A 57,671-nucleotide genomic window follows, 5' to 3' on the forward strand; every position below is an offset into this window, starting at 1 on the left:
CCCCGCGCAGTTTCCCGAGATCGATGACCTTCACCGAGTGGCCGAGCTGCTTCCACTCTTTCATCGTCCGGTCCACACTTCCCGCGGCCGAACTGGACCGGCCGTCCCAGAGCACCAGTGGCAGGAGCTCGCAGCGAAGCTGTTTCGCCCGGATCATGGCCAGGCCGAGGAGCAGGCGATTGGCATAGCGGAACACGACGCTCCCCTCGTCAAGGCGCTGGTTGCTCGTGGCGATGACGCGCCTTGCCTTCTCCAGGACGCGGTCGTACCGGTCTTTCCAGTCCATGTCGTTCCGGATCGCAACGCTGTCGGAGAAGAATTCGTCGCGGCCGTACGGCAGCACCACGTGTGTTTCGCCGCCCGCGGCCAGAACCGCCTCGTGGAACAGGATGGGCGCGCCGCAGGCGGCGGACGAAAAACCCGCCGCCACGCGCAGGCCGGAAACGCAACGCCGGATCTCCTCCTCCACGGTCTCCACGAGAGACGGCGGAAAGCGGGGTTCCTTCCGATCTGCGAAGTCGATCATGTGCCCGGCGAAGACAACGACCCTTGGCAGAGGCATGATCTGCTCCAGCGGAGCCTGGTCTTGGCAGAGCAGCGCAAGGATGCTCCCGGCGATGTGCCTCACCTCGGCCGTGTCGCCGATGCGCCCCTGTCCCAGCTCCGCCAGCTTCCCGAATGTCTCGAATCCCCTGTGGAACGCTCCCTGGAGAATCGAGGCGACGCCGTCGATCGCCCGCAGCCAGAAGGTGTCCTTCCCTTCCTGCCCCGTTTGTTTCAGGACCTCGCGTGTGTCCAACCCGATCCGCGTCGCCAACTCGATGGCCCGATCCGCCCGGCCGAGTTCCAGGGCCAGCCAGGCCGCATGAATGCCGCTCCACATGCCCCGATTGGACCGGTAGGCCTCCTCGTAGAGCTCGAAGGAGCGCTCCAGGCATTGCAGCCGGGTTTTCGTGTCCGTGGTGCGCTCTGCGAGATCGCGCAAGGCCCGGGCCATCGGCGCCAGAGTCCCCTGGTCCCGGTTTCCCTCCCGCATGAGCTGTCGCAGGATGCCCAGGGCCTCCGCGGGTCCGCCGGTTCGAATCAGGGCCAGTGCCTGGAGCTGGCGCAGGAGGACGTCGTCCGGGAAATCGGCCAGGGCGCGCCGGACGGAATCATAGGCAAGAATCGGCTCTCCCTGCTTGAGGAGCGTCTCTACCCGGTAACGCTCTTCCTGGAGGTTCGATTCCGGCGTTCGGGGGACCTCGATCCGCACCCCGGCGTTGAGAAGCTCATCCAGGTTCTCCCTTGCCGCGGAGCGAACCAGGAGCTTCTGCTCGTCGTTGAGCGATTCATAAGGCAGGTCGTCGTAGCGAACCTTCCAGAGCTCATCGGGATATTTCCGCAGCAGGTCCCTGTGGACCTGTCCCGCGAGCATCTCCAGGAGCTCCTGGTAAAGGGTGGGGTTTTCGAATTCGACAGGCATAGAGTTCATCCCTTGGGGTATCGGCCGTTTTCCTGCATGGACGCCGGGGATCATGGAAGTCCGGACTTTTGAAGCCGGACGGTGTCACCATGTTTCCCAGTGTATCTTCTCTCTCTTGAACTTGTCTTTCGCCTTCTCGCCGCCGGGGGCGGGAACGCCGATGGCGATGACGTTCAGGGGAATGACCTCCGGCGGGATGCCGAGGGTCTTTCGCACATGCCCCATCCTGTCGTCATACGGATAGGCCGCCGTCCAGACGCCTCCGAGCCCGAGCGCCTCGACGGCCAGCAGGATGTTCTCGCCGGCCAGCGATGCATCGATGATCGCAAATTCCTTCATCTTATCGTATGCTTTGGCGGTCTCCGTGCAGACAATGATGGCCGCCCCCGCCCGGGTCAGCATCTTGGCATAGGGAAGCCCCGCCGCCAGGCCGTCCAGCGTTTTTCGATCGGTCACCACCACAAACGACCACGGCTGCATGTTGACCGCCGTGGGCGCCGCCATGCCCGCCTTGAGAATCGTCTCCAGATTGCCTTTGCCCACCTCCGCTCCGGTAAACGTCCTGACGCTCTTCCTGGAATGGATGACAGAAAAGGTGTCTTTCATCTTCGCAGCCTCCCCGGCGTACGCTGAGCCCGCCACCAGCAGGCACATCACGGCGCTGATCCAGATTTTCCTCATGGTCCGTTCCCCTTTACAGATCATATTGTTCGAAGTTCCACCGTTCGAGTTTCTCGAAGGCCTCTTCCGCCGCCTTGAGGATCACCCTGAGGGAAACGGGCTTCGTGAAGAAATCGTCGAAACCGGCGGCCCGGCACTCCAGGAGGCCGAAGAAGTTGCTGTATCCCGTCAGGGCGTTGATGATCCCGATCTGGTTGTTTACGCGGATCATCTTGCAGAGCTCCAGCCCGCTCATCCCCGGCAGCTTGAGATCCAGGAACATGACCATGATGCTCTGGGTCTTGAGAATTTCCAGCGCGTCTTCCGCATCGAAGGCCATCCAGACTTCATAGCCCGCTGATTCCAGGGCCTCTTTCAAGAGATTCAGAATCTCCTCCTCGTCGTCCACGAGCAGGATCTTCTTCTTTTTCGATTCCTCCATTCGCTCTCTCCGCGTCCGTTGAAGGGTCATCGTGGGATTCGTGAATGTCGACGATCCTGGCGAATCCTGCGTAGTCCTTTGTCCTGTATTTTCGGATCGCCATCAGCCTGCCGGTGATTTTGTGCATCCTCTGGACCTGCTCGAAGATGGTCTTGAGCTTGCCGCGCTGTGGCTCGTTTTCCGGGGCGTTCATCAGGAGGAGTTCGGAAAGCCCGGAGATGACCTGCATGGGCTGGTTCATCTCGTGGCACACGGCTCCCGCCATCTCCAGGACGCCCTGTAGTTTTTCCCGGTACTGCTTTTCCTCCTCCGCCTGCCTGCGGTCCGACAGGTCGCGGCAGACAAAGGCGAGTCCAAAGGGCGCTCCGTCCCTGTCGCGCAGGACATCGCCATGCAGCTCAAAGGGAACCTTCCGTCCACCCTTCATGATCAATTGATATTCCCTGGGGCCGAGCCTTCTCTCCTGCATGAGCTTCGCGTTTTGCTTCAGCCTTTCCCGGTCTTCGGGTGTCACGAAAGCCAGCATATTCCGGCCTTCAATGTCGCCCCTGGAATAACCGCTGATCTTCAGGGTGTTGTCGTTCACAAAGAGGATGTTGCCGTCGAGGTCGGTGCGGACAATGACATCGGGGATGGAGTCGACCAGTTTCGTGTACACTTCCTGGCTTTCCCGCAGTTCCTCCTCGGCTTTCCGGCGTTCGGCGACCTCCCGCTCGAGCGTCCGGTTGACACTCTGGTACTCGATTGTCTGGCTTTCCAGTTCCTCGTTGATCCTGTTGACCTGCTCCCGCTCCCTCTCGACCTGCCGCGCCAGGAAAAAGTTCCGCCGGGCCTGGTATTCCAGGGAATAACAGGCGATCATCCCGATGATGTTGGCACTGATGAAGAAGAAATTGTTGCTGACCAGCACGACCATGGGCGTCTGGACGATCCAGACTGCGGCGATCTCGTACAGGGCCACCACCACCCAGCCGGTCAACGTTGCCATGAGAAAGGGAATGCGTACAAAGGCGTAAACCCACATGAAAAGAAGCAGGAGGCCCGCGTAATAGGAATAACCGATCGGTGGCGGGGCAATGACGATCATCCAGATGATTCCGGCACCGGCCAGGATGGCCACGGCCGTGATCATTTGATTTCCATAACGTTCGAAGGATCTTGTAAACGACAGCAGGAAGGTTGCGATAATCAGGGGATCGATGACGGCAAAGCGGATCAGCCATGTCATGCCCTTGTTTTCGGGCATGAGCAGATAATCAAGGACACCGAAAGCGGAATAAAAGAGAGCCCCCACGATCATGGCGGCCCGGTTGTGGGGGAGAGATGCCCGGAAGTGGTCAGATTGAAACGGTGTCTCGAGGGTAGACGAGTCGCCGGCATATTTCAGGGTCAGCGGATGCAGTTTCATGATGCCCTGACGGTCCGAACTTGATTTCATGACTCTCCAGCCGCACGGGAACTGCCGGCACGTCCGTCTGCCCTGTTTGATGGAAGCGGTCAGGCCGGAATCGATCCTTCCTGCCCATGGATGTCCGTTCTCCGTTTCCGGTCCATTCGGTGTTGGACGGCACCTTGCCGGCTCCAACTTCAGGCAATGTCGCACAACACGATGGAAAGGTCCAGTTGATTGACGTTTGCCGGAAGAGCCCTGGATGGACTCCGCTGCCGGACGGGGACACCCTTCACTGCAGCCGCTCGAAGAGCCTGAACGCAGCATCCATGGCCAGCTCTCCGCCGATGCCGTGCAGGCCCGTGTCGGCGCTGCAATGGTAAAGGTCCCGTACGTACGGATCGACGATCGGCGGACGGTCTTCGCCGACCTGGCCGATGATCTGGCCGATGCCGATCACGGAGCCCTCTTCGCTGCCGAAGTGGTCGATGTCCTTCGGAGTCGTCGAAGCGGTCCAGAGGATGTGCCTCCGTATATCGGGAAACACGACCTCCAGCGAGTTCATGATCGCCTGTTCCCATTGTTTCCAGACGGCAACGTCGGAGTTGTACGGCAGTTTCGCCGAGGCGCCCACGATGATCAGCTGTTTCCCCTCCGGGGCCGCCTCCGGATCCATGTTCGACACGACCGGGATCATCAGGCATGGGGCCGCGTCCGGCAGATCTCCCGTCTCTTCAACGTTCCGTTCAAACTCGCTGAGATCGCTCCGTCCGATATAAAAGATCATGGAATCGTTGGATATCTTTTCGTTCAGGGCGATCTGGAGGATGGAGGTGCTGTAGGAATACCGGTAGCCGTTCACCCTGTCCCTGAATTCCGCCGGGTACGCATCCCTTCCGACCAGTCGATTCACCGTGTCTTTCACGGTCGCGTTGCTGATCACGACGTCCGCCCTGATTTCTTCTCCGTTTTCCAGAACGACCCCCGCCGCCCTGCCGTCCTCCACGACGATCTGCCGGACGCCCGTTCCCGTCCGGACCGTGCCGCCGCGCTCCCGGATGATCCGGCAATAGGCCTCGGGAACTGCCCCGGTACCGCCGATGGGATAGCCGACCGCCTTGTTCCTCCATATTTCATTCTGGCACCTGGCATACTCTCCGATGGGCGTTTCGTCATCCCGCGTCACAAAGTATATGGACGTGAAAAAACCGATCAGCCCTCTCGCCAGGTCCGAATCCACATATCGGCTCACATAATCCGCGATGCTGACGTCGTTCAGCCTGTCGCAGTCCGCATCGGACAATTGGGAGATATCGAAGAAAAACTTCATGAACCGGTCGGACTCTTCCTTCGTGAATCCCATTTTTTCCGCATCGTAGGGGAACCGGACCCGCTGCCCCTTGAAATTGACGACTGGCGACGGCTTCACCGCGTAGCGCCACTTCACGTAATCGGAACAGCCGCAGATCTCAAGGGCCCTTCCGAAGAGTCCCCGGTCGCAGTTCGCCAGCATATGGCAGCCCACGTCCAGCTTGAATCCCTCGTTCTGATATGAGGCGAACCTGCCCCCGATCAATCTCGACTTTTCGATCAGCGTTACGTTGAATTTTCCGGTATTCGCCAGCAAGGCGCCGACGGCGCTGCCCCCTACCCCGCTTCCGACAATGATCACGTCTTTCGCCGTCACATCCCACCTCCGCAGAATTCCCGCTGTCGCCTCCATTCGGTTGGTTGATGAATTGCCGGTTTGCTTCGAGATTCCCTGAAACTGTCGTCAGTCACCCGCGCCGCCTTTGAAGAACGGCTGGATCAGCTTGAAGAACCCGCCGGAAAAGACCATGAGGGCCTGATTGCGGTTCTCCAGGTTCACCGCCGCCTCCAGCGACGGCGCGTCAATGTTCTGGTCGAGGACCCGTTTCGTCAGCTTCAGAGCCCCGCTATCCTTGGCGAGCATGGGGCGGGCATAGGAAAGGGCCGCCTCGATCAGGTTCTCCGCGGACACGACCCGATTGACCAGTCCGATCCGCTCGGCCTCGTCGGCCTTCACCTTCCGGCCGGTGAAGAGGATTTCCGACGCCCGGGCGACACCGATCAGCCGGGGCAGGAAATAGGAAGAGCCCAATTCGCCGCCGGTTAGCCCAAGGTTGGCGAAGGAGGCGATGAAGGAGGCCTCCGGTGTTGCCACCCGGACGTCGCTGGCCATGGCTATGGAAAAGCCGCCTCCCGCCGCCACACCGTTTATGGCGGCGATGACCGGCTGGGGAATGCGCCGCAGGCCCAGTGTCAAAGCGGCGAAGCGCTCCTGGACCTTCTCCAGGAACTGCGCCGGGTCGGAGAAGGTCCTGGTCTCCCCGTGGATCATCGAGTCGTCCAGGTTCGCCCCGGAGCAGAATCCCCGGCCCGCACCGGTGATGACCAGGACCCGGATAGCGTCGTCCCTCGACAGAACGGCGAACAGTTCATCGAATTCGTCCAGCATCACGCCGCTGATGGCGTTGAGATGCTTCGGCCGGTTCAGGGTGACGAGGCCCACCCGGGTCTCGATCTCTTCAAACAGGATGGTCCGGAATGCATTCATGGCTACTCCTCAGGGCATCCACTGGGGGATATCCGGCTGATCCGTTGCGAATCCTCCCGGACAGCACCGGCAAAGCGGCCCTGGCCTGGGAGCCTGCCGGGAAGTCTTGAGCCGCCCCAAGGCCTTTCGCCCCTGCCGATCGATGCGACGGGCATTCGTTTGAACAAATGCAACATCAAAAAATGAGAAACCCCACTTCCTTCAGGAAGCGGGGTTTCTCATCCATTCGCATACCGTTGACATGACGATGTTTTTCAGGTCTCGACGTTTGCATTCGAATTACTTGACCATTCCTGTACGGAAGGGGCCGGAAACCGATTCTTCACTCCATTCGGAAATGCCCCGGGAGCAAGCTGCTTCCTGCTCCCATCCCTTTTCAGGGGGTCACGGCGATGGTGCACCCGCCGCTGTCTATCCACTCCCGGGCGCTCTGGTAGGTCTTGCCCGTCTTTGCCCGGTAGCAGGCATTGCTGCACATGTCGACGACCTGCGCCAATGTCGCATCAACAAGGGCGTCCGTCGCATCGCCGGGCTTTCGCTGAAGGAGGGTTCCCCGCGTATCGGGGGATTTCAGGACACCGGCGATTTCCGTACAGCTTTTCGTCGTGGCCGTCGCAGTGGCCTGGCATTGGGCGATGATGTCATAGACTGCCAGGCAGGCCTGTGCCCTCAGGTCCTGCGGAGCGGATTCGGCGTACGCGAGCACGGGACAAAGAATCAGAAGAACAGCGATTTGTCCTGCAAAGCAGACCTTTTTCAAGATGCCCTTCATCGGTTCTCCTCCTTTTCAGGAATTGGGGGCTCCCGAGTATCCCATGTCGGGTCCCGCTCCGCCGCCGTCCTGGCGATGAGCGGTGGGAGGTGCTGCGTTCTCAAGCTCCCTATCTGCAGACCGCCCGACTCAACGAATCATACACCGTACCGGGCTCATATTCATATGCCGCCGGTTTGTCGGACGTTGCCCGCTTCAGGACGTTCCCCGATTGGTCGTATATCGCATACTGGATGATCTTATAACTTCGATTCCCGCAGTCGATTTCGTAGAGGATCACATCGCGATACATCCTGTCTTTGATCTCGGGGAAGGTTCCGCCCATGGACTCAATCGCTTCTTTTGAAAACACAAGGTTCACCCACACCCGGACCCTGCCGTTCTTCAACCGGTGGATGGAGTCCCGGGCGTAGTAATAATCGCCGCCCGCAAATTTTCCCAGGAATACGACGTCTTCCGCTCCGGCACCGCTGGGAGCGAAACTCGCCGATACAAGCGCGGCCACGATCATCCACATGAAAAGACGGATTTTGGTTTTCATTGTAGCTTTCACCTCCCGCCTCCCTTGCATCTTCCCCCGGGACGGACCCGTCCAGGCGGCAATGCTTCCGTTCGATGGATCCGGCCGGAACGGGCAATGCTCCCGGTCATGCCTTTTCCCTGAGCATCTGGATCTGCATGTCTTTATCCTTCCACAACTGCTGCACCCATTGGTGCATCACATCGCGAAAAGCCGGATCTTCCTCGTAATCACCGTGCATCAGATGTTGTGGTATTTCAATAGTTTTCATTCGCACCGTGATCCGCTTGACCTTCCCGCAGAGAAACTCCCAGAAGGTCGGAATCCCGTCCGGATAAACAATGGTGATATCCAGCAGGGAGTTGAATTTTTCGCCCAGCACGTTCATGGCAAGGGCAAGTCCTCCGGATTTGGGGCGCAGGAGAGACCGGTACTCGCTCTTCTGCCGGGCTTGCTTTTCTTTCGTGAAGCGTGTTCCTTCCAGAAAATTCATCACGCTGGTCGGAATTTCGGCAAATTTCTCACAGGCCTTGCGCGTTGCCTCAAAATCCTTTCCTTTCTGCTCGGGATGCTTTTCCAGGTATTCGGAGCTGTGTCGATAGAGGAAAGGATAATCCAGCGCCCACCAGGCAAATCCCATCAGGGGTACCCGGATCAGCTCTCTCTTGATGAAGAATTTCAGCAGGGGGATCCGGCGATTCAGCAGGTGCTGCATGACCAGGATATCGACCCAGGACTGGTGATTGCTGACAACCAGGTACCATCCGTTGTAATTCAGCCCTTCGACCCCCTGGACATCCCAGGTTGTGTTTTGCGTGAGGCGCATCCACCCGCTGTTGCCGGCTATCCAGTTCTCTCCAATCCAGTGAAGAATCCTGTTCAGCACCCGGCGCAACGACGGGATGGGCAAAAGAAATTTCGGAACGCTGAATACGAACAGAATGGATACCCACACCAGCACATTGAGGCACAGAAGAAATCCCGCGATGATTCCCAGAATGGTGGACGGCAGAAAATTCAGCATGGATAAGACCCTCTTCACAAGATATGGATTATGGGATTCGTGATTCTCCGACCTGTGGAAGCAGTCGGCAAGGACGACAAAGCTGCGACGGCCGACACAGCCATCGCAGCCTTCTTACGTGAACCTACGTGATTCGTAAAGAAGAATCCGGCGTCAACCCGAATGAGACCTTCCGGCTACGCTCTGCCGGGAAACAGGATGAATCTCCGGAGCAGGCTCCGGACGAAGCATCGCCATCTTGATCGTTCCGTACCCGATCGTCCGTTCTTCATCTACCGTTCCTTTGTGAGCACGTGATGATCATGGGGCAAAAGACATGCTTAACCCCCATGATAAGCCACTGAATGTGTTCGATTTGACGTAGGATATCCCAACCCCAATCTGGTCGAGCATCCATCGGCCTTTCAGATCGCCCGCCATGAGTCGGCTGCCCAGCGTATAGATGACATCGCTGTTCAGGCCCTCGCGAATATCCCCTCCCAGAATACCGGCAGAGGCGAAGAGTCCCGTATGCAGGGGGAAATCGAAAACCTTTAAGGGAAGCCTGACGTCCAGGTCGGCGCTGTTTTCCCAGTACGTCGAGCTTCCCGAAATCCTGATGTAATTGGACGATGTGGCCACATCCCGGGTCTTGAACCAGGTGTAGCGGGAGGTCAGGGTGAGCATCCAATGCTCCATCCATTTTTTCCTGTATTGAACATCCAGGGACGGGGCGAACGATACGGTGTCAACATACCAGTCAACCAGATGCTTCCCGTAGTTCAGCTGTAATTCGATGCCTGCCGGTGTAGCCGCATGGAACGAACTGGTTGTCTGCGAGTAGATCAGGCCGAAGGCAAGTCCGATGCTGAACGAGTCCGTCAGAAGGATTCTGGCGCCAAACTCAAATCCGGCGGCATAGGAAGTGTATTTGTCTTCATTTCCGGCCAGCAGGGGACTGTCGGTAAAGTTGTTCCTGGCGGTAGAATAGCCTATGCAGCCGCCCAGAAGCGGAACCCATTTCAGTCCGGTATCGGAGATCGGCTTCGGTTCACCTATGGTGCTCCGCCCTCCGAATTTCGTGATGCTCAAGGTCGAGTCGTTTGCGTCAAAGTTGAAGAAACCTCCCGAGATCCCGTCTTCGCCGTCCAGGATGGCAATGGTTTCCACCCTGGTGCCCACCATCCTGTTGAAATTGTCCAATTGCGCCTGGACCGCAGGATCCGCGGCATGAACCGGTGCGACAAGAAAAAAGACAGCCGCCGCAACGTGAGGGAGGATTATCAGGAGCAGCCGGGGACGCTTCATATTCTTCCAACGATTGAATGCGACGGAATAAAGATAAGGAAGAGAGGCACTCCCCGCCGTCTTATGGGTGCGGCATTTCTGTTGATGCCGGATCATTAGAGAAAAAGGCAGGACCGTCTCCGGTCCTGCCTTCCCTATGGTTTCTCTTTATTTTACCCGGAATGAGCCCGCCGGGATTTCTTCTTCCGGCGCATGGACGTAGCCCCTGATTTCCATGCATTCACGGATTCTCTGGTCAATCATGTCCGTGTTGCCGGCCTGGCCCATGTCCCTGCTGTAGGTCACGGCGGCCTCTTCGCATTCGAACTTGTCGGTTTTCGCCGAGCGCATGTCCTTCCCGGAGTTGTACCAGTACATGTTTTTCGGTGCGCAGCCGGACAGGATCAAAAGCAATAGCAACAGCAGCATCGACAGGATGGTCCATTTCTTCATATTTCAAGTACCTCCTCCATGGTTTCTTGTTTCACTGCTTCAACCCTCATTGGCAGCCATCGGCCGGGATGCCGGGATGCAGCTCGTTCTTGAATTTCCCCCATCCCATGACGGCCGCCGACGCCGCATTGGTGCACTGGTCCTGAGCGACACCGGAATCCAGGTTCAAATAGCCATTGGAATATTTCACCTGGCAGGTCATCGTCTGTGCGGCGTTGGAGCAGGTCGTGGTCATCCGGACCGCATCGCCTTCTTTCAGGAGCAGTACGATCGGGTTGGGGCCTGTGTACGTTGTCTCGGTGCCCTTGTTGATGCTGACGCGGGTCTTGAAGCCGTTTCCGGCATAAATGGTGAATTTTGACGCCCCCTCCTCCTTCGGCGTACAGGCCGACGGGTTCGGCCGTCCAAAACCGAGCTGGCGGACGTTGCCGGAGTTCCAGATAATGCTGCAATCCTTGTCCTTGCAGGCCGGAATGCTGTCGTCATCCACCTTGAGCCCGGCTGCCGGGTCGTACGTTGCCTTGCAGGAGACCTGCGTCAGGCTGTCGCACTCGTTGTTGATGGTCAGCCTGTAGCCGGCATCCAGATAGAGTTCGATCTCTTTCGTGTTCTCATCGAACGAAACGGACTTCTTGGCCGCATCCGGGGAGGTGATCGCGACCGATCCGGAGGTCTTGCTCGGCAGGAGCGTGAATTTCCGCCCCTTCTGTCCCTCCGGTTTGCATACCGACGGGTCGGGCGGGCCAAGCTGGAGGGCTCCCTTGTTGTAGACAAATCCACTCAGGGGGTCCGCACAGTCGGGGTTGTCCTTCGAGGTCGTCAGCTTTCCCGAGGCGGCGTCATAGGTGGTTTTGCAGGTAATCATCTGTTTCGGATCAGCGGGCAGAAGCGAGGTGACCGTGACCTGATCCCCGTCCTTCAGGGCCTTCAGGATGGGATGTTTTCCAAAGATGTCAACGGCCTTCCCGTCGTTCACGGTGACCTTGCCCTTCACGCTCTTGTCCGGATTGATGGAGAATGGATATGCATTCCCGTTTGTGCTCCGGGGGCGTGGTCCGATGGTGATGACGAAGGATTGACCGGCCTTGCTGGCACAGCTCGTCAGGCTGTCGTCGTCATGGTACTGCCAGGTGTAGGCCTTGGGAATGCGATCGTGGATGGCGCTTACGTATGCCTTGTACTTGTCCGGCCAGCCCTGGCATGACGGGACCGTCTTTTTGCCGAGCGGATCGCAGACGCGCTGAGCCAGGGCAAGCTGGTCATAGGATTCATTTTGGAGCTTGTATGGATTGAACGGGGAGCAGCCGCTGGAGTTGAGCGTGACCTTCGTGCCGTCCGGGCGCGTCAGGTCATAGCTGTTCTCACACTGGGGGAGCGGGATTTTGGCTTTCTGCTCGGCCGTGCACTGATTTCCACAGCCGCAGATCTTGTCGGCCGGTGATGCGCACTTTGCAGCAAGGGTGTAATAGTCCTGTTCGTAAAGATACCCCGGGTTGTCGTACCGATACTGCACATAGGGACCAAGGCAGACGCCGTCGAGGGTCGGCCAGGGGCAACCCGGCAATTGCCCGACGGAACGGATCTGGCATTTATCAGGATCTGTTGCAGGATCACAGTTCTCCTTCTTCGATCCCCCCAGAAGCCCGCAGTTCACATCGCTCGACTCGATCATGATCGGGAAATTGTAGCCGTCGACATAACTGACGTCGTACCAGGTGACACCCAGCGGAGACTTGACCGGATCGATATTGGAATCGAAATTGAACTCCGCCAGGGAAGACGGTTCGGCACCCACGGTGCACACCATCTTGTCGCATGTCTTCCCTGCTTCGCAGCAGTTCCCTTCCCTGCACTGGCCAGTCGTGGTATCGCATCCGGCACGGACGATAAAACGACCGTTGAAGTGCTTGCCCACGCACATGGTTTTTACCGCGTTGGAATTCAGTTGCCAGTTCGTCCATCCCTCTGGAGACGCCATGCCGCTCGACGCCTCTGCATCCCAGTATCCGATCCAGACGATCTCGTTACTGGTGTTCTTGAACGAAATGGAGTATTGGCCGTCTTTCGTGCAGGGGTTGTCATCTTCCTTCGCAGCGACAGGCTTCGCAGCCTTTGTTGCGGGTGCGGAGATGTCGAGACACTCCTTCAGGTGCTGTTCGTACAAGTCCCGGTTTCCGGGCTTGCCCATGTTCTTCGTGAATGCCGCCGCTTTCTGCTGGCATTCGTAAAGGATCTTTCGCGAGGCCATGCTGTCGCTTTCCGCCAATGCGGCCACCGGCAAAAGCGCCAGACAAAGCAGAATCAGCATCATCGTTGCGCCGGGGTACTTTCTGATCGGCATGTTGCTTCCTCCTTTGCTTATTCAATCAGGGTCATGTTTCATCTACGGTTGAAATCAAACAGAAATTTCGCCCGCCCGAGTATGAAAAGGTCGTCTTTCCCGTTGCCGGTTGCCGGGCGGCGGCCAGGCAGGCAGCGGCTTCGACCGTAAAACTGGGATCGGTGCTGCAGCCGGATCATGACCCCGCGGTTTGAGAGCGGAGCAACCATCCGGGCGATGAAAGAATCTTCCGCCGCGTCGTCCGGCTATTTCGGGACGAGCCGAAAAGGCGAGGGAGGGATGAACTCTCCCGGCTTAACCGAGACCTTTGTGGAATAGGGCTCGCAGCCCTCCGCCTCGATGGCCAGGGTGTAATCCCCGGCAGGAAGACCGAAGAAGACAAAGCCGTTCCGGCACAGGTAGTCTTTCGACGAGAGAAACGCCTTCAGGACTTCCCGCTCGCTCATGCCGTCCGAGGGCGCGAGGGTGCGCCGGATCCCCGCGCCTTCCAGCGCGACGGACCGGACCTTGTTTTTCCCGGCCAGATCCAGGAAGTATCCCCAGTAGTTGTCCCCGGCCCCGGCGGCCGCCGTGATGATCCCGGCAACCATCCCCTGGGGAACCAGGGTGTAGCGGACATCGGTGATCTTGCCGGCGGCTATGGAAACGGGGAGGTTGGCCGGCTCGGATCGGAATCCCAGCGCACAGAGTGTCGCTTCGTAATCGCCGGGCGGGATCGCCCCGGTTTCCTGCCTTGTCGTCAAGGGATTGAGCTTGAACTGCGTTTCCCCGCCATCTCCTTTCGCTGGAACAAGAACCAGCGCCATTTGCGGGGGAGGCTTCGTGTCGGGCGGACTGAAATCATGCCGGACATCTACATATCCGCGGGAGGAAGCCAGGTTCTTTTTGACGTTGGCCTCCGTCACCTCCGCGATGGCCTCGTACTGCCGGAAGACCTCCGGGCTGCTGAGGATGCTCAAGTGGTCCTCGTTGAAGCCCATCACTTTCCTGGCATCGGCCTGGGCCCGCGGGTCGAGCATGCTCTCCAGCGTCACGGTGTTGTCGTTGTTCCCACGAAAGAGGCTCCCTCCCCCCTTGTGGCCAAAGAAGAGGTAGTATCGCATGGTCTCGGGAAGCTTCTTCGAGAAGACGCGGCGGATGAAATCGCTGTCCGGCTCCATGTCTTTCCAACTGGGAATGACGGCGGGAGAATGCTCCACGCCGGTTTTCGCCCTGCTTTCCCCGTTCCAGGGCGTGGATATCGAGATGAAGAGCCTCACGCTCCGGTTGTGCTGGTCCCTCTCGATCAGGGCCGACCTGGAAACCAGGCCGCCCATGCTGTGCGCCACGACGAACAGCTGGTCGAAATTGTATTTTCCGTGGAGATCGTACAGCTTCTTTCTCAGGAAGAAGGACAGCGTCTCCAGCCTCGCCCCGGACGGATATTGGAATATCCACGGCTGGTATCGGGAGCGGTCGATGGTTTTGAGGAAATACCTCCAGTCTTGCGGGGAGCCCGCCGCGCCGTGGACGAACAGCACCGGGATCTTTTTGGGATTGTAGGGTTCGAGAAAATAGATGCTGCATCCGGCGGATTGAAACGATTCCAGGGGCTCCCAGAATCCCTTCTCACCCTGCTCCGCGGAGAAGGACGGATCGCTCAGATCGGCGATGGCGCCCGCCGATGTCGGATGCTTTTTCCTGCCGCCGGAATAAGCGGTCATGGGGCCGGCCAGCGGGGGGGCGGGCCGGCCGCCATCTTTTGAAATTCTGAAGTCGAGTCCCCAGGCGACCCCTCCCGGCTGTGGTGTGAGGGGGGCTCCCTTTTCATGGTGTCCCGCCCGCTCCCCGGGATCAAAGGCGGCATTGCCGTTGGCGTCTTCGAAGGCAAAGAGACGGTAGCGCCCCTGCCGAACGAGAAGCTCGTAGGGACCGGGCTCCGACAGCACGGCATAATCGCCGACGGAAAGGCGGCCGTCGTCGATGCTGTAGGCGATCACATAGATGGGTTTCCCAGGGGAGGAGGAACTGACGATTTCGCCGAAAAGAAGGGAAGACTCTTTCGAAAACTGAACGTCCTCCCTCACCTTCAGTAGCGCGCAGCCGCTGAAAAGAAGGAGGGTCAGAAGAATCACCAGCGCGAATCGTAATCGGTTCATGAAAAGATCCTGTCAACGTCACTCGCAGCACCCGGATGAAAGACCATTTGCATGGAAGGTGCATTCTTCCAAGCAAGGCAGCCATTGCACAATGAATGCCAAGAAGGCACATGACCTGAACGGCTTCTTAAAATCGGATGGTGTGGCGGTGATAACAAAAGGACACATGGATGCCGGGCGCAGACCGACTCCCAACATCCCATTTTCACATGCGAAACAGGAGGTAGACCGGCCGGGAGGAAGATCCGGCCGATAGAAACACGGCCGGGGCTTATCTCAGGAAATGGGCAGAATTGGCAACCTGCAAGTCAAAACTATGACTTTCCGGTTGCCGGGATATTGACGATTTCCGATATCATGAGACCCGTTGATCGCCCCGGCTCGTATGTGTTTCACGGAAGGATCAGACGGGCTTTTCCGGCAGGATCAGTTCGTAGAACGGCAGATGCCGGATCGGCTCAAAGCCCGATTTGACCGCCAGGTTGTACGAGCCCTGATTGCCGCGCCGGCAGGACCAGACCGGCTCCAGCCCTCTCTCAAGGCAGTATTCGATCAACCTGGCCGTGACAACGCAGGCAAAGCCTCTCTCCCTGAACGCTGGCCTGGTTTCCAGCCCCAGTTCCAGGATCCCGTCATGCCGGAACGATGAAAAAGCCGTCGCTGCCGCCTGCCCGTCGACCATGAGCGAAAACCCGGCACCGTGCGATATAAAATCGGACGCGTTGTTCCAGAATTTTTTCGGGACCACCGTGCCGTCGATCCGGTTGAAAAGATCCGCATCGACTTCGCGAATCTCGTAATGCGCAAGGTCGATGCCTCTCTTGAAACCTTCAAATCGGTCCGGTTTGAACGTGAAATTGACGCGCTCGTGCTTGACGACGGCAACCCCGGGGTTGTCCCGTCCTCGATCGTCGTCGCAGGGTATCAACCGGTCACCGAGCATGCGGTCAATTCTCGCCTCGATCTCCGATGGAAACACCTGCATCCACTCCGCCGCCTTTCTCAAGCCGCGAAGCCCCAGCAGATGGTCTTTCAGCTCCGAATGCAGAAATTCGTCATGGACATTCCCATACAGCAGGGACATTCCATAGGGATGGACGATGTAAAACGCCCTGGGAAACGCAACGTCATCCACGTAAATGCTTCCCGCTACGTGCTTCTCGGCGACCGATCTCGCAAAATAACAGTTGACGGTAACCTCTCTCAACGCTTGAACGGCCTGCGTGAAGGCATCCAAGGGCAGCTGCTTCATTCCGGTATCATCCTCACATTCCAATTCTTTTTTTACCGCTCGTCCCCGATCGCCCCCGGCCAGATGTAGTAGAACCCCGTCGTCAGGTTCAGGATCTCCGGCAATTCGACGTTGACCAGGGAGGGTTTCCGGTCTCCGGAGGCGGCCGCCGCCACGTTGTACAGGTTGTCGTCGGGATACTCGTCGCGGCGGTACACCACAACCCGGGCCTCATCCGGCAGGCCGGCCAGCTTTTTCGTTTCCTTCACGGCGTCGCTCAGGTAGCCGATGCGGTCGATCATTCCCAGCTTCAGTGCCTCCTCCGCCAGGAGGATCCGGGCCGTGGACATCTCCGCCAGCGCCTGCGCATCCAGTTTGCGATGCTTTCTGACCAGGGAAAGGAAGCGATCGCCGAGGCGGTCGACCGTTGCCTGGAGGAGCTTCTGCTCTTCCGCCGTGGTTTCCCGGAAGGGGGAGCCCATATCCTTGTTCTTTCCGTGTTTCTGTACATCCACGCCGAGGCCGATCTTTCCCATCAGGCCCATGGCCTTGGGCTGGATGAAGATGACACCCACCGAGCCCGTCAGGGTGGTCGGATGAGCCATGATCAGGTCGGCCGGCAGGGACATGTAGTACCCCCCGGAGGTGGCCATATCCATCATGGCCGAGACGACCTTCGCTCCCGTCCGCTGCCTGTATGCCGTGATCTCGTGATACAGGATGTCGCTGGCCGTGATGGTGCCGCCCGGCGTGTTGACCTTGAACAGCACCGCCTTGATGCGCTTGTCCTTCTCGGCCTTCCTCAACTGTGAGACCACCTCCTGGACCAAGCTGGGACCGGTGGTGATGAGCCCCTCCCGGGGGCTGTCGGAGATCACGCCCCTGACGGGAATCATGAGAATCCTGTCGGCTCCGCTACCTTCAAGGGTGAACTCTTTCAAGGGGTCCTTCGCGTCCGGGAAAAGCTTGACCTGGGGGCCGGCACAGGCGGTGATCAGAAACAGGGCCAACAAGGTGGCAATGAGGCATAATCTTTTCATGTCATCCTCCTTTGGAGAGCAAAAAACACTAACCTTGTTTACGCATCGACCGACGTTTCCCGACAACAATAAACCCCGCGGTCTTTCAGGAGGCGGGGTTTTTATCTGCCGGCCGTGTCGTTCATCCGAACGGCTCAGATCGTTTTCTGATGGGTCAACCTCGTTCGCTTTTCATCGAAGGTACCACCCCTTTCGCCAGAAAGCCACCAAGGAAATGAACCAGCGCGGCAGGACCGGGCCGGCATCTTTTCGGTGAATGCTTCCAATTTGGGCAGCACACTACCTGACGTCCGAGACAGCCCTTTCATGAGAAACCGGATGGCGCGAAACGGCAGGGTTGTTTCATGTTCATTCGTTGACAAGCCCTATGGTTCCGCCTACAGTCCGGCATTGAAAAGGCTCGCATCGTCAACCGCTGAAAATCGACGGAACCAAGGGAATCCCGATTCCATGCAACGCGCTTATGATCTCGACAGACTGCGGGTTGTTCTCATCGCACTGGTCTTCTTTCACCATTCGTCCATCGCATTCGGCGCCCATGGAAGCTGGTACTACGTTACGCCCCATGCCACCGCCGGCTCCGTGCAATTTATCCTGATGATGTTCATGGCCGTCAACCAGGCCTTCTTCATGAGCCTTTTCTTTTTCATCTCCGCGCTCCTGATGCCGGCATCCTTCGACCGGAAGGGATTCGGACAATTCATGAAAGACCGCCTGATGAGGCTGGGCATTCCGCTGGCGGTCTATACGCTGCTGATCCACCCCTCGCTGAAATACGCGATCAGCAGGCACCTGGGTACGACATCCGACCCCTGGCTCGATTTCGTCTGGATCGCAGACACGCATTATCCCGCCCCCGGCCCCATGTGGTTCGCCCTTACGCTTCTGATTTTTGAAACGGCATATGCCCTTTACCGCCATTCCCTGCCTGTTGGCCCGGAAACGAAAGCGGTGAAAAAACTGCCCTCTCCGACCCATATCCTTGCCTTCATCGTCGGAACCGGCCTGCTGGCGTTTGGCATCCGGCTTTTCTACCCGATCGGAAGCAATTTCTTCGGACTGCAGTTCGGATACTTCATGCTGTACATCACCATGTATTCATTGGGGATTATCGCCGGCCGTGACAATTGGCTCGAACGGTTTACAATCCGGCAGGCATGGCCGTGGTTCATCTCGTCGCTCCTGGCCATCCCGGCATTCGGGATGGTTGTGTTGTTCAGCAAGGCTCACGGGGCCATGGGCGACCTGATGGGGGGGATAAACCTCCGGGCACTGGCCTACGCGATGTGGGAACCGTTGATCTGTGTCGGATTCAGTTTCTTCCTCCTGATGGTTTTCAAAAAGTATCTGAATGCACCCGGCAGGCTTGTCTCCGTCCTTTCAGCCGACAGTTATCCCTTCTACGTCATACACCCGCCGTTCGTGGCAGGATTCACGGTTCTTTCGGAACAGGTTGCGCTCCCCCCCCTGGCAAGGCTGATGCTCGTGCTGGTACTGGGCATTCCGACCTGCTTCCTTGCCGCCCATCTGCTCCGGAAAATTCCCGGATTGAAGAGGATTTTATAATCGGAGAAACGCAGAGCCCTGCGGACGTGAATCCTGCGCCTCGCAATCGACACAGCCCGTCCCCGATGAGCCCGCGGCGCGAAACGGCAGGGTCATTGTTGCGGCACGTCATCTGCCGTGTTTCAGGAAAATGGATATGCCGCTGAACGGGCTCCGTCAGATCTTCCGATAAACACCCGGGCAATCACACACTCCGGAAAGGCCGAAATCGTCACAGGAAAGGCGTTCACGGGCACCGACGATCAGGCTGCCTCCGGCGATCAGCCGGTCAACGACCCTTTTGACGGGGACCTGATGGGTTTCCTTCCGGCAGTATGTGAGAAGATTGTTTCTCATGAAGATGATGTGAAACGGGTCCTGTACGGGCAGCACATCGCTCAGATCATGATGCAGCCATGAAATGCCGTCCCTCAAATCTTTCCTGATCACAAAGCAGTCATTCTCAAACTGAAAAAAACGATCCAGGCAATCCTCCGGAACCTCTTTCAGCATCTTTTCCGTGTAGAATCCGGAGGCGGCCGTTTCCAGGTATTCCCGGTTCATATCCGTAGCAAGAAGGAAAAGAGGCGGCAGCGGTCCGGCCACATCCGACAGAAGCCGCCACAGCATCACAAAGCTGTATGCCTCCTGCCCCAGGGCGCAGCCGGCCGACCAGACATTCACCCGGGCCGGTTTTTGAGACAGAAGTTCCGGAAGCAGATTCTCCCCAAGGTATTTCCACAGGAAGCGGTCCCGGAAGAAGCTGCTGATGGAAACCGTCAGCAACCTCCTGGTCTCCCTTTGAAGGGCGGGCTGTGTCCTGATCCGCTGCATGTAGTCGCAGGCATCGCGCACGTTCTCCTTCTGCATGTGCCTGACGAGCCTTTTGATGACGCCCTTTCTTACCTTGCGGTACCCCGGCCATGACATGCCGAAATAATCGAGTATCTGCCTGAACTGGTCGTCATTCATGGTTGGGATTCATGGAAGCGGCGCGAAGGAGATATAGCGGCAGGTTGTTCCTGTTGTCCCTTGTGATCTCGATCAGCTCAACATCCGTCCTTGCCTTGACATCCGCAATCAAACCGGCCCCCTTCATGGCAACCGTGGCCACAACCGGTCTGTCCGATGAGAGCAACACTGCCACAAGTTCCCTGAACTTCCTCGAGAAGCACTCCATCTTGCCGATCTCGTCAATGACAAGCAGCCGCCTGCCCGGTTCATCGAAAGGAATCCGGTCGAGGAATTGCTCGAAACCGCTGAGAGCGACACCATACTTTCCAACCTTGAAGGGGCTTCGGATTTCGTCGTGAGAAAGAACGTTCCTGGCACCTTCCGTATCGATCAAAGAAAACCCCCTTCGGATCCCATCTTCACGGATCTCTTCCGTATAGAAGCCGACAGGATTCAGATCGGCAGACTGTGCAAGTATCTTCCTGATCAAAGTCGTTTTGCCGATTCCGGGCACACCTGTGATCAGGATGTTCTTTTTCATCGGATAAGCCTCTCGACAAAAGCTTACACCGGCAATGAGTCCTTTTCAATCTTCAGCAGCCTTCGGCATCCCGTTTTGCACCGGGGGAACCATGACTGCCGGATGAATCCGGACCGGAGGCCGGCCCGATCCGGACCACCATTCTTTCTTCCCGGATATACTCAGCTATCTCCATATGCTGCCGACCGTATTCTCCCTGAATCTGCCGCTGTGGATGAAAACCGGCCGGCTCGGAGGACTTTGCCCGGACACCACACCAGGAAAGAGATCCGCGGATGAGCCAGTAAGCCGCCGTGATCATAAATGAAAAGGCAGATACTCTCGGGAAGCGCCGTGCAGTGTCGATGGCAGATTCGTTGCTTGCATCCTGACCGGGCAAGTTTTCATATCGAAAAAAGGAGCCGCAACATGGATTACAATGTGTTTCACCCCGAGCATCAGCAATTCCGTCAGCAGGTCCGGCGTTTCCTGGCGGACCGGGTGACACCGCATGCGGATGAGTGGGCGAGGGAGCGCCGGGTTCCGCGGGAGATATGGCAGGAAATGGGCCGGCTGGGTTTCCTGGGCTTCTGCTACGACCCGGTATACGGAGGTTCCGGTGCGGACGAGCTGTACCGCGTTGTGCTGAACGAGGAGATGGCCCGCTCGGACGCCGGCGGCTTCTGTCTCGCCGTGACCGGCCACAACGACATGTCCACGACGTACATCAATCTCCTGGGCACCCACGAACAGAAACAGAAGTGGCTGGCGCCTTGCATCGCGGGGGAGAAGGTCTGCGCCATCGCCGTCACCGAGCCCGGGGCCGGATCCGACGTGGCGGGGCTCACGACGCGGGCGGATCGGGTCGGCGACCGATACGTGATCAACGGCCAGAAGACCTTTATCACCAACGGCCATTACGGGGATGTCCTTGTCACGGCGGTCAAAACGGACATGAAGGCAACTCCGCCCCATAAGGGAATCTCGCTGTTCGTCATTGAGAAGGGAGCGCCCGGAGTCACGTCGCGCAAGCTCGAAAAGATCGGGGCTCACGCCTCCGACACGGCGGAGATCTTCTTCGACCAGGTGGAAGTGCCTGTGGAAAATCTGCTTGGCGCCGAGGGACAGGGGTTCTACGCGATCATGGCGAATTTCCAGATGGAGCGGCTGGCCATCGGGGTTCTGTGCGTGGCGACGGCCCAGCACATCCTGGAGAAGGTTTTGGAGCATGCCCGCCAGAGGGTGGCCTTCGGGAAGCCCATCGCGAAATTCCAGGTGGTCCGGCACAAGCTGGTGGACATGGCGACGTCGATCGAGCTGAACCGGGCCCTGGCGTACCAGTGTGCCGCCCAGTATGCGAGGGGGGCCGACGTGACAAAGGAGATCTCCATGCTGAAGGCCTCCGCGGCGGAAATGGTCAACCGCGTCGCCTACGATGCAACCCAGCTCTACGGCGGATACGGCTTCATGGCCGAATACGAGGTGGCACGCCTGTACGCGGACCTGAGGCCCGTCAGCATCGCCGGGGGAACCACCGAGATCATGAAGGACATCATCGGCCGCCTCATGGGCCTGTGAGGGGACGGGAAAGGGGGACTCGGCCTTCCCGTCCCCCTCGGCCTTCCCTTCCATCTCGCGGCGGTCTCTGACGGCCGCCGCATGATTTTCTTCCCTCGACCATGCCCCCCCGGACGCAGCGGTTTCATGGCCGTGTTCCGGAGCGCCCCGCCAATCCGATCAAAATCCATGCTCATTTCTCACTCCTTATGGTAAGAAGATGTTCAACCAATACAAACGAGAAGGGAGGCAATCATGGACGTTCGGGACATGAAAGGCAATCCGGGAATGTGGGAACAATTGTCGTGGGGAGATCTGAGCAGCAAGGAAAAAGAACTCTGGACCCTCCTTGGCTGGGACGCGGACAGATGGGACCGGAATGAAGCACCGCCAAGCACTGACAAGTATTGGAACGACTTGAATTTTCAGGAAAGAAAGGCCGCGGAAGGCCTCGGCTTCACGGAAAAGATCTGGAATGGTTTTGAGGATGAATAACACGGACGCGGATTGTATGCCGCATTGTCCTATTCTTTAGAACCAATTGCAGTGGCTGTCACCGAAGCTTGTTGCATCGGGTCGGGATCCTCCGGCAAATCAGGGAACAGAATGACGCACCCAAACGAACGGATTGAGCAGCCTGTTCGCGTGTTGAGGCTTCGACCTCATCACATCCTGTGCATGCGATATCTCCCACCGGAGCTTCTGGTACGGGGAGGCGAATTTGAAGAGGTCAGCAGAGACGTCAGGGAGACTTTGATTTCGAGCGAGACAGCCATGATCGAGGTATCCCGCGGCTTGGATGATCTCTGCATATCATGTCCGGACTGTGGAGAAAACGGCTGCGTCAGTTCCTTCGGCGATGAGGAAAAGGTAGGCCGTTGGGATTTCAGGGTTATGGGTGGTCTCGGCCTGAATTATGGTGACCGTATGACGGCAGGAGAATTCAGGACGCTCATCCGTCAAAAGGCGCCGCTCGATTTCTGCAAAAACAGGTGTCCGTGGAAATCGATCTGTACCGTATTCAGCCAAGGAGCGTGACGGCGCAACAGATCTCCGATTTACGGGAACATGACCAAGTCAATCCAGATTGCGGGGGGGTGTAAGGACGCTATTCCATTCGGGAGTTCCTTACTCAAGATGCTTATGCAATCCAAGCGTCTTCATCCTGTGGTTCAGGGTCGTACGCTTGATCCCCAGCCGTTCGGCGGCACCCCCCGGCCCTCCAATTTTACCGCCTGTGATTTCGAGAATATGACGGATGTACCTCCTCTGCATCTCGTCAAGGGTGGGCAGATCGTCATAGATGTTCCCTTTTGATGACTTCCGACTGAGCGGAATGTCCAGTGACAATGGACCACCCGTCCAAAGAATCACTGCGCGCTCGATCACGTTTTTCAGTTCCCTGACATTCCCGGGCCAGTCATAAGCCGTCAGCTTCCGCCGATCGTCCGCACTCAAGTCGATACGGTGATGGGAGTATTTCGCGGCATATTTATTCAGAAAATACCTGGCCAGGAGCAGGATGTCCTCCTTCCGCTGCCGCAGGGGTGGTATGGTCATCGACATGACGTTCAGGCGGTAATAGAGATCTTCCCGGAATCGACCGGAAGAGATTTCTTCCGTCAGGGTTCTGTTTGTGGCAGCGATCAGCCTGAAATCCGATTCAATTGCCTTTGTGCCGCCAACGCGGAATATTTTCCCGTCCTGTAAAACCCTCAAGAGCTTGACCTGGACAGAAGGAGGAATTTCCCCTATTTCATCAAGAAACAACGTTCCTCGATGAGCGAGTTCCATACGGCCGATCTTCTGGCTGTCCGCTCCCGTAAACGCCCCTTTTTCATGACCGAACAGCTCGCTTTCCATCAGACTTTCCGGAATGGACGTGAGTTCAATGATGACAAACGGCTGATCATGCCGAAGGCTTTTCTTGTGAAGCCGGTGTGCCAGGAGCTCCTTGCCGACGCCGGTCTCGCCAAGAATCAGTGTTGTAGTGCCTGAAACGGCGATGCGATCCACCTGTTCAAGGAGCCGAAGCATCACCGGACTTTCTGCAAGAATATCCTGTGAATCGGTATGAGATAGTTGATCGAGGCGGGTGCTTATTTTCTGTTCCAGCCGTTGCCGCTGTCGATAATGATTTTCGACATAGGTTGTCAGCCTCAGGAACATCTGGGTAATCTGAGAGCGCTCAAAGTGATCGAAACAATGCCTGTCCAGGGAATTACTCAGATAGAGCACGGCTTGAACACGACCGCTGATTTTCAGAGGAACGCAAAGGATGGCTTTGGGACAGTTGGACAGGAATTCGGAATTCTCCACGCGAACGATCTGGGGCATATTCTCCCAATACGCCTTGAAAACCAGAGAAAGGCTCTGCCGGAAATCCTCGTTTTTCACGTCTTTCGGGGAAAGATTATAAGGCCCCCGAAGAACCGGATCGTTCATCGAGGGCGAAGATCCGAACCAAAAAATGCCTCCCCGCTCCGCCCCGAAAAACCGGTTCGACGCAACAACCACCCTGTGCAGAATCTCGTCCAGATCGGCGCCGGGTTCCAAGCCCTGGATCATCTCCATGTATGATTCCAGAATTCTGTCATGCTGTTCGATGGAGATGGCCATGTCGCTTTTGATGACCAGGAGGTGCCTCAAATCATCCGGATAATAAACATCGCCGTAACCTGAAAATCCCTTCCAGGCCTTCTGTGCCAGCACGCGCGCCTTCTCCTTTTCCCCTTTCCGTATTTTCAGACGGACCATTTCGATTCTTGTTTTTGCCAGTTGAATCGGATCGCCCGATTGTTTCAAATAGGCTTCGCTGCGATCAAGATCCTTCTCGATGGCATCGTCATTTTCCCCTCCTGCGCTGGCATCCCTGGCTCTGAGCCTCAGTGCTACTCCGCGCAAATGAAGGTTCGGTCCACGCATGATGCTGTCCAGTTCGTTCTGATAATCGAGCGGAGCGATCAGCACCAATCCCTGCTTCTTCAGATCGTAAATCATCTCGATCCACATGGGCGAAGCATACTGATGAATCAGACCGGCAGGAGCGCCTTCCTGCGCCACCTCTTCAATTTTTTCCTTTGCTTCGTGGATTCGGCCTTCCAGGTAATCGTGGTAGGCGACGCCCCCTTTTGCAAAATACTTTGCCAGGGCATTGCCACGAACTGTTGCTTCCTGTAGAGCCCCGGATAAATGAAAGAAGGCCTCTCTCCTTTTGTTCATCATCAGGAGAATGATGCCGAGAACGGAACGCAGGGTAACTGCCAGTGATTCAGCGGATCTGTCCAAGGCAAGGCGCCGGTAGTAATCGATCGTCCCGATCGCTTCGTGATACTGTCCCATGAAAGCCGAGCAATAGCCCAGCCACATGGGCCCCGAAGGATTGATGGCCGAACGGGACCACTCTTCCGTTTCGTAAACGCTCACGGCTGTTTCAAAATATCGTTTTGCTTCCGGGAATATCCCCTGAAGGAAATAATACAGGCCGATAAATTCCGAAGCTCTCGACAGGATGTCTTCATCACCCAGATTTTCGACTTCATCCTTGCCGGCCTTAAAGTATTCCATGGCCAATAATCTTTGTTCGGCAAAATAGAATAGTCTGCCGAGATGTAGATTGATCAAGGCCTTTGACCGACGGTCCCCGGAACGGTCTGCCACGGAATTTGCAGTCTGCAGAATCTTCATGGCGTCATTGAAGCCCTGTCCAAGATTGAAACAGAGATTTGAAAACTCAAGGCTGGCAGCGATCAATACCTTGTCGCTCTCTGCATCTTGCGGGTGCGACAGGAGACGTGCCAGGGTCTTTTTATAAGGCGCCAGAAGGCTCTTGCCGGCACCATCTGACACTTCTTTCCGGGTACTGCGATATTTCCGTTCATCCGCCTGGGATGGTCCGGACGCTTTGTCCTGCTTGTCCTGTCTCACGACACCCATGTGTCACCTCCTGTCGGACGGTCTTTTCCATCATACTGCATTCCTGTCAAGAGATGAATGACGACATATTGCCATATCGTGACCATATATTGCCTTACGATACGCCTTCCTGTTTATATTAATCAATATTATCTGCACATTACATAATTAATGTTTCGGTACAATCGTTGCTGTTATCCCTGTCGACTACATATCGAAGGAGTCAGCTTATGAGGAATGTCTACATCATTGGAACCGGAATGAACAAATTCGGGCACTATCCCGAGGGAGCCGTTCGTTCCATGGCGGAAGATGTTGTCGGCATGGCCCTCAAGGACGCAGGACTGGGGAAGAAGGATATTCAGGCCGGATTTTTCTCCAATACGTTCTGGGGCATGTTCGACAATCAGCATTCCATCCGGGGACAGGTGGTGTTTCGATCCATTGGCATCGACAAGATCCCTGTCACCAACGTTGAGAACGCCTGTGCCGGGGCGTCTACAGCTCTCCACCTGGCCTGCACGGGAATCATGGCAGACATGTACGACGTGGCGATTGCCGTTGGATCGGAGAAAATCACCAACCCCGACAAGCTCAAGTCACTTTCCGCGTATGCCTTTTGTATGGACGTGGGAAACTTTGAGCAACACATCAAGATGATTATGGATATCGGGAAGTCATTTCGGATCGAGATTCCAGAGGACAAGTCCGCTCCCGGGAAAGGCAGGAGCATCTTCATGGACGCCTATGCAACCGGGGCACGCTGGCACATGGACCGGTTCGGAACCACCCAGAGACAATTTGCCGTCGTCGCGTCCAAGAACCACTTCCACAGTTCTCTCAACCCACTGGCCCAATACCAGATACCCATGACCGTCGAGGAGGTCATGGCCGACGTCCCCGTGGCCTATCCCCTGACCCGGTCCATGTGTGCACCGGTCGGCGATGGAGCGGCCGCGGCCATCGTCTGCTCTGAACGATTCCTGAAGAAGCTGGCGGGCGCCCGCCCGGTGAAAATTCGCGCTTCCGTTCTCGGTCAGGGGTCGAACCGGGACCTGGATGGCGAAGACATCGGCGAACGGTTGTCCAGGCAGGCTTACGCTCTCGCCGGCCTGGGACCCGATGACATCGATGTGGCGGAGCTTCATGACGCCACAGCCTATGGAGAGCTTCACCAGACCGAAGCGATGGGATTCTGCCCGATAGGACAGGGCGGGCCTTATGCAGAATCCGGTGAGACAACCCTGGGTGGGAAGAAACCCATCAATCCCAGCGGAGGCCTGGAGTCACGCGGCCATCCCATTGGAGCATCGGGACTGGCTCAGATTCATGAACTGGTTCTTCAACTGCGGGAGGATGCCGGAAAACGGCAGGTCGAAGGGGCTCGTCTGGCACTGGCCGAAAACGGCGGCGGGAACATCGGGGTCGAAGAGGCCGCCATGTGCATCCATATCCTCGAAAAAACCTGAATATGATCGAAGCGGTCCGAGAAAAGGAACCCGCGGTTCCTTCATGATGCATCGCTGCATTCGGACTCACGCCGAAACCGGCATCATCGCAAAGCCAACCATAGGAGGTCATTGACATGATCGATACCATGCAAACATCTCAATATCTTGCAATCAACACGTTGAGAAAACACCGGGATCGGATCTTTACAGACCGGGAGGGGTTGACGCTTCATTACAGTGACATTGAAAAGGCCTCGAATCGCGTGGCCAACGGTATCCGTGCATGCGGGTACGGCCCGGGTGACCGCATCGCCGTGGTCATGCCCAACAGTGTACACTATGCCGTGGCGGATTTCGGGATCTACAAATCAGGCGCGGCACTTGTGCCCATGAACATGATGATCAGCCCGGACGACATCGCTTTTGTTCTCAAGGACGCGGGGGTCAGGATGATATTCGTCGATGCGTCCCATGCAGAAAAAATTCGATCCATGCAGAGCAGTCTGCCGCAACTGAAGGATATCATCGTCGTGGACGGTCCTGCGGGGGATGGAATGCTTGGATGGGAGGACTTCAAGGCGAAATATCCCGATACCGCCGTGAGCACGACCGCCGGCGAGGACCACGATGCGCTGATTATCTACACGGGCGGAACGACGGGCAAATCAAAAGGCGTCGTACACAACCAGAAAAGCCTTTATTTCGACATCCTGGCCCATGTCGTTGAACTGCCCTTCGTGCCCGACGACAAGGTTCTCATCGTGACGCCCATGTCCCATGCCACCGGCTGGCTCCTGTTTGCCGGCTGTGTCCGGGGCACAAGCTTTGCCATCGAGAAGAGCTTCGACCTGGTGCGCCTCCTGGAAATCATCGAGAAAGAAAAGATCACCATGATGATGATGGTGCCCACGATCATCTACATTTTCCTCGACATCATGAAGGCGAAACCCTCCGACGTCAGTTCGCTGCGGGTACTCGGGTATGGCGCAGCACCGATTTCGGACGCCCGCCTGGCCGAGGCGATCAAGGTCTTCGGCCCGATTTTCTACCAGAAATACGGCCTCGTCGAATGCCCGAACATGATCACGACCCTTTCTGTAGCAGACCATATCAAGGCCCTGGAAAAACCGGCCATCCTCCAGAGCTGCGGACGTCCGGACGTCATGGTGTCGCTCAGGATCGTCGATGAAGCCGGCCAGGAGGTGCCGGTCGGGCAGGTCGGCGAGATCATTGTGAAGGCGCCGTACGTAATGAATTCTTATCTGAATCAGCCGGAACTCACTGCCGAAACGCTGAAGGACGGCTGGCTCCATACGGGTGACATGGGGCGGGTGGATGAGGAAGGCTACGTCTATATCCTGGATCGGAAAAAGGACATGATCATCAGTGGCGGCATGAACGTCTTTCCGGCGGAAGTCGAGGATCTGATTCGCAAGCATCCCAAGGTAAAGGAAGTATCTGTCATCGGGATTCCCGATGACTACTGGGGCGAAGCCGTCACGGCATGCATCGTGCCTGATGGAGAAGCTACCGAAGACGAGATCAAGGCATTCTGCAAGGGCAAGGTTGCCAAGTACGCCCAGCCCAAGAAGGTCGTTTTCATGGACGTACTGCCGAAAACCATCCTCGGCAAGATCGACAAAAAGGTCCTGCGAGAGCCTTACTGGGAAGGAAAGGCCCGCCGGGTATAGTACAGGAAGAATATCATGAGTGACGGGCGGCCCCTGGGAATCCACGTTTTCCCAGGGGCTGCTTGATTTCTGCATGGAATAACAAAATTGGCAACCGTTGCCGCAGAAAATATAACCAGGGTGTGATATAGGAGGCAGCAGCCGGTACATAAAAGGAGCAGGTCATGTTTCGACGAAACACAATGATTGTGCTGATCCTGGTTACGATCATACCGGGCCTGGTTTTCACCGCTTCGGCATTCGCCGGTCTTTCCTGCAGCGATGTCAACCGCGACAATCCGAACTATCATGACAACATGGACATGCTCGCAGAGCGGGCGAAATTGCCCGACAATTCATGGAATCGATACCATGAAGACGTCGTTCGTGCATTGTGCGGCGGCAACGTCAAAGACATCGACGGGCTGATCGATTCCGGTTTCGTGAAACCCGGGGAAGCTCGAGACATCGCCAGGACACTCGGCAAGGCCTACCAGCCGAAGAAACGGTCCGAAGCCGGGAAACGTTACGGCGACTCAAGGATAAAGTTCGCGGAGATGGGAGCCTGCAACGCCTGCGCGGACAACATCGCGCAACACTATACGAAGAAGCCCCACTCTCCGTGCGGCAGACTGGCGAAGCAGGCCCTGGAGGGAAATCCCTCCGCCATCAAGAAGTTAGTGGCTTTCCCGGATTTTTGCCAGTGGAAGTATTGAACGACGAACAGAGAGCGGCAGTGGGAAATAAGTCTGCACCCGGACGGGGAGCATTCCGGAAATGAAACACAGATACATCCTGGCAGCCATCATTTTCACCCTTGGACTGAGCGCCTATTTCTTCGCTTCTTTTTATAACGAAGCCAAACAGGACGCGATCAAGAACGTCAACAACGAGCAATGGATTCAGGCAGGACATGCCGCACGCGGGATCGAAGACTCTTTTACCGGCTGGACGCGCCTCCTGACCTCCATTTCCTCGGCGAAATCCATCATACACTTCGATAAGCGGGCGGAGAGAAGCTTTGAATTCCTTTATAAGGCTAATCAGGATAAATTCCGGGCGATTACACGCCTGGATGCAAAGGGCAGGATTGTCTATACATACCCTTTCGATTCCGCCGTGATCGGGAAAGACATCTCCGGGCAGACGCATGTCCGCGAACTGATGGCCACCCGCAAGCCCGTCATCAGCGATGTATTCCTGGCTTTACAGGGATATCGCGCCATTGCCCTCCATGTCCCCGTCTTTCGGAATCATGCCTACGACGGTTCAATCGGCATCACCATCAATTTCGAGGCACTGGCCAAGCGCTACCTGGAGAACATCCGGGTCGGGAACACCGGCTATGCCTGGGTCGTCAGCAGGGACGGCACGGAGCTCTACTGCCCGGTACCCGGGCACATCGGGAATTCCGTCTTCGAGAACTGCAGCGATTTTCCCTCCATCCTGGTGATGGCGGAGAAAATGCTCAAGGGCGAGCAGGGCACGACCACCTACACGTTTGACAAAATCCGCGGCAGTCAGGTGGAGAGTGTCAGGAAACATGCCGTCTACATGCCCATCAGGCTTGGGAACACATTCTGGTCCATCGTCGTCGCCTCGTCGGAAGACGAGATCATCGCTTCGCTGGAGAGTTTTCGGAATAAGCTTTTCATGGTTATCGGACTCCTGCTTCTTGGCGGAGTCCTGTTTTCCTATTACGGCTTCAGGGCCTGGTTCATCCTGGAGGAGGAAAAGAAGCGGCACCAGACGGAAGAGGCATTGCGAAAGAGCGAAGAAAACTACCGTCTTCTGTTTGAAAGCGCCACGGAGGGAATCCTGATTGCCCAGGACGGCATGATCAAGGTTGCCAACCAGGCCCTCGCGGAGATTCTGAAATATCCAAGAGACCTTTTGCTGGAAAAACCGTTTCCGTTATTCATTCATCCCGATGATCGCTCCACCGTCCTTGAGCGTCATCAACGGAGATTGAAAGGCGAATCTCCGGAAATCGACTATCCGTTTCGGATTATTACATCCGAGGGAACGGAAAATTGGGTGCAGATTCATCCGACCGTCATTTCCTGGGACGGCAGGCCGGCGGTTCTCAGTTTTGTCATGGACATAACCGAACAGAAACATGCCGCAGAGAGACTGAGGGAATCCCAGAGACGGCTGGCGGACATTATTGAATTTCTCCCGGACGCGACCCTGGTCATCGACGAGGAAGGCAGGGTGATTGCCTGGAACCGGGCCATCGAAGCGATGACCGGCGTCAGGAAAGAAGACATGCTGGGCAAGGGAAACTATGAATATGCCATCCCGTTTTACGGGGAAAGAAGGCGCATTCTCATTGATCTCGCGCTGCATCCGGATCCGGAAAAGGAAAAGGAATACCTGACGATTCGAAGATCGGGCGATATCATTCAGGGAGACGCTTTCACACCGGCCTTGCCTCCGGGAAACATCCATGTTTCGGGAACCGCCTCCGTGCTCAGGGATTCGGAAGGAAAGATCGTCGGAGCCATTGAATGCATTCGGGATGATACCGATCGCAAGATCATGGAGGAGCGCCTGCAGCGGGCCGAAAAGATGGAATCCCTGGGGATTCTGGCCGGCGGTGTGGCTCATGACCTGAACAACGTCCTGGGTGTGCTCGTAGGCTACTCCGAGTTGCTCATGCGGGAGGCGCCGGAGGGAAGCCGGTCGGCCAATTACGCCGGGAGCATCCTGGCGGGGGGACAGAGGGCGGCCGCCATCATCCAGGATCTCTTGACCATGGCCCGGCGTGGCGTATCCGTCTCGGAAACCGTGAACCTGAACCTGGTCCTGGCCGATGCCTTCAAGACGCCCGAGTTCGAACTCGTGAAAGCGCATCATCCGGATGTCCTGTTCGAGAGCCGGATGGAGAAAGATCTCTTCAACATCAAGGGTTCCCCGGTACACTTGAGCAAAACGATCATGAACCTCCTGTCCAACGCGGCGGAGTCGATACGCGGCAAGGGTACGGTGACGGTCACGACGGAGAACCGCTATGTCGATCTGGCCCTGCCGGGCTATGAGAACACACGGGAAGGAGAGTATGCCGTCCTGACCGTGACGGACACCGGGTCGGGGATCGCGCAGAAGGACATGGGAAGGATCTTCGAGCCGTTCTACACGAAGAAGGTCATGGGCCGGAGCGGAACCGGCCTCGGCCTGGCGGTGGTCTGGGGAACCGTCAAGGACCACGGCGGGTATATCGATGTGCAGACGGCGGAGAATCAAGGCACGTCGTTTGTCCTGTATTTCCCCGTGACCAGGGAAGCCCTTTCGAAAACGGATCATGCCCCGGCTGAACGGGAGTATCGAGGAAACGGCGAAAGCATCCTGGTCGTGGACGACGTGAAGGAACAGCGCCTTCTGGCCGCCACGATTCTGGAAGGTCTCGATTACCGGGTGGCAGCGGTGGCGAGCGGCGAGGAGGCCGTGGAATATCTCCGGGCAAACCAGGCGGATCTGATCATTCTCGACATGATCATGGATCCCGGAATCGACGGCCTGGAGACGTATCGCCGGATCCTCGAAATCCAGCCGCGACAGAAGGCGATCATCGTCAGCGGCTTCGCCAGGACCGAGCGGGTCAACCAGGCCCAGGATCTCGGCGCCGGTGAATACGTCAGGAAACCTTACGTAATTGAAAAACTGGGGATGGCGGTCCGCAGGGAGCTGGATCGATTATAAGTTCTATCCGGCCCGCATCGCATCTTCGCGTCCTCTTCGGAATCCATCAGCAGGGTCTCACGCATTCAAGAAGTGCTTCGATCCGAGTCCGGATCTGTTCCATGTCGCCATTTGAGTAATCCGTCTCGATCTTCAGACCGGGCAACCCGTGCCGGTCCTTCACGTGATCGAGGATTTTGAGCGATTCGATATTGTATGCGTGGCAGGCATGCAAAACGACGTCGACCACCACGTCGGGCCTGAATCTCGCAATCATCGCGTCCAGCATGTCGAGACGCCTCCAGTTTGGAGTCATGCAGGAGCAGGGGATCATGAGACCGGCTTCCGCAACGGCCCGCAGAGGGTCTCCCGTTCCCTCCCCGATCTCGATGGAATATCCCTTCATTCCGCTGCACGCCTCCAGCGCCACGACGGCTCCCCCCGCCTCATCGATGATCTGCAGGATCTTGTTCGCATCACCGCTGATGGGACATCCGCTCACGAGGACCCTCGGCGCACCCCGCTTCGCAACGAGGATTCCCGCCGCGGTCCGTTGGTTCAGCCTTTCCATGATTCTTCCGACCACGAACTGCAGCCTGCCGCTGTCCAGGAAGGCATCGAGGCCGATGACGTCGTACAGCTCCCGCCAGTGAACGAGCGGCGGCTGGAAGGTCAGTGCGTCGAAAAAGCGGTTCATGATCCGATTCTTCCTGTTGGTCTCCAGGATCTCCGCCTCGATGCGGTCCTCATGGATGGTTGTCTGAAACTCGGATTCCAGAAAGGTTTTGAGTTTGCGGACCATCCCGACCCAGCGGTCCAGTGCCGTCCCGTCATCGGGAAGTTGGGGAAGATCCATGATGTGGGTGGGCTTCAAATGGGCGATCCGTTCAAACATCTTCTTCTTTCCGTCGCAGGTCGTCTCGCCGATGACGGCATCGCAGAGCTCGTAGAGGATACAGGTCCCGGTGCGGATGAAACCGAAGCTGGACTTGATCATGGGACAGAGATTGGCCGGCAGGACTTCTTCCGCGGCGGAAATGGTTCTTTGGGAAGACGCACAAAGGGAGACGGGAACGGCATCCATGGCCCGGATCAGCTCCGCGGGGGCGTAGCAGCAGTAGAGGCCGACGATGCGGGCTCCCTGTTCCCTTTTCTTCAAGAGGAATTCAAGATATTGCTCCGACAGGCCTGCTTCCTGAGGATTTCCACGATGTCCGGGTATGTCCGCCATGATCTCCTGCATTGCCCTGTAGTCCGCTAATTCACCGGGAGCCTTCCAGAAATGGCCGGCGCGTGTGCCATGATCCCCGTGATCCGGGGCGCTTCGTGCTCGCGTCCGTTTTCCACAACCGCGTCGATGAACATCCGTTCCCAAGAGCGGGTTCATACCATTCTTTTTCATCATAATGGAAATTCGAATATCGAATCGCCGCCTCCGATATATGCTTATTATCTATAATTAAATTCTTTCATATGGGTTGACATTGTTCCGTCCATGATTTAATTCGTGGTCGTCTCCGGAGGCAAGCAGGTCCCGGAGGTTACCCCATACCGGAAAGGATCAGGACATATGTTCACAGTGACGGAAAAGGCGAACGAGATGATCAGGGATTTCATGAAGAACCGGCAGGAAAACCTTCCGATCCGGGTGATGGTTTTCGAGGGCGGCTGCTCGGGAACGTCCCTGGGAATGGCCCTGGATGAGCAGCAGGCGAATGATCAGGTTTTTGAGGACAACGGCCTTACGTTTGTCATCAACCAGGATCTGCTCAACCAGATACAGCCGATCACGGTGGACTTCATCGAGACCCCACACGGATCGGGATTCAAGCTGTCCTCCAGCTTCGTGGGCGCCGGCGGCGGATGCGGCACCTGCTCCTCGTGCGGATGATCCGGCTGCGTCATCGCGATCGTATTGGATGCACGGGCAAACCCTCCCCTATATTTGACTCTCACGGTTGCGGCGTGCCGGTTCCGCCGCAACGGATCCTTCCCGCTGTCCCTCGCGACGTCCATCAGCTTATCATCTCCGGAATTCTTAACACTCCTTGAAAGTTCCATGATATATCCGCCGGGCGTCGGCCGGTATTAAAGATGGAATGGCCATGCGCCGATAGATAAATAATGGCCACGGCAATCCTTTGCGAGATGCCCGGCGGATAGCCTCGGGCAGAAGAAAAACATGGACATCAGTAGCTACCGTCATCCCTTTCTCTTCTACGGGTTGTCCACGGCCATCCCCTGGACATTCTGGTTCGGCGCTGCCTATGCAAGCCATATCACACCGGCAACCCCGTTTCTCGGAGCGGTTGTCGGCATTCTGGGCGTCGCAGGGCTGCTGGGACCGACGGTGATCGCATTCTCCATGATCTGGCCGCACAAAGAGATGCGGGAGGATCTCAGGCACCGGATCATCGGCCTGAAAGGAGCCCGGCCCGTTTACCTCTTTCTGGCCTGTTTTCTCATGCTCGCCAGCATCCTGTCAGCACAGGCGATTTCCCTGCTTTTCGGCCACAGCGCGGACCAGTTTCGTCTTGCCGGCACGTCATCCTTTTCCGCCGGCATCTTTCCCGGGTGGTTCCTGCTCTTCCTGGCCCCGCTGGTGGAGGAGCTGGCCTGGCATTCCTATGGTACGGACTGCCTGCGACAGCGCATGAACCTTCTGACCGTTTCCCTCCTCTTCGGCCTTTTCTGGGCCCTGTGGCACATGCCGCTCTCGTTCATCAAAGGGTACTATCACAGCAATGTCGCCGAAGCCGGTCTCCTTTACAGCCTGAATTTCATGGTCAGCCTTGTTCCCTATGTCGTGCTGATGAACTGGCTGTATTACAAGACAAACCGGAGCATCCTGGTTGCAATTGTCTTTCACATTACCGCGGGATGCTTCAATGAGATGTTTCAAACGCATCCGGACAGCAAGGTCATCCAGACCGTCCTCCTGCTCCTGCTGTCCATTGCGGTGGTGGCGAAGGATCGCGATTTCTTTTTGCAGCGGGAGTATCGGGGGCCCGGTACATGAAATGTTCCATGACCTTCAGCAGTCATTCAATAGCGGCGGAATTGCCGATCCGGTTGTGATATGTAAAACGGGAGCCGATCCGGATCGACCGGCCGTGACGGAGGGGAACAGGCAATGGCAGAGCGCATTTTGATCGTCGACGACCAGGAGCAGAATCTCTACCTGCTTCAAGTGCTTCTGGAGGGAAACGGATACGAAGTGGAAAGCGCCTTCGACGGAGCGGAGGCGCTGGTGAAGGCAAGGCACGCCCCTCCGGACATGATCGTCACGGATATCCTGATGCCGGTGATGGACGGCTATGCCCTGTGCCGGGAGTGGAAATCCGACGATCTGCTCAAGCACATACCCCTGGTTTTTTACACGGCCACCTATACGAAACCCAAAGACGAGGAGTTTGCCTTGAGCCTCGGTGCGGACCGCTTTGTCATCAAGCCCCAGGAACCGCATATCCTGATGAATATATTGAAAGAAGTCCTGAACCGAAAACGCTCTTTAGAACAGGTCGGCACCAGGCCCCTCGGAGAGGAAATGGAGTTTTTTCGGCAATACAACGCAATCCTTTTTGAAAAACTCGAAAAGAAGATGTCGGACCTGGAAGCGGCCAACAAGCAGTTGAGCCTTCTTGAGGAAAAGTATCGGCTCAGTTTCGAGAACGTGACGGACGTTATTTACATGATCGATACGGATCTCAAGATCCTGAACATCTCTCCCAGCGTCGAGAAAATACTGGGCTACAAACCCGAAGAGCTGATCGGCCGGCCCGTCTTCGATCTGAAGCACATCTTTCTGCCGGAATCATTCGAAAAGGCGGTTTCCAACACCGAACAGATCCTGAAGGGACAGGGCATCCCCACAGCAATTTACCGGTTTCTTTCAAAGGATGGAGCCGTAAAGCACGGGGATATCAGCGGCTCCCCCGTCATGCACGAGGGGAAAATCACCGGCATGATCGCCGTCGCCCGCGACATCACCAAGCGTATCGAGGCCGAGGAAGCCTTGCGGGAGAGCGGGACGATGTTCCGAACCCTCGTCGAGCATGCCTTCGATTCTACGATCATTATCAATCTGGAAGGAACCATCCTGTTCGCAAACAATTCGGCGGCCCGGACGATTGAAGCCCAGGATTCGGACTCCCTTGTGGGCAGGAATGTGATGGACTTCGTCGCACCGGAATCGCGGGAAGACGTGCTGAATGATTTCATAGAGCTCGCGAAAGGCCATGACAGCTACCTCGCGGAGTACTCGCTGATCACGGGAAACGGCAGGAGAATGCGCATGGAAAGCGTCGGTAAGCGCATCGTTTTTGAAGGAAAAGCCGCCGTCCTCGCCTCCATGCGGGACATCACGGATCGAATACGGGCGGCGGAAGAAAAGGAGAAGCTCCGGGATCAGCTTCTCCAGGCCCAGAAGATGGAGTCCATGGGTGCGCTGGCGGGCGGCATCGCCCACGACTTCAACAACATCCTGGGAGCCATTATCGGCTATTCGGAGTTGTACAAGGAGCAGGTCCGGGACCGCCCGAAGGTGTACCGGGGCATGGAGGAAGTGCTCAATGCCGCCGGCCGCGCCAGGGACCTGGTGCAGCAGATCCTGACCTTCAGCCGACAGGCCGTGCCGGAGAAACGGCCGACGGCCATCATTCCGATCGTCAGCGAAGTCGCAAGATTCATCCGGGCATCCCTGCCCTCGACCATCGAAATCAGGCAAAAGCTGAATGCGACATCGGATGTGGTCATGGCCGATGCAACACACATGCATCAGCTGTTGATGAACCTGTGCACGAACGCCGGGCATGCCATGACGGGAAAGGGCGGTATGCTGGAGATCGGGGTGGAGGAAATCACCATCGGCAGGGAAAAACAGTGGCTTTTCCCCACCCTTGACGGCGGCCGCTACCTGAAGCTGGAGGTTCGGGACACGGGTCACGGCATCAAGGCGGAGCACATGGAAAAAATCTTCGATCCCTATTTTACGACCAAGGGAAAGGGAGAGGGCACGGGCCTGGGGCTGGCCGTCGTGCACGGCATCACCAAGGATCATGGCGGGGAAATCAAGGTGTATAGCGAAATCGGCAAGGGGACGCGCTTCAGCGTTTATCTGCCGTTGATGGAAAAGCAGGCCGACGTGATCCCGCCCGTTGCCGAGGTTTCCCTGCCACGGGGGAGCGAGAGGGTTCTGTTCATCGATGACGAAGAGCCCCTGGCCAACCTGGGAAAGGAACTGCTGGAGGCACTCGGCTACCTTGTCGTCGCCGAAACGGACCCAGTCAAGGCCATCGAGGAATTCAGCAGGAACAGTGACGCATTCGATCTGGTGATCACAGACAAGACCATGCCACGCATGACGGGATTCGACATTGCGAGCGATCTTCACAAAATCCGTGCGGACATTCCCGTGATACTCTGCTCCGGCTTTCAGGAACAGGAGGACCTGGAAAAGCAATCCGCCTGCGGCATCTCCTGTTTCATCATGAAGCCGTTCCGGATCAAAATCCTGGCCGAGGCGATCCGCAACACCCTGGGCAAGAAAGCGTGATCGAAGGGCAACGAAGCAAAAGGTGTGTAACAAAATCATGAACGGTTCCGGTTTGCATACCGGCTTGACGATAGAATGATAGTCGTTTACAAGATGGTGTAAGATGAAATGATAATTGAAACAATTGACATTCTTTCCTCGTAAGCACCACCCGGAACCGCGCTGCGGATCGAGCACCCAACAACCTGCCAAAGGAGGCGGCGATGTCGGGAGCAGGGATTGCCGGCCGTCCTGGTAACAGAGATAACGGCTGCCGCATATATTACCGGCGCATCCCCGAGAACTGCATTCCTCCCTGCTCAGCCTCCGTATCACCATCCATCCAATCAACCCCCTCAAGGTCGTTGAAACGTCCGTTCCCACTCCCGATCGGATCAAAAGGGAGGCCGGGATGAGGCGATCCGTTCGCCGTACAATCGTTATCATCTTGCCGGCCGCCCTCATCCTGGCCACCCTGTTTCTCTGGCTGCAAGATCGGGACCCTTCCCTTTCACAAATCCGGGAAGCCGGTGTCATCCGGATCGGCTATTCCGTCGAAGCCCCCTATGCGTTCCTGAAACCGGACGGGGAAGTAACCGGAGAGTCCCCGGAAGTGGCCCGGCGGATCGTGGAGCGTCTGGGCATCCCCCGCGTCGAATGGCGGTATGCCAAGTTTTCCTCCCTGATCGACGAACTGGAGGCGGGGCGCATCGACGTCATCGCCGCCGGTATGTTCATCACCCCGGAGCGGGCCCGGAGGGTCCGCTTTTCCGAGCCGACGTTCCACGTCCGGCAGGCCCTGCTCGTCTGCAAGGGCAATCCATTGGACCTTCATTCCTACACGCAGGCCCTGAAGACACCGGGAACCAGGATTGCCGTTCTGTCCGGTTCGGTGGAGGAGCAGATGCTCAGGCGGATGAACTATCCGATGGAGCGGCTGGTGGCCGTGCCGGATGCCCGTTCCGGGAGTGTCGCCGTCGAATCGGGGAGAGCCGACGGACTCGCGCTATCCTCCCCCACCCTCCACCGGATCGTGACAGAAAAGCGAAATGATCGCATCGAGATTGCCGATCCATTTGTGCAGCCGCTACCCGCGATATCCGGACGGCTGGGTTACGGCGCCTTTGTTTTCCGCAAGAAAGACGAGGTGTTCCAGGCCGCCTGGAACGAGGCACAAAAGGATTTCATCGGGAGCCCTGATCACCTTCAAATCCTGAAGAGCTTCGGCTTCACTGAAGCGGAGGTCCCGGGTTCCGTAACCACTGCGGAGGTCCTGTCGCCATGAATAAGGACAACCCCACGTTCGGATTGCCGGACGCCCGGCGGCAGGCATCACCTCGTTTCAACCGCTGGATCCTTGCCGTACTCGTTTCCGCCGCCCTGGTCTGTGCCGATATGGCCTGGATGTACATACGACACCAAGAGCTCGTCAAGCAAGCCACGATGATAACGGACAATATCAGCCAGGCGAGGATCGAACTGGGCAAGGGGTTCCTCCACCTGAGCCGGTCGGAACATCGGGATTCTCCGTTCAGTCGCGAAAAAGGGCTGGCGCTGCTGCGCCAGTCGATTGGCTCCCTCGATGCCGCCGTGGTAGACCTCGGGCTTTCCGGTAAGGAGGAGTGGCAGAGCTACCGCAGAAGCCTGAGATTTTCGGCTGCCCACCTGGCGGAACTGTCGGACGCGGGCATGGACGAACAAACCAGGCAGATAAGCATCCGGATCGCGTTCAACGAGATGGAGGAACGGGCCGGCATTCTCGGCAACCTGGCGAAAACGCACCTCCAGGATATCTCAGACCGCCTCTTCCGGGAATTCATGGCAGCCCTTTCCATGGCGGCATTGCTTCTATTGGTCCTGTCCCTTGTCCTGGTCCGCACCGGCCGGATGCGAAAGGCTTACGAGGATGCCCTTGCGTCAAACGAGCGTTTTGCCAGCGACGTCGTCAATTCCATTCTCACGAACATGGCCGTCCTGGACAGGCAGGGCGTCATCACGGCCGTGAACGATGCGTGGGTCCGATTCGCCCGGGAAAACGACGCCCCGGACCAGAAAGCATATGTCGGTACAAGCTACCTGAAAGTCTGCATCGATGCCTGGCGCCGTGACAACGACACACTGGCCGCCTGCGCCATGCAGGGTATCCAGGAAGTCCTGGAAGGGACAAAGACCGCTTTTTCCCTGGAATATCCCTGCCACTCCCCCGCTGTTGAACGCTGGTTCAACATGCGCGTCGCCCGGTTGCGGGGAGAGGGTCAGGGAGCCGTCATCACCCACACGGACATCACAGCCCGCTGGAAGGCCGAGGAAGCAGTCGCGCGCTCCAACCAGCAGCGCCAGTTGGCCCTGGACGCGGCACACCTGGGGTGGTGGAGCTATAACCCGGCAACGAAGATGGCAAGCTACGATCGGCAATACAGGGAAATCTTCGATGTATCGGGGAGTCAGAGGCCCAACGAGGAGATCCTCGCCCGCCTTCATCCCGACGACCTGCCCCGCGTGTGGGCGGCCGTCGAGGCGGCGCTGGATCCTGCAAACCCGGTCCCGTACGCCGTGACATACCGCGTGAACATCCCCGACGGATCCGTCCGCTGGGTGGAAGCCCACGGATTGGCCGCGTTCGAGGGCGAAGGCGAGGCTCGGCACGCTGTCGACTTCGTCGGAACCGTGGAGAACATCACGGCGCGCACGGAGGAGGAGACAAGGCGGGAAGCCCTGAACCATCTCTCAAGAATTCTGGCGGAAGCCTCCGACCTCAAAACGGCAGCGCCTGACATCGTGCGGATGGTGGCCGAGTCCCTTGGGTGGGATTATGGCGAGATGTGGCTCCACGACGCCCTTGAGGACAAAATTCGCCGCGAAGCGTCCTGGCACCGGGAGGCGGAAGAGATCGCCGCGTTTGATGTCTTCAGCCGTGACTGGACGTTTTCGGGGATGGAAGGACTCCCCGGCAAGGCATTTCGCGAGGGTCGCATCATCTGGCCGGAAGATCTGCTCGGAGACCAGGATTTCCTGCGGGCCGAACAGGCGTCCAGGGCGGGACTGAAATCGGCCGTTGCCGTGCCGATCCGGGCGAGAGGTCAGACCAATGGAGTCCTCGTTTTCTTTTCCGCGACAAGACAGCAGGAGAACGAATCCATCCTGCATTTCCTTGAAGAAACCGGAAACCGGGTGGGGCACTTCGTCGCCCGCCGGCAGGCGGAGGCGGCTCTCGCGGAAAGTGAGCGAAAGTACCGTCTCATCATGGACAACACGGCGGACACCATCACCCTGCTGGATATGAATCTCCAGATCACCTACGTCAGCCCTTCGATTCAGCGGCTTCGCGGATACACCGCCGAGGAGGCGGCCGGGCAGACGCTGGACCGGATCATGCCGCCGGAATCCCTGGAGAAGGCCTTGCGGATCGCGGAGGAGGAACTGGCCATGGAGGCGGCGGGAGACGCGGACCCGCATCGAAGCAGAACCGCCGTGCTGGAGCTCTACTGCAGGGACGGAAGCATCATCTGGGTCGATACGACCATGTCTTTCGTCCGCGACGAAAACGGAAAGCCCATATCCATTCTCATCGCAACCCGCAACATCACCGACCGCAAGCATGCCGAAGACGAACTGCGGGCCAGCGAGGCCCGGTACCGGCGGATCATCAGCACCGCCAAGGAGGGCATTGCCATGACGGGCGCGGACGACCGCATCTCCTACGTCAATGCCAGCATGCAGGAAATGACGGGATATCGGGAAGATGAGCTCGTCGGACGACACGTGCTGTCCATGGTCTTCCCGGAGGACGTTCCGGATCACCGGGAAAAAATGAGGCGCCGTCACGATGGCGGCTCCGAAGTGTACGAGCGTAGATTCCGCCGCAAGGACAGCGGGGAGCTGTGGACCATCGTCTCCTCTGCCCCGGTTCTGGACGAGCAGAACCGGTTCCAGGGATCGTTCGCCATGTTCACAGACATCACCGAGCGCAAGCAGGTGGAGCGGGAACTCGAGGAGGAGCGGCGCTCCCTCGAACGCAGGGTCGCAGAGAGGACGGAGGAGCTGGCCCGGACCAACCGGGAACTTGCGGACCTGTATAACGGCGCTCCCTGCGGGTATCACTCGCTGGATGCAGACGGGGTCATTGTGCACATCAACGACACGGAACTCGGCTGGCTTGGCTACAGCCGGGATGAGGTGGTCGGGAAGATGAAGATCACCGGCTGGTTTACTCCGGATAGCCTGGAAAGATTCCGGAATACTTATCCTGTGTTCATGGCGCAGGGTTACATACACGATATTGAACTGGACATGGTCCGCAAAGACGGGACGATCCTCCCCGTGCTGGTCAGCGCGACGGCCGTCAGGGATGAGTCCGGGCGCTACATCATGAGCCGCTCGACCGTCCTCGACCACACAACCCAGAGAAAAGCCGCCGCGGAGCTGCGAAAGGCGAAGGAGCTGGCGGAGCAGGCCGCACAGGCGAAGGCGGAGTTCCTGGCGAACATGAGCCATGAGATACGGACGCCCATGAACGCCGTGATCGGGTTTTCCGGGCTGGCCCTGAAGACGGACCTGAACCCGAAGCAGCGGGACTACCTGGAAAAGATCAAGGACTCGGGGAGGCACCTGCTGGGCATCATCAACGACATCCTGGACTTCTCCAAGATCGAGGCGGGGAAGCTGCCGGTGGAGCACACGGAGTTCGATCTGCAGAAGGTCCTGGAGAACGTCTCCACCCTGATTTCGGAGAAGACGTCGGCGAAGGAGCTGGAGCTGATGTTCCGTATCGGGAAGGACACGCCCTACAGCCTTGTCGGCGACCCGCTGCGCCTGGGCCAGATCCTGGTGAACTACGCCAACAACGCCGTCAAGTTCACCGAAGAGGGGGAAATCGTCATCTCCGTCGAGAAGGAGGAGGAGACGGAGGACGAGGTGGTGCTGCGTTTTTCTGTCCGGGACACGGGGATCGGGCTGACGAAGGAGCAGCAGGGAAAGCTGTTCCAGTCCTTCCAGCAGGCGGACACGTCCATTTCACGGCAGCATGGGGGCACAGGCCTCGGACTGGCGATATCCAGGGAACTGGCCCACCTGATGGGGGGCGAGGTGGGGGTGGAGAGCGAGCACGGAAAGGGGAGCACCTTCTGGTTCACGGCGCGGCTGGGCAAAGGGAAGGTCCGGGAACGGACATTTCTCCCCGAACCGGACCTCCGGGGCAAGCGGATCCTGCTGGTGGATGACAACGAGATGAGCCGGATCATCCTGGAGGACCTGCTGAGGGGGATGACCTTCATCACGAAGAGTGTCACATCCGGTCGAGAGGCCCTGGAGGAGATCCGTACGGCCGGTGAGGCGGGCCGGCCGTATGAGGTCGTCATGCTGGACTGGAGGATGAAGGAAATGGACGGAATCCAGACCGCCCGGGCCATCCGGCAACTGCCCCTGGATGCTGTTCCGTATCTGGTGATGGTCACCGCCTACGGGCGCGAGGAAGTACTGAATGAAGCGGCCCTGGCGGGATTCGAGCACGTGCTCATCAAGCCGGTCGCTGCCTCAACGTTGTTCAATACCCTGGTTCATGTGATGGGGGGGAAGGAGGTCTGGACGACGGATGAAGATCGGCGAAAGGACACACCGGATGTGGACCTTGAACCCCTGCGGGGAGCCTCGATTCTCCTGGTGGAGGACAACGCGCTGAACCGAGAGCTGGCGGTCGAGCTGCTGGTTCAGGCGGGGATGAAAGTGGACAAGGCAGAGGACGGCCGGGAGTCCGTCGAGAAGATCCGCCGGGAGACCTACGACCTGGTGCTGATGGACATGCAGATGCCGGTCATGGACGGGGTAACGGCGACACGGGAGATCCGGAGGGACAAACGCTTCCGGGACCTGCCGATCCTGGCCATGACGGCGAATGTGATGCAGGCGGACATCGACCGGTGCCTGGAAGCAGGGATGAACGACCACATCGGGAAGCCCATCGACCCGGCGGACCTGTTCGGGAAGCTCCTGAAGTGGATCCGGCCGCACGAGGGAGGCCCCATCCAGAAGGACCCCGGGAAGGGCACCCCCAAGGTCGAGACCGGGGCAGGCCCCGAACCGTCGGGCGAGGAAGCCGTACCGGAGATCCCCGGGCTGGACACCGCTCTGGGGCTGCGCCGGATCATGGGGAACCGCTCCGCCTACGGGAAGCTCCTGAGGATGTACATGGATAACCAGGAGCCCGCCCCGGCGCAGATCCGGGAGAGCCTGGCGGCGGGGGATTACGAGACCGCGCGCCGCCTGGCCCACTCGGCGAAGGGGGTGAGCGCCAACATCGGGGCCGTCCGCGTCCAGGAGCTGGCGGCCACCCTGGAGCAGTTGATCGTGGAGAGGAAATCCCGCGGGGAGATCGACCAGGCCCTGGAGGCCTATGCCGCGGAGCTGGAGAAACTGATCTCCAGCCTGGCCGGGGTGATCCCCCGCCCCGTGGCCACCGAGGTCTCCCCGGGCGTGGATGAGGCGAAGATGACCGGAGTAACGGAGAAGATAAAAGAGCTTCTGGCGAACGGGGACAGCGAGATCCCGGAGTACTTCGAGCGCGAATACGGCACGCTGCAGGCGATCCTGGGGCCTGGCTCCTTCGGTCCCTTCGAGTCGGCCGTCCGCCGGTACGATTTCGAGAAGGCACTGGAGTTAATGGATACCCGGAGGGACAAGGATCGGAAGTGAACATGAGGAGGTGATCATGTCAATGGGCGAACCGAAGGAAAAGCAGACGGTCCTGATCGCGGACGACGCACCGGAAAACCTGGCCCTGATGAGCAGCATCCTCAAGGATCAATACAACATCAAGATGGCCAACAACGGCGAACGGGCGCTGAAGCTCGCGATGACCGGAACGCCGCTCGATATTATCCTGCTGGACGTCATGATGCCCGGCATGGATGGGCACGAGGTCTGCCGTCTCCTGAAGGAAAATGTCAACACCCGGAAAATCCCGGTCATCTTCGTCACTTCCAGAGACGATGTACAAGACGAGTCCCTGGGGTTCGCCATCGGAGCCGAAGATTACATCACCAAGCCCGTAAGTCCCCCTATCGTCCGGGCCCGGGTGGCCACCCACCTGGCTCTCTACAACCAGCGCAAAAGCCTCGAAGACGAGGTACGGAAGCGCACCGAGGAGATCGAGGAAACCCGCCTGGAGATCATTCGCCGGCTCGGGCGGGCTGCGGAATATAGAGACAACGAAACGGGCATGCACGTCATCCGCATGAGCAATTACTGCCGCCTTCTCGCTATGGCGCTCGGCATGTCCCAGGATGAGGCCGACCTGATCCTCTTCGCCAGCCCGATGCACGACGTGGGGAAAATCGGCATCCCCGACAAAGTCCTCCTGAAGCCGGGCCCACTGGATGAAGAGGAGTGGACGATTATGAAACGGCATTGCCTGTACGGGACAAGGATCATCGGGGAGCATAAATCCCCTCTCCTGAAGGTGGCCGGCGTGATTGCCCTGGAGCATCACGAACGTTGGGACGGCAAAGGATATCCGAGAGGGCTTTCGGAAACCGACATCGACCTCTACGCCCGCATCACGGCCGTTTCCGATGTTTTCGACGCCTTGACCAGTTGGCGACCCTACAAGGAGCCCTGGCCCGTGGACAGGGCCGTTCAGCATATGAAGAATGAGCAAGGCCGTCACTTCGATCCGGATCTTATCGCGATCTTTACGGAAAGATTGCCCGCCATTCTGGAAATCAGGAAGCGTTTCCTTGATTGAGCACCCATGAATCCGGAACCAACCGGACCGCTCAGATCCTGTTGATGTACCTGAGAATCATCAGGAGCCCGTCATCCCGCCAGCGGCTGATCTCCTCCGGGGTCCGGCCCGTGGATGGATCCCGCTTCTCGATGGCCTGCAGCACTTCTTCGTGAGCCTTGTCCATCCAGCCGGTGGGCCATTTGTACCAGGTGGCCATGTCCTCCCACCACCACTCCACCGCCGGACCGATTCGCGTCAGCAACCCCCGGATTCCATGCATGCCGCCATTGAGATGGTAGCCCAGATTCGGCCCCGTCAGAAAGTAGCGAATCCCCGGCCCTAAGCTGATGGCCTTGTCCACGTCCTCCAGGGAGCATGCGCCGCACATGACCAGGTCGACGGCCTCCCGGTAGAGGGCAGCGGCAAGCCTGTTGGCGATGAAGCCGAAGGCTTCCTTCCTGAGCACAATGGGTGCCTTCCCGATGGAGTGGAAGAAATCACATGTCTTTTGTACGGTCTCCTCCGATGTCTCCCTTCCCTTCCCGATCTCGACGAGAGGAATCAGGTGGGCCGGATTGTACGGATGCGCCACGATGCACCGCTCGGGAAAGGCCGAATCCGCAGCGATTTCCGTGATGAATAGCCCGGAGGTACTGCTGGCGAAGATGGCGTCCGGGGAGGCGTATCGATCCACTTCCGCCAGAAGATCCCGCTTGACCTCAAAGTCGTCCGGCGCGGCTTCCTGAACAAAATCGACACCCGAGAGCGCCTCTTCGAGGCAGGTTGTATAAGACGCCCTCCCCAGGGCTCCCTCCTTCTCATCGGGATTCAGAACGCCCTTGTTGACGAGAAAGTCCAGGTTGGCCTCGATCCGCTTCCGTGCGGTCTGCAGGCAGTCATTATGGATGTCGTAGACATTGACGGGCAGGTCTCTCCAGAGAAAGTTGGTCGCCCAGCTCGACCCAATGACACCGCCGCCCCCCAACACCGCCACCTTCCAGCCTTCTGCTCCTTCCATACCCTTTTCCTCCTTAACCGTTATCAGGCAAGCGACCCGGCTCGTCCTGAAAGCAGCGACAAAAAAACCCCGTCATCTTCCGATTGGCGGGGTTTTCCTGGCTCTTCCTCGAGTACATCCTTCGAGGACTCCCTGTTCCATTAGAGGGATTTCTGTTTCCGGATGAACGTGAAGACATCCGTTTCAACCCACTTGACCCAATTTCTTTTCCTCTTTCTGTTTTTCATCTTTTAATCCCCCCGCAGCCTTCATCCTCCACGGATGAATCATGCCCTTGCGGCCTTCCGCCGCAACGTCCCGTCCGGGACCGGCCGGATGGCCCGCGGATCTCCCGGACGGCCCATTAAGCCTGAGTCCTTGCAGATGAGTGGGGAGTTTATATATCCCCCCATCCAATGATACTCTGAAGCCGAATCGCCTTGAGGGCAAGCAGACTCCGTCTGAATCCCGCTACAGATTTCTGCGATGAAATCTTAAGTAGTATTGGTTCTTTTCATGGGAAAAGTGCCGATGATCCCATTCGTTTCCGATCCGTGCAAGAGCGGGCCGCTACTTTCCGCTCTGGTATCCCTGATCCCAATCGTAGCCCCAGACGGCGCTTCCCATGGGGATCTTGTAATTGCGGCGCTCCTCGTAGGCCGGGTAACGGCGCCCTCCGCCCTCTGCCGGCAGCATGGAGACGGGGAACTTTGGCGGCAGGAGGCCGTTCGTACGGGCTTCCTTCTCCAGCCATTCCCGGTCGTCCGGGTGGGCGATGGAGATCAGCGCCGCCGCACGCTCGTAGCCGCTCAAGCCGCGGAGATTCACCATGCCGAACTCGGTGCAGACGTAATTGGCAAACTGGGCCGGCACGTCCACCGTCGAGCCCGTTGGAAGGAACGGTACGATGCGGGCGGTGCCGTGCTTGCTCCGGGACGTCATGGCCGCGACGCCGCGGCCGCCCCGGGACTGGGCGCAGAATACATGGAACTGGAAGAAGCCACCCGTGGATGAAATCGGGCGCTTTTCATAGAAGCCCGTGGAGATCTGGCCCAGGAGATCGACGGCCACGCAGTTGTTGATCGAGATCATGTTGTCGATCCGGGTCAGGACGTTCAGGTTGTTCGTGTAGTCGATATCGTAGACGGCCATGGACTGGTTCCGGTGGATCGTGTCGTAGTACCACTTCACATCCACGGGGAAGGCGAAGGTGTAGACGCTCTTGCCCCGGTCGAGGCTCTTATAGGCATTCGTCACCTGGCCGGACTCGATCATCTTGATGAGGCCGAAGTTCATCATCTCCGTGTGGACGCCCAGGTCCTTGAACCCGGCATCCGCCATGGCGGCGACGCAGGCCGAGGGCAGCGAACCGATGCCGAGCTGGATGATGTCCCGGTCCCGCATGATCTGCATGACGTTCTTCGCGATCTCCTGCTCGACGGAGCTGGGTTGGATGGCCTTCTCGTTCACCTGGGGCCACATATGCTTTTCACAGTCCACCTCGACCCAGTAGTCGATGTCGTCGATGTGGATCGTGTTGTAGCGGCCGCCTTCCGCCCAGGGGTAGTCGGAGCGCACCTCGAAGACGATCTTCTTGGCGGTCTGCCGGAAGATGTTGCAGTTGTTCGTCCCATAGGACATGTTGAAATAGCCGTGCTCGTCTGGGGCCGTCGTCGCGTTGAACCACCAGTCCATCCCGCGCTTCTCCTTGATGGCGTTGGCAAACCGGTAGTGATGGGCGTGCATTCCGTAGGCCCAGCCCCACTGGGCCCAGTCGGTGACGTTGTTCGTGTCCCGAGCCTTGCGGTTCCAGGGGAAAAAGAAGAATTCATGGATGGTGTGAAATTCCTGGTGGGGATCGATCTGTTGAAGCTCCGGATGGGGATAGAACATTGCATGCATCCAGAACTCGATGTCTTTCAACCGGCCGGGGCCGTCGCCCAGCCGCCTGGCTACCGCCTCGGTGCAGACCGTGGAGTCGCCGCCGGTGCTTCCGTGGTTGATCCAGTCTCCCGACTTGACCATCTCCGCGATCTGTTCGGGTGTCCTTTTCTTGTCCCTGATCTTCTGCTGAACCGGTGTCGTCATGTTGATTCTCCTGTTGACGTTTATTGAACCGCCACGGCGGATGAACGATCGCCGTGTCCCAATGGTGGTCATTCCATATTTTTCATTCGCCGTGCCGGATCGTCACCATCCGGACCACCCGGATATCCCCGGAGGGAAGGACCGCATTCTGGCTGTCCAACCGGCCGTTGGGTGGTTTTTCTATGGTGACCGTTGTCTTTGTTGGAATGACGGGGTGGCAAGACGGACGCCTTACGGGAAAGGGAGGAGGCCGGCCAGGCTTCAACCGGCCCCCTCCTCAGGAGGGATTTGTTCATAAAGCGGCATGGTCGCCTACTCTGTGGCCCGGATATCTTCTTTCTGTTTCGTGCCACAGATTGAGGCCGATGCCTTGGTTAGGCCATTCGATTCCGTCTGAATTTCCCTGCGGACTCCGGGCATTGTTCAGCAAGAATCAGGAGACATACCGCCCGGACGGGCAGTCACGATTCCAATCGTCTTTGATCCTATGTCACCGAGAGCAGCCTCCGCTGCCCGGGCCGTCCGGCTCGGGATTTGGTCACGATCACTATTGATTTGACTCATAAAGTGGTTCCCGTTTATGCTTTTCCTGCGTTCCGGACACCGGCCCTACCGTGAACAGGGAGTCCCGATATGACGCAGCGAACAAAATCCTGGTTTGTAAGAGAAGGATTCCGCGCGTGGCTGATCGGCATGATCGCAGCGGTGCTGATCGTCGGGACGATATTGACATGGTGGATGGTGCAGCGGGTCGATCGGGAGATGCGCGAAGTCCTGCTGCTGGAAGCGCGCCTTGTGGAGCGAGCGCTGAACCACAACAGGATCAAGACCCTCACCGGCACGGATGCCGACCTTGACAATCCCGATTACGGCCGGCTCAAGGAGCAGCTCTCCCTGATCCGAAAGGATCATAAGAATTGCAGATTCCTGTACCTGATGGGCCGCAGGGCCGACGGGAATCTTTTCATCTATGTTGATTCCGAACCCACCGATTCGAAGGACTACTCCCCCCCCGGACAGTTATACCGTGAGGCGCCCGAAGGGTATCGGCGTGTCTTCGACACCAGGGAACATGCCGCCGTAGGCCCGGTATCCGATCGCTGGGGCAGATGGATCACGGCACTGGTTCCTGTCATCGATCCGGCGACGAACAGTCTGGTCGCGGTGATGGGCATGGACATCGACGCCCGCACCTGGAAAACGGATCTGGCCGTCAATGCCGCCCTCCCCGCAAGCTCGATGCTGGCACTCATGATCACCCTCGCTTCCCTTATTTTCACGGTCCGCTCCATGTCGAGACTTCGGAAAAGCGAAATCCTCCACGAGACCATCCTTGAAACCACAGGCACCGCAATTCTGATTATCGAAGAGGATATGACGATATCCTTTGTCAACAAAGAGTTCGAAAAGATGATCGGTTATCCGCAACAGGAAGTCGTGGAGAGGATGAAATGGACGGAATTCGTCACGGAGGCCGATCGGGAATGGATGATTCGTCAACATAATCTGCGAAGAACGGCGGATACGAATGTTGCCAGAAAGAATTATGAATTCCGGCTTGTGAATCGGGAAGGTCGCATCAAGGATGTCTACCTGGTAATATCGATGATCCCGGGAACGAAAAAGAGCGTGGCATCCTTGATCGACCTCACCGATGTGAAGGACGCGCAGGAAGCGCTGAAGCAATCCGAGTCGTGGTACCGGACGCTTTTTGAAAACACGGGCACTGCAACGGTCATCCTGGAGGAGGATACAACGATCAGTTTCGCCAATGCAGAGTTTGTGGCGATGTCCGGTTATGCCAAGGAGGAAATCGAGGGAAAGAAGAGCTGGACGGACTTCACCTTCCGGGAAGACCTGGACGACATGCTGACAAGACACCGGCAGCGCAGGGCAAATGGCGAACCGCCGCTGAAGCAATACGAATTTCGGTTTGTCGATAAAGGGGGCCGGATCAGGAACATCTTCCTCCACGTGGACATCATTCCAGGCACCAAGAAAAGCATTGCAGCCCTTCTCGACATAACAGACCGCAAGAAGGCGGAAGAGTCCCTGAAGGAAGCGCAGAGACAAATGGCTGATATCATAGATTTTCTCCCGGACTCAACGTTCGTTATCGACAAGGCCGGCCGGGTGATCGCCTGGAACCGCGCCATCGAGGCCCTGACGGGGGTCGGGAAGGAGAACATGCTCGGCAAGGGTGACCGGGAGTACACCCTGCCCTTCTACGGAGAGAGAAGGTCCACCCTGATCGACCTGGTGCTTCTGCCAAGAGAGGAAGTCGACAAGAGCGGCAACACCATCAAGTGGCAGGGAAATGTGCTCACCGGGGAATTGCACATAGCCAGCCTCGCCGGAAGGGAAGTATATCTGCTGGGTACGGCGTCCATTCTCTACGATACGAAAGGATCGGTGGTCGGGGCCATTGAAACAATCAGGGACGTTACGGAGCGCGTCCGTATGGAACACCAGTTCCACCAGGCCCAGAAGATGGAGGCCATCGGCGCACTTGCCGGCGGCATCGCCCATGACTTCAACAACATCCTGGGCGCGATCATGGGCTACACGGAGTTGTACAGGGAGCAGGTCCGGGATCGTCCGAAGGTATATCACGCCATGGGAGAGATCTTCCATGCGACCTGCCGGGCCAGGGATCTGGTGCAGCAGATCCTGACCTTCAGCCGCCGGACGGCGCAGGAGAGACGGCCAATCGCCGTGATCCCGATCATTCAGGAGGTCGCCAGGTTCATCCGGGCATCACTGCCCAAAACCATCGAAATCAGGCAGACGCTGAACGTGTCGTCGGATATGATCCTGGCGGACGATACCCAGGTCCACCAGGTATTGATGAACCTGTGCACGAACGCCGGGCAGGCAATGGCTGACACGGGAGGGATCCTGGAGATCGGCCTGGAGGAGGTTTTTATCGGCGATGAGGAGCAGTTGCATTTCCCGTCTCTTACGATCGGCCGGTACCTGAAGCTGGACGTCCGGGATACAGGCCACGGCATCCCGCAGGAGGACCTGGGAAAGATCTTCGACCCATACTTCACGACGAAAGGGAAAGGTGAGGGAACGGGCCTGGGACTGGCGGTTGTCCACGGCATCGTCAAGGAGCACGGCGGGGAAGTCAAGGTATACAGCGAGATTGGAACAGGCTCGCTCTTCAGCATCTATCTGCCGCTGATGGAAAAGCCGGCCGATATCGTCCAGCCCCCGGTGGCGCCCCCTCTTACAGGAGGGAACGAACGGATCCTGTTCATCGATGACGAAGAGCCTCTGGCCGATCTGGGAAAGGAGTTCCTCGAAGGTCTCGGGTACCGGGTTGTTGCCGAAACCGACCCCCTCAAGGCAGTCGAGGAATTCCGCAGGAACCGCGACAACTTCGATCTGGTGATCACCGACAAGACCATGCCGCACATGACGGGTTTCGACGTGGTGCGGGAATTGCGCAAAATCCGGGCGGACATTCCCGTCGTCCTGTGCTCCGGCTTCCAGGAAAAAGAGGACCTGGAGAAGCAAACCGCTCTTGGGATCCGCTTTTTCATCATGAAGCCCGTTCGAATGCACGAACTGGCCGAAACCGTTCGCACTGCCCTGAACAGAACGGGATGATCCGTTCCATGACGGCAATCATCAGCACGCTATGGTTTTGTTCTTCTGCAATGCGAGGGCTCTTCTCTCCCCATTCAGATTGTTTTCAGCACCAGTTTTTCCCGCGTGAGGCGCGGCCTTGCCCGGGGCGACTGATCGGGATGACCCACGGGCAGGAGGACCACCGGGTGGATATTTCCGTCCAAGGCCAGTTCGCTCTTGAGCTTTCCGCGATCAAACCTGCCTATCCAGCAGCTTCCCAGCCCCATGTCCACCGCTTTGAGGACGATGTGCTCCACGGCGATCGCGACGTTCATGGAGAGATAAGCCTTGACCGCCTCCTCGTCCATGACGGGAACGACGGCAGCCGAGTCGTTCATGTCGACATCCACCCCTTCGAAAACACCCTCCCGCAACAGTTCCTCGACCCGTCCGTCCCTGGCTGTCATGGCCGTCAGTTCGGCGCAGCACACGAAGATGACCGCCGCCTTCACAATGAATTTATAGGGCGTGCACCGGCCGATGGCTTCCTTGGCAACGCGTGACTGAGCAACGACAAACCGGGCCGGCTGGACGTTGGACCCTGAAGGGGCAAGCCTGGCCGCTTCGAGAAGCAAGTCGACGGCATCGGCCGGAATGTCCTCCTCCCGGAATCTGCGAATGCTCCGTCGTGACGCGACAACCTCTGTGAATTCCATCATAGCACCTCCAAGCATAGGGTACGCCTCATCTGGTATCGTTCCTTCCTGCATCTGTCAAACGCGGAAGTGAATTCCATCCGGTGAATCCAGGTGGTGATTTCCATCCAAATGAGCTATTCACATTCAGCACGATTGCATTTGCCGAAAAGAAAGCGGTTGTTCCCCGTGTCAACGCATCCAATGTACCGGTTAAGAAAGAAGAGAGCAAACGCATCGATGTTAAGCCGGTAGAAGTGATGGGAGACCTCAAGGATTTGAATGATTCATCCGATCATTCGAACACGCCTGATTTGACGTCTGACGCAGAAAAGAGAGCAAATGACAAAAAGGGGAAAAAGTAAGCCGATCCCAACCCCGAAACGAACGATGCATCACCGTTTCTTGGACTACTTTCTATCACTGCGCTGCTTGTCTCGACCGCATACGTCTTCGACGTGAGTCCGGCCCACTGGAACGCAGGCGGCAGGATATTCCGGAGGTGCGAGGCGGAGGAGAAGTGGCCAAAGCTCTGATCATTTCAAAGGGAATATGGCTCTGAAAGGCATCAAGGTCCGGGACAGCCGCTCCCGGGCCATTGTCAGGATCGGGAATTTCCTTGTCCGTCGCGGCATCCCCCGGGTGCAGATGACCATGATGGTGGCGGCGACAGGCCTGGCGGGCTTCCTTTTCTCCGCCGGGATGCTCCACCTGGGACTCCATTCTCTGTGGCTGCGATATCCCCTGGCCGTCCTCTTCGCCTACGGCGTTTTTCTCCTGCTCCTGCGCCTCTGGATTTATTACTGGCATCGAAGATTGTATCACCGGGAACCCTCATCAGGATCAGGCACGGACACGGTCTCCGACGATCTCCCCGTCGATCTGAATCTGCCGCTGGGCATTTCGTCAGCATCTCCGGCGGGCGCGGCTCCGGACGTGAGCGGCTTTGCCGGCGGCGATTCCGGCGGAGGAGGAGCCGAGGTCTCCCTCGCTGGGGGCGAGGCTTCTTCCGGCCGCATCCTCAACAGCCTCTCCGGAGCCACCGATTTCGATCTGGACTGTGACGAGCTGATCGTCATCATTGTGGTTGCCGCCGCCGTCCTGGCCGCCGTCCTGTCAGCCGTTTACGTCATCGTCATTGCCCCGACATTCCTGGCGGAAATCCTCCTCGACGGTGTTCTCGTTTCCGGCCTGTACCGGCACCTGAAAAAGGTGGAACAGCACTCCTGGCTGGAATCGGCCATCCGCCGCACCTGGATTCCTGTTACGGCCACCGTCTGCATCTTTCTCATCCTGGGATTTGCATTCCACGCCTATGCCCCGAAGGCGAAGTCCATCGGAGAGGTGTGGAAGCATTATCAACAGACAAACACCCTTCATTCAACTGGCACTTGACATTCATGTCCTGTATGAGAAGGACACGGGACTGCAGATAGAAGGCAATCCTCCGCTTCATCCATTCTTCAGCACGCGAACGGGATACGGGCAAAAGGAGCGGCCGATGGCGGATCTTCATTTCTCCCAGGAATTCACCGAGTCGCTGATGAATGCCGTCAGCGACGGCGTGACGGCCATCGACCGGGATCTGCGCATCATCTACCAGAATGCAATCATCCGTCGTCAATACGGATCCCGTATCGGCGAAAAATGCTTCGCCGCCTACCGCGGCCGCGTCGAGCCGTGCGAAGACTGCCTCATCCTCGACGTGCTGAAGGACGGCAAGCCGCGCACCGGAGTGCGCGACATCCGGCTGCCGGACGGAAACGTCCTGATTGTTGAATTCAAGTCGCTTCCGCTGTCCGATGCGGACGGGAACATCGTCGGCGCGGTGGAGGCGGTCAGGGACGTCACGCAGCACGTGCGTCTTGCGGACGAGTTCAGCGCGCTGCGGCGGGAGATGGTGCGCAGGGCGCAGTTCGAGAACATCGTCACCCAGTCCAAAAAGATGAAGGCCGTTTTCCGGCTGATCGAGCGGGTGGCGGCAACGTCCAGCTCCGTCATGATCTATGGAGAGTCCGGGACCGGAAAGGAGCTGGTCGCGCGGGCGATCTTCGCCAATTCCAACCGCCGGGACAAGCCCTTCGTATCCCTGAACTGCGGCGCCATTCCCGAGAACCTCCTGGAGTCCGAGCTGTTCGGCCACATAAAGGGAGCCTTCACGGGCGCGGTCCGGGATCATGTCGGACTGATCGAGACGGCGGACCAGGGAACGCTGTTTCTCGACGAGGTTGCGGAATTGCGCGCTCCCCTGCAGGCAAAGCTCCTGCGGTTCCTGCAGGAGGGGGAAACGCGGCGCGTGGGAGAAAACCGGGTCCGGAAATACAATGTGCGCATCATTGCGGCGACCAACCGCAACCTGGAGCAGGCGGTCCGCGACGGTGCTTTCCGGGAGGACCTCTTTTTCCGGCTGAACGTGATCCCCGTCTCCCTTCCCCCTTTACGGGAGCGCCCGGAAGACGTCCCCCTGCTTGCCAGTCACTTTCTGCTGCGTCTCTGCGACGAGCACGGGCGCCGGATTAACGCCATCGCGCCGCAGGCGCTCAGGGCGCTGCTGGAATATCCATGGCCCGGGAACGTGCGGGAGTTGGAGAACGCCATGGAATATGCCATCCACCTTACGGAAGACGGCGAGCCGATCCGGGTTGCCCAGCTCCCGAAGAAGATCGCCGGAAGTACGGAGACGGCGGATGACGTCCTGTTGCCCCTGTCGCTGGAAGGCTATACCAAGCACATGATCCTGTCCCTCCAGGCCGCTCACACTGAGGAGGAGATCGCCGCCACACTGGGAATCAGCCGCAAGAATCTGTGGGAAAAGCGAAAACGTCTGGGCGTCCCCCGCCCCACCCCTAACCGCTGACCCCAACCTTCCCCGATCCTGTTACCAACCGTAACACCCTGCCCCGGAAAATTTGTTACCAATCGTAACGCGCTTCGAATGATGCAGCGCAGCCCCCTTTTGCAGTTCCGTAAATAATTTATGATTATCAATATGTTACAACGATGGCGGCCTTCTCCCGGAGCCATGCCGGGACATGGCACGGGAACTGCTCTTACCGGTCTCAAAGCAAACCGAAAGGAGGTCACCCGAAACATGGAAAAGACAGAGCGCGTCATGAGCGACGGAGAAAAGATTCTGGTCGCTCTGGGGGCGGCAATCGGCGGCGGTTGTGAGAAATGCGCGGAGAATCTTCTCAAGCTCGCAGAAGGACAGGGGGTTGCCGCGGAAGAGCTGGCATCGGCATGCCGGATGGGATTCGAGGCGAAATCGGAAGCCATCCGCTCCATGAAAGAGCGGCTGGCCGGGATGTTTAAAGCCGACGGGCAAGCCGGTGAGGAGGGCCGGAAGACGGACCTGCGGAAGTGCGCGGCCATGATTCGTGCCGCGGCATTTGCCGCGGCCAACGCGGCCCCGGATGCCGCGGATGAACTGAAGCAGGCATTCAAAGAAGGAGCGGGCAAAGGGGATTTCAGGATGTGCCTGTCCATCGTCAGGACGATCCGCGAAAAGGCGGCGACATTCGCCGACCAGGACGTCCTGGAGAGGATGGAGGGCGTCATGTCCGATGGACGGAAGACGGACAAGGAGTCGGTCGGCGTGTGCTGCACGGACGGCCCCTCCTGCGCATGCAATTAAGGAGCGAGCCATGCATCGATCAAACGGGAAGGAAATGAGTGCCTGTTTTTCGGGATCCGGAGAACGGGAAGGTCGAGGGGAATGGTGCCGGCGGACCAGGCTGGGAATCCTGTTCATCATCGTCGGGACACTGTTGCTGATGGCAAAGGTCGGCTGGATTGACGGCAGCCTGTTTTTCCCGCTGACGATGATCATCGTCGGGCTGTGGATCTGCCTGACTTCCGTGATGTCGAAAAGAAAGAAGGTATCACCTTGACAAACAACAAGATGAACGGCCATCCAACCGGAAAGGAGACTACATGATTTCTCCCCGTATGCCCTGGTGGAAAGGCACCCGCGGTGAATGGTATGTCGTCGGGCAGGCCGCCCTGTTCCTGCTGGTCGCGTTCGGCCCGAGAAACGGATGGGCGCCGCCGGCCTGGCCGCATCCGTATGTGCAGGTTGGGCTCTTCCTGGGCGGCCTTCTGATGCTGGCCGGGTTCCTCCTGGTCGTGACCGGCGCAATGATGCTGGGAAGAAACATTGCGGCCGTGCCATGCCCCAAGGAGGGTGCGCCGCTGATTGTCAGCGGACCCTATTCCTTCGTGCGCCATCCCATGTACGGAGGCGCGATCATCATGGCCTTTGGGTGGGCCTTCTTCAGCCAGGGCTGCCTCACGTTTCTTTATGCCTTGATTCTGTTTGCGTTTCTGGACCTCAAAGCGCGTCGGGAAGAGCGGTGGCTTAAGGATGCCTTTTGCGGCTACGCGGAATATCGGAAGCGCGTCAAGAAGTTGATTCCCTATGTGTATTGACGTCCACCGATGAAGCGGATG

Annotated in this window: 43 protein-coding genes (1 of these 43 only partly in view); 21 read left to right on the plus strand and 22 right to left on the minus strand. The window is 57.9% G+C overall.

Annotated elements, in window-relative coordinates; all coding sequences use genetic code 11:
* The 15 genes from PLO63_15050 to sppA all read right to left on the minus strand — a co-directional run.
* Positions 1 to 1,465, minus strand: partial view of an adenylate/guanylate cyclase domain-containing protein gene (locus PLO63_15050; GenBank protein ID HOI75460.1) — the 5' portion only. The gene continues 659 nt to the left of window position 1, outside the view; only the first 1,465 of its 2,124 coding nucleotides appear in the window; the start codon lies at positions 1,463 to 1,465; the stop codon falls past the left edge of the window.
* 84 nt (positions 1,466 to 1,549) lie between these two features.
* Positions 1,550 to 2,146, minus strand: a complete 597-nt coding sequence (locus tag PLO63_15055) for a nitroreductase family protein (GenBank protein ID HOI75461.1) — start codon at positions 2,144 to 2,146, stop codon at positions 1,550 to 1,552.
* 13 nt (positions 2,147 to 2,159) lie between these two features.
* Positions 2,160 to 2,567 (minus strand): response regulator, encoded by a 408-nt coding sequence (locus PLO63_15060; protein ID HOI75462.1) that lies wholly within the window; start codon positions 2,565 to 2,567, stop codon positions 2,160 to 2,162.
* The gene (locus PLO63_15065) at positions 2,473 to 4,005 is read right to left on the minus strand and encodes a PAS domain S-box protein (protein ID HOI75463.1); all 1,533 of its coding nucleotides are present in this window, start codon (positions 4,003 to 4,005) and stop codon (positions 2,473 to 2,475) included. The genes PLO63_15060 and PLO63_15065 overlap by 95 nt, the downstream gene beginning before the upstream one ends.
* Before the next feature lie 244 nt (positions 4,006 to 4,249).
* Positions 4,250 to 5,644: an NAD(P)/FAD-dependent oxidoreductase gene (locus PLO63_15070; GenBank protein ID HOI75464.1), complete on the minus strand. Its 1,395-nt coding sequence runs from the start codon at positions 5,642 to 5,644 to the stop codon at positions 4,250 to 4,252.
* A gap of 87 nt (positions 5,645 to 5,731) precedes the next feature.
* Positions 5,732 to 6,535: an enoyl-CoA hydratase/isomerase family protein gene (locus tag PLO63_15075; GenBank protein ID HOI75465.1), complete on the minus strand. Its 804-nt coding sequence runs from the start codon at positions 6,533 to 6,535 to the stop codon at positions 5,732 to 5,734.
* 376 nt (positions 6,536 to 6,911) lie between these two features.
* The gene (locus tag PLO63_15080) at positions 6,912 to 7,307 is read right to left on the minus strand and encodes a hypothetical protein (protein HOI75466.1); all 396 of its coding nucleotides are present in this window, start codon (positions 7,305 to 7,307) and stop codon (positions 6,912 to 6,914) included.
* Between the two features lie 109 nt (positions 7,308 to 7,416).
* Positions 7,417 to 7,848: a hypothetical protein gene (locus PLO63_15085; protein ID HOI75467.1), complete on the minus strand. Its 432-nt coding sequence runs from the start codon at positions 7,846 to 7,848 to the stop codon at positions 7,417 to 7,419.
* A 106-nt stretch (positions 7,849 to 7,954) separates the two neighbouring features.
* Positions 7,955 to 8,851, minus strand: a complete 897-nt coding sequence (locus tag PLO63_15090) for an acyltransferase (protein ID HOI75468.1) — start codon at positions 8,849 to 8,851, stop codon at positions 7,955 to 7,957.
* A gap of 300 nt (positions 8,852 to 9,151) precedes the next feature.
* Entirely contained in the window at positions 9,152 to 10,000 is an 849-nt protein-coding gene (locus PLO63_15095) for a Solitary outer membrane autotransporter beta-barrel domain (protein ID HOI75469.1), read from the minus strand.
* A 285-nt stretch (positions 10,001 to 10,285) separates the two neighbouring features.
* Entirely contained in the window at positions 10,286 to 10,570 is a 285-nt protein-coding gene (locus PLO63_15100; GenBank protein ID HOI75470.1) for a hypothetical protein, read from the minus strand.
* Positions 10,571 to 10,616: 46 nt separating this feature from the next.
* Positions 10,617 to 12,911, minus strand: coding sequence for a thaumatin family protein (locus PLO63_15105; protein ID HOI75471.1), 2,295 nt, complete (start codon positions 12,909 to 12,911; stop codon positions 10,617 to 10,619).
* Between the two features lie 245 nt (positions 12,912 to 13,156).
* Positions 13,157 to 15,049, minus strand: a complete 1,893-nt coding sequence (locus PLO63_15110) for an alpha/beta hydrolase (GenBank protein ID HOI75472.1) — start codon at positions 15,047 to 15,049, stop codon at positions 13,157 to 13,159.
* Between the two features lie 403 nt (positions 15,050 to 15,452).
* Positions 15,453 to 16,301, minus strand: coding sequence for a GNAT family N-acetyltransferase (locus PLO63_15115; protein ID HOI75473.1), 849 nt, complete (start codon positions 16,299 to 16,301; stop codon positions 15,453 to 15,455).
* Positions 16,302 to 16,333: 32 nt separating this feature from the next.
* Positions 16,334 to 17,320, minus strand: coding sequence for a signal peptide peptidase SppA (gene sppA / locus PLO63_15120; GenBank protein ID HOI75474.1), 987 nt, complete (start codon positions 17,318 to 17,320; stop codon positions 16,334 to 16,336).
* A 450-nt stretch (positions 17,321 to 17,770) separates the two neighbouring features.
* On the opposite strand from sppA, the gene PLO63_15125 reads away from it, so the two are divergent.
* Positions 17,771 to 18,886 (plus strand): acyltransferase family protein, encoded by a 1,116-nt coding sequence (locus tag PLO63_15125; protein HOI75475.1) that lies wholly within the window; start codon positions 17,771 to 17,773, stop codon positions 18,884 to 18,886.
* Positions 18,887 to 19,042: 156 nt separating this feature from the next.
* Here the strand turns inward: PLO63_15125 and PLO63_15130 are convergent, their stop codons facing one another.
* Together PLO63_15130 and PLO63_15135 are read right to left on the minus strand one after the other, a co-directional pair.
* On the minus strand, positions 19,043 to 19,837 hold the full coding sequence (locus PLO63_15130) for a CheR family methyltransferase (protein ID HOI75476.1): 795 nt from the start codon (positions 19,835 to 19,837) through the stop codon (positions 19,043 to 19,045).
* The gene (locus PLO63_15135; GenBank protein ID HOI75477.1) at positions 19,830 to 20,360 is read right to left on the minus strand and encodes a nucleoside-triphosphatase; all 531 of its coding nucleotides are present in this window, start codon (positions 20,358 to 20,360) and stop codon (positions 19,830 to 19,832) included. Before PLO63_15135 ends, PLO63_15130 begins: the two co-directional genes overlap by 8 nt.
* Positions 20,361 to 20,768: 408 nt before the next feature.
* Between PLO63_15135 and PLO63_15140 the strand changes: the two genes are divergently transcribed.
* The 3 genes from PLO63_15140 (at position 20,769) to PLO63_15150 (ending at position 22,934) form a co-directional block, all read left to right on the plus strand.
* Complete coding sequence (locus PLO63_15140; GenBank protein HOI75478.1) at positions 20,769 to 21,917, plus strand: acyl-CoA dehydrogenase family protein; 1,149 nt, start codon at positions 20,769 to 20,771, stop codon at positions 21,915 to 21,917.
* A 234-nt stretch (positions 21,918 to 22,151) separates the two neighbouring features.
* Positions 22,152 to 22,391, plus strand: coding sequence for a hypothetical protein (locus PLO63_15145; protein HOI75479.1), 240 nt, complete (start codon positions 22,152 to 22,154; stop codon positions 22,389 to 22,391).
* A 111-nt stretch (positions 22,392 to 22,502) separates the two neighbouring features.
* Positions 22,503 to 22,934 (plus strand): DUF1284 domain-containing protein, encoded by a 432-nt coding sequence (locus tag PLO63_15150; GenBank protein ID HOI75480.1) that lies wholly within the window; start codon positions 22,503 to 22,505, stop codon positions 22,932 to 22,934.
* A gap of 90 nt (positions 22,935 to 23,024) precedes the next feature.
* Here the strand turns inward: PLO63_15150 and PLO63_15155 are convergent, their stop codons facing one another.
* Entirely contained in the window at positions 23,025 to 25,832 is a 2,808-nt protein-coding gene (locus PLO63_15155) for a sigma-54-dependent Fis family transcriptional regulator (protein ID HOI75481.1), read from the minus strand.
* Positions 25,833 to 26,041: 209 nt separating this feature from the next.
* Here PLO63_15155 and PLO63_15160 point away from each other — a divergent pair, with 209 nt between their 5' ends.
* From PLO63_15160 to PLO63_15175, 4 genes are all read left to right on the plus strand, one after another.
* The gene (locus tag PLO63_15160) at positions 26,042 to 27,280 is read left to right on the plus strand and encodes a thiolase family protein (protein HOI75482.1); all 1,239 of its coding nucleotides are present in this window, start codon (positions 26,042 to 26,044) and stop codon (positions 27,278 to 27,280) included.
* Between the two features lie 116 nt (positions 27,281 to 27,396).
* Entirely contained in the window at positions 27,397 to 28,953 is a 1,557-nt protein-coding gene (locus tag PLO63_15165) for a long-chain-fatty-acid--CoA ligase (GenBank protein HOI75483.1), read from the plus strand.
* 164 nt (positions 28,954 to 29,117) lie between these two features.
* Complete coding sequence (locus PLO63_15170) at positions 29,118 to 29,648, plus strand: hypothetical protein (protein HOI75484.1); 531 nt, start codon at positions 29,118 to 29,120, stop codon at positions 29,646 to 29,648.
* Positions 29,649 to 29,709: 61 nt separating this feature from the next.
* Positions 29,710 to 32,634, plus strand: coding sequence for a PAS domain S-box protein (locus PLO63_15175; protein ID HOI75485.1), 2,925 nt, complete (start codon positions 29,710 to 29,712; stop codon positions 32,632 to 32,634).
* Between the two features lie 46 nt (positions 32,635 to 32,680).
* Here PLO63_15175 and PLO63_15180 read toward each other — a convergent pair whose 3' ends face one another.
* Positions 32,681 to 33,844: a double-cubane-cluster-containing anaerobic reductase gene (locus PLO63_15180; protein HOI75486.1), complete on the minus strand. Its 1,164-nt coding sequence runs from the start codon at positions 33,842 to 33,844 to the stop codon at positions 32,681 to 32,683.
* Positions 33,845 to 34,183: 339 nt separating this feature from the next.
* Here PLO63_15180 and PLO63_15185 point away from each other — a divergent pair, with 339 nt between their 5' ends.
* From PLO63_15185 to PLO63_15210, 6 genes are all read left to right on the plus strand, one after another.
* Positions 34,184 to 34,504, plus strand: a complete 321-nt coding sequence (locus PLO63_15185; protein ID HOI75487.1) for an IscA/HesB family protein — start codon at positions 34,184 to 34,186, stop codon at positions 34,502 to 34,504.
* 291 nt (positions 34,505 to 34,795) lie between these two features.
* Positions 34,796 to 35,632: a CPBP family intramembrane metalloprotease gene (locus PLO63_15190; GenBank protein HOI75488.1), complete on the plus strand. Its 837-nt coding sequence runs from the start codon at positions 34,796 to 34,798 to the stop codon at positions 35,630 to 35,632.
* Between the two features lie 114 nt (positions 35,633 to 35,746).
* Positions 35,747 to 38,167, plus strand: coding sequence for a response regulator (locus PLO63_15195; protein HOI75489.1), 2,421 nt, complete (start codon positions 35,747 to 35,749; stop codon positions 38,165 to 38,167).
* Positions 38,168 to 38,558: 391 nt separating this feature from the next.
* A complete protein-coding gene (gene ehuB, locus PLO63_15200) occupies positions 38,559 to 39,431 on the plus strand; it encodes an ectoine/hydroxyectoine ABC transporter substrate-binding protein EhuB (GenBank protein HOI75490.1) in 873 nt (290 codons plus the stop codon).
* Positions 39,428 to 44,833 (plus strand): PAS domain S-box protein, encoded by a 5,406-nt coding sequence (locus PLO63_15205; protein ID HOI75491.1) that lies wholly within the window; start codon positions 39,428 to 39,430, stop codon positions 44,831 to 44,833. Before ehuB ends, PLO63_15205 begins: the two co-directional genes overlap by 4 nt.
* A gap of 16 nt (positions 44,834 to 44,849) precedes the next feature.
* On the plus strand, positions 44,850 to 45,884 hold the full coding sequence (locus PLO63_15210; protein ID HOI75492.1) for a two-component system response regulator: 1,035 nt from the start codon (positions 44,850 to 44,852) through the stop codon (positions 45,882 to 45,884).
* A 31-nt stretch (positions 45,885 to 45,915) separates the two neighbouring features.
* On the opposite strand, the gene PLO63_15215 is transcribed toward PLO63_15210, so the two are convergent.
* Both PLO63_15215 and PLO63_15220 read right to left on the minus strand, forming a co-directional pair.
* Positions 45,916 to 46,884, minus strand: coding sequence for a 3-hydroxyacyl-CoA dehydrogenase family protein (locus PLO63_15215; protein ID HOI75493.1), 969 nt, complete (start codon positions 46,882 to 46,884; stop codon positions 45,916 to 45,918).
* 549 nt (positions 46,885 to 47,433) lie between these two features.
* Complete coding sequence (locus tag PLO63_15220; GenBank protein ID HOI75494.1) at positions 47,434 to 48,951, minus strand: acetyl-CoA hydrolase/transferase C-terminal domain-containing protein; 1,518 nt, start codon at positions 48,949 to 48,951, stop codon at positions 47,434 to 47,436.
* 633 nt (positions 48,952 to 49,584) lie between these two features.
* Between PLO63_15220 and PLO63_15225 the strand changes: the two genes are divergently transcribed.
* Entirely contained in the window at positions 49,585 to 52,566 is a 2,982-nt protein-coding gene (locus PLO63_15225) for a PAS domain S-box protein (GenBank protein HOI75495.1), read from the plus strand.
* Positions 52,567 to 52,640: 74 nt separating this feature from the next.
* Here PLO63_15225 and PLO63_15230 read toward each other — a convergent pair whose 3' ends face one another.
* Entirely contained in the window at positions 52,641 to 53,246 is a 606-nt protein-coding gene (locus PLO63_15230; protein ID HOI75496.1) for a nitroreductase family protein, read from the minus strand.
* A gap of 80 nt (positions 53,247 to 53,326) precedes the next feature.
* Here PLO63_15230 and PLO63_15235 point away from each other — a divergent pair, with 80 nt between their 5' ends.
* The 6 genes from PLO63_15235 (at position 53,327) to PLO63_15260 (ending at position 57,650) form a co-directional block, all read left to right on the plus strand.
* Complete coding sequence (locus tag PLO63_15235; protein HOI75497.1) at positions 53,327 to 53,587, plus strand: hypothetical protein; 261 nt, start codon at positions 53,327 to 53,329, stop codon at positions 53,585 to 53,587.
* A 187-nt stretch (positions 53,588 to 53,774) separates the two neighbouring features.
* A complete protein-coding gene (locus tag PLO63_15240) occupies positions 53,775 to 54,617 on the plus strand; it encodes a hypothetical protein (GenBank protein ID HOI75498.1) in 843 nt (280 codons plus the stop codon).
* Between the two features lie 106 nt (positions 54,618 to 54,723).
* Entirely contained in the window at positions 54,724 to 56,079 is a 1,356-nt protein-coding gene (locus PLO63_15245; GenBank protein HOI75499.1) for a sigma 54-interacting transcriptional regulator, read from the plus strand.
* 234 nt (positions 56,080 to 56,313) lie between these two features.
* Complete coding sequence (locus tag PLO63_15250; protein ID HOI75500.1) at positions 56,314 to 56,856, plus strand: hypothetical protein; 543 nt, start codon at positions 56,314 to 56,316, stop codon at positions 56,854 to 56,856.
* A 10-nt stretch (positions 56,857 to 56,866) separates the two neighbouring features.
* A complete protein-coding gene (locus PLO63_15255) occupies positions 56,867 to 57,112 on the plus strand; it encodes a hypothetical protein (protein ID HOI75501.1) in 246 nt (81 codons plus the stop codon).
* A 43-nt stretch (positions 57,113 to 57,155) separates the two neighbouring features.
* Positions 57,156 to 57,650 carry an isoprenylcysteine carboxylmethyltransferase family protein gene (locus PLO63_15260; protein ID HOI75502.1) on the plus strand — a complete coding sequence of 165 codons (495 nt, stop codon included), beginning with the start codon at positions 57,156 to 57,158 and terminating at the stop codon, positions 57,648 to 57,650.
* Positions 57,651 to 57,671: the final 21 nt, after the last annotated feature.

It is taken from the genome of Syntrophales bacterium, assembly GCA_035363115.1.
GTDB lineage: Bacteria > Desulfobacterota > Syntrophia > Syntrophales > PHBD01 > PHBD01.

Excerpts from the sequence above, each read along its gene's own strand:
- PLO63_15100 (HOI75470.1), bottom strand. The coding sequence starts at position 10,570 with ATGAAGAAATGGACCATCCTGTCGATGCTGCTGTTGCTATTGCTTTTG.
- PLO63_15130 (HOI75476.1), bottom strand. The coding sequence starts at position 19,837 with ATGAATGACGACCAGTTCAGGCAGATACTCGATTATTTCGGCATGTCA.
- PLO63_15155 (HOI75481.1), bottom strand. The coding sequence starts at position 25,832 with ATGGGTGTCGTGAGACAGGACAAGCAGGACAAAGCGTCCGGACCATCC.
- ehuB (HOI75490.1), top strand. The coding sequence starts at position 38,559 with ATGAGGCGATCCGTTCGCCGTACAATCGTTATCATCTTGCCGGCCGCC.
- PLO63_15165 (HOI75483.1), top strand. The coding sequence starts at position 27,397 with ATGATCGATACCATGCAAACATCTCAATATCTTGCAATCAACACGTTG.
- PLO63_15230 (HOI75496.1), bottom strand. The coding sequence starts at position 53,246 with ATGATGGAATTCACAGAGGTTGTCGCGTCACGACGGAGCATTCGCAGA.
- PLO63_15180 (HOI75486.1), bottom strand. The coding sequence starts at position 33,844 with ATGGCGGACATACCCGGACATCGTGGAAATCCTCAGGAAGCAGGCCTG.
- PLO63_15055 (HOI75461.1), bottom strand. The coding sequence starts at position 2,146 with ATGAGGAAAATCTGGATCAGCGCCGTGATGTGCCTGCTGGTGGCGGGC.
- PLO63_15170 (HOI75484.1), top strand. The coding sequence starts at position 29,118 with ATGTTTCGACGAAACACAATGATTGTGCTGATCCTGGTTACGATCATA.
- PLO63_15220 (HOI75494.1), bottom strand. The coding sequence starts at position 48,951 with ATGACGACACCGGTTCAGCAGAAGATCAGGGACAAGAAAAGGACACCC.
- PLO63_15110 (HOI75472.1), bottom strand. The coding sequence starts at position 15,049 with ATGAACCGATTACGATTCGCGCTGGTGATTCTTCTGACCCTCCTTCTT.
- PLO63_15075 (HOI75465.1), bottom strand. The coding sequence starts at position 6,535 with ATGAATGCATTCCGGACCATCCTGTTTGAAGAGATCGAGACCCGGGTG.
- PLO63_15090 (HOI75468.1), bottom strand. The coding sequence starts at position 8,851 with ATGCTGAATTTTCTGCCGTCCACCATTCTGGGAATCATCGCGGGATTT.
- PLO63_15215 (HOI75493.1), bottom strand. The coding sequence starts at position 46,884 with ATGGAAGGAGCAGAAGGCTGGAAGGTGGCGGTGTTGGGGGGCGGCGGT.
- PLO63_15125 (HOI75475.1), top strand. The coding sequence starts at position 17,771 with ATGCAACGCGCTTATGATCTCGACAGACTGCGGGTTGTTCTCATCGCA.
- PLO63_15115 (HOI75473.1), bottom strand. The coding sequence starts at position 16,301 with ATGAAGCAGCTGCCCTTGGATGCCTTCACGCAGGCCGTTCAAGCGTTG.
- PLO63_15195 (HOI75489.1), top strand. The coding sequence starts at position 35,747 with ATGGCAGAGCGCATTTTGATCGTCGACGACCAGGAGCAGAATCTCTAC.
- sppA (HOI75474.1), bottom strand. The coding sequence starts at position 17,320 with ATGAAAAGATTATGCCTCATTGCCACCTTGTTGGCCCTGTTTCTGATC.
- PLO63_15105 (HOI75471.1), bottom strand. The coding sequence starts at position 12,911 with ATGCCGATCAGAAAGTACCCCGGCGCAACGATGATGCTGATTCTGCTT.
- PLO63_15145 (HOI75479.1), top strand. The coding sequence starts at position 22,152 with ATGGACGTTCGGGACATGAAAGGCAATCCGGGAATGTGGGAACAATTG.
- PLO63_15080 (HOI75466.1), bottom strand. The coding sequence starts at position 7,307 with ATGAAGGGCATCTTGAAAAAGGTCTGCTTTGCAGGACAAATCGCTGTT.
- PLO63_15210 (HOI75492.1), top strand. The coding sequence starts at position 44,850 with ATGTCAATGGGCGAACCGAAGGAAAAGCAGACGGTCCTGATCGCGGAC.
- PLO63_15240 (HOI75498.1), top strand. The coding sequence starts at position 53,775 with ATGGCTCTGAAAGGCATCAAGGTCCGGGACAGCCGCTCCCGGGCCATT.
- PLO63_15060 (HOI75462.1), bottom strand. The coding sequence starts at position 2,567 with ATGGAGGAATCGAAAAAGAAGAAGATCCTGCTCGTGGACGACGAGGAG.
- PLO63_15260 (HOI75502.1), top strand. The coding sequence starts at position 57,156 with ATGATTTCTCCCCGTATGCCCTGGTGGAAAGGCACCCGCGGTGAATGG.
- PLO63_15140 (HOI75478.1), top strand. The coding sequence starts at position 20,769 with ATGGATTACAATGTGTTTCACCCCGAGCATCAGCAATTCCGTCAGCAG.
- PLO63_15190 (HOI75488.1), top strand. The coding sequence starts at position 34,796 with ATGGACATCAGTAGCTACCGTCATCCCTTTCTCTTCTACGGGTTGTCC.
- PLO63_15065 (HOI75463.1), bottom strand. The coding sequence starts at position 4,005 with ATGAAATCAAGTTCGGACCGTCAGGGCATCATGAAACTGCATCCGCTG.
- PLO63_15250 (HOI75500.1), top strand. The coding sequence starts at position 56,314 with ATGGAAAAGACAGAGCGCGTCATGAGCGACGGAGAAAAGATTCTGGTC.
- PLO63_15255 (HOI75501.1), top strand. The coding sequence starts at position 56,867 with ATGCATCGATCAAACGGGAAGGAAATGAGTGCCTGTTTTTCGGGATCC.
- PLO63_15205 (HOI75491.1), top strand. The coding sequence starts at position 39,428 with ATGAATAAGGACAACCCCACGTTCGGATTGCCGGACGCCCGGCGGCAG.
- PLO63_15225 (HOI75495.1), top strand. The coding sequence starts at position 49,585 with ATGACGCAGCGAACAAAATCCTGGTTTGTAAGAGAAGGATTCCGCGCG.
- PLO63_15245 (HOI75499.1), top strand. The coding sequence starts at position 54,724 with ATGGCGGATCTTCATTTCTCCCAGGAATTCACCGAGTCGCTGATGAAT.
- PLO63_15085 (HOI75467.1), bottom strand. The coding sequence starts at position 7,848 with ATGAAAACCAAAATCCGTCTTTTCATGTGGATGATCGTGGCCGCGCTT.
- PLO63_15150 (HOI75480.1), top strand. The coding sequence starts at position 22,503 with ATGACGCACCCAAACGAACGGATTGAGCAGCCTGTTCGCGTGTTGAGG.
- PLO63_15135 (HOI75477.1), bottom strand. The coding sequence starts at position 20,360 with ATGAAAAAGAACATCCTGATCACAGGTGTGCCCGGAATCGGCAAAACG.
- PLO63_15175 (HOI75485.1), top strand. The coding sequence starts at position 29,710 with ATGAAACACAGATACATCCTGGCAGCCATCATTTTCACCCTTGGACTG.
- PLO63_15160 (HOI75482.1), top strand. The coding sequence starts at position 26,042 with ATGAGGAATGTCTACATCATTGGAACCGGAATGAACAAATTCGGGCAC.
- PLO63_15185 (HOI75487.1), top strand. The coding sequence starts at position 34,184 with ATGTTCACAGTGACGGAAAAGGCGAACGAGATGATCAGGGATTTCATG.